Origin of the sequence: Mesorhizobium sp. CC13 (assembly GCF_039907765.1) — a bacterium.
Taxonomy (GTDB): Bacteria; Pseudomonadota; Alphaproteobacteria; order Rhizobiales; family Rhizobiaceae; genus Aminobacter.
Map to the genome: position 1 here is coordinate 57672 of NZ_JARDJI010000003.1, position 53109 is coordinate 110780.

71 protein-coding genes and 3 pseudogenes (2 of these 74 running past the window's edge) are annotated in these 53109 nt (G+C 63.0%); 48 read left to right on the forward strand and 26 right to left on the reverse strand.

The genetic code is table 11. The features are described from left to right. From PV773_RS05995 to PV773_RS06010, 4 genes are all read left to right on the forward strand, one after another. Positions 1-769: the 3' portion of a toprim domain-containing protein gene (locus PV773_RS05995; RefSeq protein WP_347965808.1), read on the forward strand. 266 nt of this gene lie to the left of the window's left edge; 769 of the gene's 1035 nt are visible here — the last part of the coding sequence; its start codon lies beyond the left edge, outside the window; the stop codon is at positions 767-769. 341 nt (positions 770-1110) lie between these two features. Next, a complete protein-coding gene (locus PV773_RS06000) occupies positions 1111-2043 on the forward strand; it encodes a DUF2493 domain-containing protein (protein WP_347965475.1) in 933 nt (310 codons plus the stop codon). Between the two features lie 179 nt (positions 2044-2222). Further along, complete coding sequence (locus PV773_RS06005; RefSeq protein ID WP_347965476.1) at positions 2223-2666, forward strand: hypothetical protein; 444 nt, start codon at positions 2223-2225, stop codon at positions 2664-2666. Between the two features lie 588 nt (positions 2667-3254). Further along, positions 3255-3581, forward strand: coding sequence for a DUF736 domain-containing protein (locus PV773_RS06010; RefSeq protein WP_065011846.1), 327 nt, complete (start codon positions 3255-3257; stop codon positions 3579-3581). 41 nt (positions 3582-3622) lie between these two features. Here the strand turns inward: PV773_RS06010 and PV773_RS06015 are convergent, their stop codons facing one another. Continuing rightward, entirely contained in the window at positions 3623-3880 is a 258-nt protein-coding gene (locus PV773_RS06015; protein ID WP_292080284.1) for a helix-turn-helix transcriptional regulator, read from the reverse strand. Positions 3881-4071: 191 nt separating this feature from the next. Here PV773_RS06015 and PV773_RS06020 point away from each other — a divergent pair, with 191 nt between their 5' ends. The 15 genes and pseudogenes from PV773_RS06020 to PV773_RS06090 all read left to right on the forward strand — a co-directional run bounded on the left by PV773_RS06020 (position 4072) and on the right by PV773_RS06090 (position 15009). Further along, positions 4072-4335, forward strand: coding sequence for a DUF2285 domain-containing protein (locus tag PV773_RS06020; protein ID WP_347965809.1), 264 nt, complete (start codon positions 4072-4074; stop codon positions 4333-4335). A 106-nt stretch (positions 4336-4441) separates the two neighbouring features. Further along, positions 4442-4612: pseudogene (locus PV773_RS06025) on the forward strand (DUF6499 domain-containing protein); the annotation flags it as partial. 46 nt (positions 4613-4658) lie between these two features. Beyond that, positions 4659-5198 carry a DUF2285 domain-containing protein gene (locus PV773_RS06030; RefSeq protein ID WP_347965477.1) on the forward strand — a complete coding sequence of 180 codons (540 nt, stop codon included), beginning with the start codon at positions 4659-4661 and terminating at the stop codon, positions 5196-5198. Between the two features lie 134 nt (positions 5199-5332). After that, positions 5333-5614, forward strand: a complete 282-nt coding sequence (locus PV773_RS06035; protein ID WP_347965478.1) for a helix-turn-helix domain-containing protein — start codon at positions 5333-5335, stop codon at positions 5612-5614. A gap of 7 nt (positions 5615-5621) precedes the next feature. After that, positions 5622-6776, forward strand: a complete 1155-nt coding sequence (locus PV773_RS06040; protein WP_347965479.1) for a replication initiator protein A — start codon at positions 5622-5624, stop codon at positions 6774-6776. Further along, positions 6773-7426 carry a ParA family partition ATPase gene (gene parA / locus PV773_RS06045; RefSeq protein WP_347965480.1) on the forward strand — a complete coding sequence of 218 codons (654 nt, stop codon included), beginning with the start codon at positions 6773-6775 and terminating at the stop codon, positions 7424-7426. The genes PV773_RS06040 and parA overlap by 4 nt, the downstream gene beginning before the upstream one ends. A 163-nt stretch (positions 7427-7589) precedes the next feature. Next, positions 7590-7844, forward strand: a complete 255-nt coding sequence (locus PV773_RS06050) for a hypothetical protein (RefSeq protein WP_347965481.1) — start codon at positions 7590-7592, stop codon at positions 7842-7844. Next, on the forward strand, positions 7841-8347 hold the full coding sequence (locus PV773_RS06055) for a DUF2840 domain-containing protein (RefSeq protein WP_347965482.1): 507 nt from the start codon (positions 7841-7843) through the stop codon (positions 8345-8347). Before PV773_RS06050 ends, PV773_RS06055 begins: the two co-directional genes overlap by 4 nt. After that, complete coding sequence (locus PV773_RS06060) at positions 8344-8889, forward strand: S26 family signal peptidase (RefSeq protein WP_347965483.1); 546 nt, start codon at positions 8344-8346, stop codon at positions 8887-8889. Before PV773_RS06055 ends, PV773_RS06060 begins: the two co-directional genes overlap by 4 nt. A gap of 67 nt (positions 8890-8956) precedes the next feature. Further along, positions 8957-9292, forward strand: coding sequence for a DUF736 domain-containing protein (locus PV773_RS06065; protein WP_347965484.1), 336 nt, complete (start codon positions 8957-8959; stop codon positions 9290-9292). Between the two features lie 2 nt (positions 9293-9294). Further along, the gene (locus PV773_RS06070) at positions 9295-10056 is read left to right on the forward strand and encodes a transglycosylase SLT domain-containing protein (RefSeq protein ID WP_347965485.1); all 762 of its coding nucleotides are present in this window, start codon (positions 9295-9297) and stop codon (positions 10054-10056) included. Between the two features lie 243 nt (positions 10057-10299). Continuing rightward, positions 10300-12039, forward strand: a complete 1740-nt coding sequence (locus PV773_RS06075; RefSeq protein WP_347965486.1) for a DUF3363 domain-containing protein — start codon at positions 10300-10302, stop codon at positions 12037-12039. 24 nt (positions 12040-12063) lie between these two features. Next, positions 12064-14052 (forward strand): conjugal transfer protein TraG, encoded by a 1989-nt coding sequence (locus PV773_RS06080; protein ID WP_347965487.1) that lies wholly within the window; start codon positions 12064-12066, stop codon positions 14050-14052. 5 nt (positions 14053-14057) lie between these two features. Further along, on the forward strand, positions 14058-14492 hold the full coding sequence (locus PV773_RS06085) for a CopG family transcriptional regulator (RefSeq protein WP_347965810.1): 435 nt from the start codon (positions 14058-14060) through the stop codon (positions 14490-14492). A gap of 265 nt (positions 14493-14757) precedes the next feature. After that, positions 14758-15009, forward strand: coding sequence for a DUF982 domain-containing protein (locus PV773_RS06090; protein ID WP_315924193.1), 252 nt, complete (start codon positions 14758-14760; stop codon positions 15007-15009). Positions 15010-15070: 61 nt separating this feature from the next. Here PV773_RS06090 and PV773_RS06095 read toward each other — a convergent pair whose 3' ends face one another. Both PV773_RS06095 and PV773_RS06100 read right to left on the reverse strand, forming a co-directional pair. After that, positions 15071-15436 (reverse strand): hypothetical protein, encoded by a 366-nt coding sequence (locus PV773_RS06095; RefSeq protein WP_347965488.1) that lies wholly within the window; start codon positions 15434-15436, stop codon positions 15071-15073. After that, the gene (locus PV773_RS06100) at positions 15433-15603 is read right to left on the reverse strand and encodes a hypothetical protein (RefSeq protein ID WP_347965489.1); all 171 of its coding nucleotides are present in this window, start codon (positions 15601-15603) and stop codon (positions 15433-15435) included. Before PV773_RS06100 ends, PV773_RS06095 begins: the two co-directional genes overlap by 4 nt. 5 nt (positions 15604-15608) lie before the next feature. On the opposite strand from PV773_RS06100, the gene PV773_RS06105 reads away from it, so the two are divergent. Next, positions 15609-15974 carry a response regulator gene (locus PV773_RS06105; protein WP_347965490.1) on the forward strand — a complete coding sequence of 122 codons (366 nt, stop codon included), beginning with the start codon at positions 15609-15611 and terminating at the stop codon, positions 15972-15974. Positions 15975-15991: 17 nt separating this feature from the next. Here the strand turns inward: PV773_RS06105 and PV773_RS06110 are convergent, their stop codons facing one another. From PV773_RS06110 to PV773_RS06125, 4 genes are all read right to left on the reverse strand, one after another. Further along, positions 15992-16267 carry a DUF1488 domain-containing protein gene (locus tag PV773_RS06110; protein WP_347965491.1) on the reverse strand — a complete coding sequence of 92 codons (276 nt, stop codon included), beginning with the start codon at positions 16265-16267 and terminating at the stop codon, positions 15992-15994. Then, positions 16264-16578 (reverse strand): hypothetical protein, encoded by a 315-nt coding sequence (locus PV773_RS06115; protein ID WP_347965492.1) that lies wholly within the window; start codon positions 16576-16578, stop codon positions 16264-16266. Before PV773_RS06115 ends, PV773_RS06110 begins: the two co-directional genes overlap by 4 nt. A gap of 175 nt (positions 16579-16753) precedes the next feature. Next, positions 16754-17116 carry a hypothetical protein gene (locus PV773_RS06120; protein ID WP_347965493.1) on the reverse strand — a complete coding sequence of 121 codons (363 nt, stop codon included), beginning with the start codon at positions 17114-17116 and terminating at the stop codon, positions 16754-16756. Continuing rightward, the gene (locus PV773_RS06125; RefSeq protein ID WP_347965494.1) at positions 17113-17376 is read right to left on the reverse strand and encodes a hypothetical protein; all 264 of its coding nucleotides are present in this window, start codon (positions 17374-17376) and stop codon (positions 17113-17115) included. The genes PV773_RS06120 and PV773_RS06125 overlap by 4 nt, the downstream gene beginning before the upstream one ends. A 468-nt stretch (positions 17377-17844) precedes the next feature. Between PV773_RS06125 and ftsZ the strand changes: the two genes are divergently transcribed. The 6 genes from ftsZ (at position 17845) to PV773_RS06155 (ending at position 21301) form a co-directional block, all read left to right on the forward strand. Further along, positions 17845-18837, forward strand: coding sequence for a cell division protein FtsZ (ftsZ, locus tag PV773_RS06130; protein ID WP_347965495.1), 993 nt, complete (start codon positions 17845-17847; stop codon positions 18835-18837). A gap of 13 nt (positions 18838-18850) precedes the next feature. Further along, the gene (locus tag PV773_RS06135) at positions 18851-19603 is read left to right on the forward strand and encodes an NYN domain-containing protein (protein WP_347965496.1); all 753 of its coding nucleotides are present in this window, start codon (positions 18851-18853) and stop codon (positions 19601-19603) included. Between the two features lie 253 nt (positions 19604-19856). Further along, a complete protein-coding gene (locus PV773_RS06140; protein ID WP_292841499.1) occupies positions 19857-20066 on the forward strand; it encodes a cold-shock protein in 210 nt (69 codons plus the stop codon). Positions 20067-20176: 110 nt separating this feature from the next. After that, on the forward strand, positions 20177-20401 hold the full coding sequence (locus PV773_RS06145) for a hypothetical protein (protein ID WP_315924175.1): 225 nt from the start codon (positions 20177-20179) through the stop codon (positions 20399-20401). A 340-nt stretch (positions 20402-20741) separates the two neighbouring features. Further along, positions 20742-21002, forward strand: a complete 261-nt coding sequence (locus PV773_RS06150; protein ID WP_315924173.1) for a DUF982 domain-containing protein — start codon at positions 20742-20744, stop codon at positions 21000-21002. Between the two features lie 56 nt (positions 21003-21058). Then, positions 21059-21301: a hypothetical protein gene (locus PV773_RS06155; RefSeq protein WP_347965497.1), complete on the forward strand. Its 243-nt coding sequence runs from the start codon at positions 21059-21061 to the stop codon at positions 21299-21301. 49 nt (positions 21302-21350) lie between these two features. Here PV773_RS06155 and PV773_RS06160 read toward each other — a convergent pair whose 3' ends face one another. The 4 genes from PV773_RS06160 to PV773_RS06175 all read right to left on the reverse strand — a co-directional run bounded on the left by PV773_RS06160 (position 21351) and on the right by PV773_RS06175 (position 23896). Continuing rightward, positions 21351-21569: a hypothetical protein gene (locus PV773_RS06160; protein WP_347965498.1), complete on the reverse strand. Its 219-nt coding sequence runs from the start codon at positions 21567-21569 to the stop codon at positions 21351-21353. A 473-nt stretch (positions 21570-22042) separates the two neighbouring features. Next, positions 22043-22300, reverse strand: coding sequence for a 30S ribosomal protein S21 (gene rpsU, locus PV773_RS06165; RefSeq protein ID WP_315924166.1), 258 nt, complete (start codon positions 22298-22300; stop codon positions 22043-22045). A gap of 240 nt (positions 22301-22540) precedes the next feature. Continuing rightward, positions 22541-22837: a hypothetical protein gene (locus PV773_RS06170; RefSeq protein WP_315924164.1), complete on the reverse strand. Its 297-nt coding sequence runs from the start codon at positions 22835-22837 to the stop codon at positions 22541-22543. A 663-nt stretch (positions 22838-23500) separates the two neighbouring features. Then, positions 23501-23896: a hypothetical protein gene (locus PV773_RS06175; RefSeq protein ID WP_315924160.1), complete on the reverse strand. Its 396-nt coding sequence runs from the start codon at positions 23894-23896 to the stop codon at positions 23501-23503. A gap of 639 nt (positions 23897-24535) precedes the next feature. Between PV773_RS06175 and PV773_RS06180 the strand changes: the two genes are divergently transcribed. Further along, positions 24536-25168, forward strand: a complete 633-nt coding sequence (locus tag PV773_RS06180; RefSeq protein ID WP_347965499.1) for a tyrosine-type recombinase/integrase — start codon at positions 24536-24538, stop codon at positions 25166-25168. Between the two features lie 235 nt (positions 25169-25403). Here PV773_RS06180 and PV773_RS06185 read toward each other — a convergent pair whose 3' ends face one another. The 6 genes from PV773_RS06185 to PV773_RS06210 all read right to left on the reverse strand — a co-directional run bounded on the left by PV773_RS06185 (position 25404) and on the right by PV773_RS06210 (position 27791). Next, a complete protein-coding gene (locus tag PV773_RS06185; protein WP_347965500.1) occupies positions 25404-26219 on the reverse strand; it encodes a transglutaminase family protein in 816 nt (271 codons plus the stop codon). Positions 26220-26229: 10 nt separating this feature from the next. Then, complete coding sequence (locus PV773_RS06190) at positions 26230-26505, reverse strand: DUF1488 domain-containing protein (RefSeq protein ID WP_347965501.1); 276 nt, start codon at positions 26503-26505, stop codon at positions 26230-26232. Beyond that, on the reverse strand, positions 26502-26828 hold the full coding sequence (locus PV773_RS06195; protein WP_315924152.1) for a hypothetical protein: 327 nt from the start codon (positions 26826-26828) through the stop codon (positions 26502-26504). The genes PV773_RS06190 and PV773_RS06195 overlap by 4 nt, the downstream gene beginning before the upstream one ends. Positions 26829-26830: 2 nt before the next feature. Continuing rightward, on the reverse strand, positions 26831-27067 hold the full coding sequence (locus tag PV773_RS06200) for a hypothetical protein (protein ID WP_315924150.1): 237 nt from the start codon (positions 27065-27067) through the stop codon (positions 26831-26833). Between the two features lie 98 nt (positions 27068-27165). After that, positions 27166-27534, reverse strand: coding sequence for a hypothetical protein (locus tag PV773_RS06205; protein ID WP_347965502.1), 369 nt, complete (start codon positions 27532-27534; stop codon positions 27166-27168). Next, the gene (locus PV773_RS06210) at positions 27531-27791 is read right to left on the reverse strand and encodes a hypothetical protein (RefSeq protein WP_347965811.1); all 261 of its coding nucleotides are present in this window, start codon (positions 27789-27791) and stop codon (positions 27531-27533) included. Before PV773_RS06210 ends, PV773_RS06205 begins: the two co-directional genes overlap by 4 nt. Before the next feature lie 502 nt (positions 27792-28293). Between PV773_RS06210 and PV773_RS06215 the strand changes: the two genes are divergently transcribed. From PV773_RS06215 to PV773_RS06240, 6 genes and pseudogenes are all read left to right on the forward strand, one after another. Next, entirely contained in the window at positions 28294-28611 is a 318-nt protein-coding gene (locus tag PV773_RS06215; protein WP_315924146.1) for a co-chaperone GroES, read from the forward strand. A gap of 50 nt (positions 28612-28661) precedes the next feature. After that, positions 28662-30299 (forward strand): chaperonin GroEL, encoded by a 1638-nt coding sequence (gene groL / locus PV773_RS06220; RefSeq protein WP_347965503.1) that lies wholly within the window; start codon positions 28662-28664, stop codon positions 30297-30299. Positions 30300-30452: 153 nt separating this feature from the next. Beyond that, the gene (locus PV773_RS06225; RefSeq protein WP_347965504.1) at positions 30453-30845 is read left to right on the forward strand and encodes a hypothetical protein; all 393 of its coding nucleotides are present in this window, start codon (positions 30453-30455) and stop codon (positions 30843-30845) included. An 83-nt stretch (positions 30846-30928) separates the two neighbouring features. Next, complete coding sequence (locus PV773_RS06230; protein ID WP_347965505.1) at positions 30929-31096, forward strand: hypothetical protein; 168 nt, start codon at positions 30929-30931, stop codon at positions 31094-31096. A gap of 97 nt (positions 31097-31193) precedes the next feature. Next, positions 31194-31813: pseudogene (locus PV773_RS06235) on the forward strand (fatty acid desaturase); the annotation flags it as partial. Further along, positions 31809-32681 (forward strand): annotated as a pseudogene (locus tag PV773_RS06240) (Glu/Leu/Phe/Val dehydrogenase); the annotation flags it as partial. The pseudogenes PV773_RS06235 and PV773_RS06240, both read left to right, overlap by 5 nt. Positions 32682-33050: 369 nt before the next feature. Here the strand turns inward: PV773_RS06240 and PV773_RS06245 are convergent. Next, positions 33051-33257: a hypothetical protein gene (locus PV773_RS06245; RefSeq protein WP_347965506.1), complete on the reverse strand. Its 207-nt coding sequence runs from the start codon at positions 33255-33257 to the stop codon at positions 33051-33053. 181 nt (positions 33258-33438) lie between these two features. Then, positions 33439-33996: a hypothetical protein gene (locus PV773_RS06250; RefSeq protein WP_347965507.1), complete on the reverse strand. Its 558-nt coding sequence runs from the start codon at positions 33994-33996 to the stop codon at positions 33439-33441. 625 nt (positions 33997-34621) lie between these two features. Between PV773_RS06250 and PV773_RS06255 the strand changes: the two genes are divergently transcribed. Next, positions 34622-34744 (forward strand): hypothetical protein, encoded by a 123-nt coding sequence (locus tag PV773_RS06255; protein ID WP_347965508.1) that lies wholly within the window; start codon positions 34622-34624, stop codon positions 34742-34744. 169 nt (positions 34745-34913) lie between these two features. Here PV773_RS06255 and PV773_RS06260 read toward each other — a convergent pair whose 3' ends face one another. The 3 genes from PV773_RS06260 to rnk form a co-directional block, all read right to left on the reverse strand. Further along, entirely contained in the window at positions 34914-35102 is a 189-nt protein-coding gene (locus PV773_RS06260) for a DUF1127 domain-containing protein (RefSeq protein WP_347965509.1), read from the reverse strand. A gap of 205 nt (positions 35103-35307) precedes the next feature. Beyond that, positions 35308-35847, reverse strand: a complete 540-nt coding sequence (locus tag PV773_RS06265; protein WP_347965510.1) for a nucleoside-diphosphate kinase — start codon at positions 35845-35847, stop codon at positions 35308-35310. A 146-nt stretch (positions 35848-35993) separates the two neighbouring features. Beyond that, entirely contained in the window at positions 35994-36446 is a 453-nt protein-coding gene (rnk, locus tag PV773_RS06270) for a nucleoside diphosphate kinase regulator (RefSeq protein WP_347965511.1), read from the reverse strand. Positions 36447-36788: 342 nt separating this feature from the next. On the opposite strand from rnk, the gene PV773_RS06275 reads away from it, so the two are divergent. The 12 genes from PV773_RS06275 to PV773_RS06330 all read left to right on the forward strand — a co-directional run bounded on the left by PV773_RS06275 (position 36789) and on the right by PV773_RS06330 (position 47334). Then, the gene (locus tag PV773_RS06275) at positions 36789-37388 is read left to right on the forward strand and encodes a nitrilase-related carbon-nitrogen hydrolase (protein ID WP_347965512.1); all 600 of its coding nucleotides are present in this window, start codon (positions 36789-36791) and stop codon (positions 37386-37388) included. Between the two features lie 426 nt (positions 37389-37814). Then, a complete protein-coding gene (gene trbB / locus PV773_RS06280; RefSeq protein WP_347965513.1) occupies positions 37815-38792 on the forward strand; it encodes a P-type conjugative transfer ATPase TrbB in 978 nt (325 codons plus the stop codon). Continuing rightward, entirely contained in the window at positions 38789-39121 is a 333-nt protein-coding gene (locus PV773_RS06285; protein ID WP_347965514.1) for a TrbC/VirB2 family protein, read from the forward strand. Before trbB ends, PV773_RS06285 begins: the two co-directional genes overlap by 4 nt. After that, complete coding sequence (locus tag PV773_RS06290; RefSeq protein ID WP_347965515.1) at positions 39121-39402, forward strand: VirB3 family type IV secretion system protein; 282 nt, start codon at positions 39121-39123, stop codon at positions 39400-39402. Before PV773_RS06285 ends, PV773_RS06290 begins: the two co-directional genes overlap by 1 nt. Positions 39403-39412: 10 nt before the next feature. Then, positions 39413-41869 carry a conjugal transfer protein TrbE gene (gene trbE, locus PV773_RS06295; RefSeq protein ID WP_347965516.1) on the forward strand — a complete coding sequence of 819 codons (2457 nt, stop codon included), beginning with the start codon at positions 39413-39415 and terminating at the stop codon, positions 41867-41869. Continuing rightward, the gene (gene trbJ / locus PV773_RS06300) at positions 41866-42630 is read left to right on the forward strand and encodes a P-type conjugative transfer protein TrbJ (RefSeq protein ID WP_347965517.1); all 765 of its coding nucleotides are present in this window, start codon (positions 41866-41868) and stop codon (positions 42628-42630) included. The genes trbE and trbJ overlap by 4 nt, the downstream gene beginning before the upstream one ends. Before the next feature lie 10 nt (positions 42631-42640). After that, entirely contained in the window at positions 42641-42928 is a 288-nt protein-coding gene (gene trbK-alt / locus PV773_RS06305) for a putative entry exclusion protein TrbK-alt (protein ID WP_347965518.1), read from the forward strand. Positions 42929-42931: 3 nt separating this feature from the next. Next, on the forward strand, positions 42932-44260 hold the full coding sequence (trbL, locus tag PV773_RS06310; RefSeq protein ID WP_347965519.1) for a P-type conjugative transfer protein TrbL: 1329 nt from the start codon (positions 42932-42934) through the stop codon (positions 44258-44260). Then, complete coding sequence (trbF, locus tag PV773_RS06315) at positions 44257-44946, forward strand: conjugal transfer protein TrbF (RefSeq protein ID WP_347965520.1); 690 nt, start codon at positions 44257-44259, stop codon at positions 44944-44946. Before trbL ends, trbF begins: the two co-directional genes overlap by 4 nt. Continuing rightward, positions 44943-45950: a P-type conjugative transfer protein TrbG gene (trbG, locus tag PV773_RS06320; RefSeq protein WP_347965521.1), complete on the forward strand. Its 1008-nt coding sequence runs from the start codon at positions 44943-44945 to the stop codon at positions 45948-45950. Before trbF ends, trbG begins: the two co-directional genes overlap by 4 nt. Then, positions 45947-47104, forward strand: coding sequence for a TrbI/VirB10 family protein (locus PV773_RS06325; RefSeq protein ID WP_347965522.1), 1158 nt, complete (start codon positions 45947-45949; stop codon positions 47102-47104). The genes trbG and PV773_RS06325 overlap by 4 nt, the downstream gene beginning before the upstream one ends. Before the next feature lie 2 nt (positions 47105-47106). After that, complete coding sequence (locus PV773_RS06330; RefSeq protein ID WP_127316051.1) at positions 47107-47334, forward strand: DUF2274 domain-containing protein; 228 nt, start codon at positions 47107-47109, stop codon at positions 47332-47334. A 172-nt stretch (positions 47335-47506) separates the two neighbouring features. Here PV773_RS06330 and PV773_RS06335 read toward each other — a convergent pair whose 3' ends face one another. Continuing rightward, the gene (locus PV773_RS06335) at positions 47507-48004 is read right to left on the reverse strand and encodes a hypothetical protein (RefSeq protein ID WP_347965523.1); all 498 of its coding nucleotides are present in this window, start codon (positions 48002-48004) and stop codon (positions 47507-47509) included. A gap of 271 nt (positions 48005-48275) precedes the next feature. Beyond that, positions 48276-49340 carry a LysR family transcriptional regulator gene (locus PV773_RS06340; RefSeq protein WP_347965524.1) on the reverse strand — a complete coding sequence of 355 codons (1065 nt, stop codon included), beginning with the start codon at positions 49338-49340 and terminating at the stop codon, positions 48276-48278. A gap of 277 nt (positions 49341-49617) precedes the next feature. Here PV773_RS06340 and PV773_RS06345 point away from each other — a divergent pair, with 277 nt between their 5' ends. Then, positions 49618-51222, forward strand: a complete 1605-nt coding sequence (locus PV773_RS06345) for a hypothetical protein (protein WP_347965525.1) — start codon at positions 49618-49620, stop codon at positions 51220-51222. Next, entirely contained in the window at positions 51212-52210 is a 999-nt protein-coding gene (locus PV773_RS06350) for a dienelactone hydrolase-related enzyme (protein WP_347965526.1), read from the forward strand. Before PV773_RS06345 ends, PV773_RS06350 begins: the two co-directional genes overlap by 11 nt. A gap of 167 nt (positions 52211-52377) precedes the next feature. Here the strand turns inward: PV773_RS06350 and PV773_RS06355 are convergent, their stop codons facing one another. Then, positions 52378-52581 (reverse strand): hypothetical protein, encoded by a 204-nt coding sequence (locus tag PV773_RS06355; protein ID WP_347965527.1) that lies wholly within the window; start codon positions 52579-52581, stop codon positions 52378-52380. Further along, a protein-coding gene (locus tag PV773_RS06360; RefSeq protein WP_347965528.1) for a hypothetical protein crosses the window boundary here: on the reverse strand, positions 52578-53109 show its end. The gene runs 1928 nt beyond the window's last position; 532 of the gene's 2460 nt are visible here — the last part of the coding sequence; its start codon lies beyond the right edge, outside the window; it ends in the stop codon at positions 52578-52580. Before PV773_RS06360 ends, PV773_RS06355 begins: the two co-directional genes overlap by 4 nt.

Sequence of the window (53109 nt, forward strand, 5' to 3'; positions counted from 1 at the left end):
CGTCGCCGATGAGGCGCGCGCCTTCCTCGCCATGCCGCGACCGGAACCACGCCCCTCCCGCGGCAAGCCGGCGCCGGTTCCAACCGGATCGCCCGAGACCTCGCGGCGGCTCTTCGCCATGTCGCAGCCGATCCCCGGCACGCTCGTCGAATCGTACTTGCGGGGACGCGGCATTGCGACTTTGCACGGAACCGCATCGCTTCGGTTCCATCCGCGCTGCTACTATCGGCCCGAGGATCACGGACCGACCGAGACCTGGCCGGCCATGATCGCCGCGGTCACCGATCTCAGCGGACGCCAGACCGGCGCGCACCGCACGTGGCTCGACCCCAGCGGCGATGCCAAGGCGCCGATCGACACGCCGCGCCGAGCGATGGGTGACCTTCTCGGTCACGCCGTCCGTTTCGGCGTGCCAGCCAGCGTCATGGCAGCCGGCGAGGGCATCGAGACGACGCTGTCGCTCCGATGCGCCTTACCCGACATGGCCATGGCGGCGGCACTCTCGGCCGCACATCTGGGCGCCATCCTATTTCCGTCCACCTTGCGCCGGCTCTATGTCATTCGCGACAACGATCCGGCTGGCGACGGGGCACGCGACACCCTGGCCGAGCGGGCACGGGAGGCCGGGATCGAGGCGATCGTGCTGTCGCCCGAGCTCGAGGACTTCAACGACGATCTCCGCCACTGCGGCCTCGAGGCCCTTCGGGCAGCGATCGCGGAGCAGCTCATGCGCAGGGATCGACTGCGCTATCTGACGCGAGCGGCATGAGCCGATAGGGGACAGGGCGAGGTCCGGTGCCGCCTGCATCGCTGGTGGACCGCCCGCCGGATCAGCGCCGCGACCCGGCCTTCGAGAGGGCGATCGAGCCCACAGCCAAGCCGTCCAGGCAATGGCGGCGGCCGACTATTTTCCGTCGGCGCCCGACTGCTGGCGAATGCCAGCGACGAAATGCGACGCCTTTCCATCGCGAGGCAAAATAGTCGGCCTCTGCCATCCTCCGCTGACGCTCCGGCCCTCCGCTTCGCTCCAGGTGCCCGGCCGTCCCGCCCGTGGGCTTTCGTCGCCATGAAGGCCGCGAGGGTCGCGGTCGAGCCGACGGGAGATCCCCCATGAGCAAGCACGACGACACCGAACCGCACCACGCATCGTCCCCTACCGACCATGTCCTCACCGAACTCCAGCTCTATGGCTGGCGCCCCTACAGCGACGAGCCCGATCCGCGACCTTTGCCCGATGGCGACCATGTGGCCGGAGCGGTGGCCGACATCTTCGACGCCCTCATCGCCACCCTGGCCGATACGCGCCTCGAACCCGATCTCGACGACCTGCTCTGGTCCGTCACCAATGTGTTCCACCGCGCCGTGCTGCGGATCGAGCGGCAACTGGACGACAACGAGCAGGCGCAGCGCCGCCTGCAGCGCGAACAGGACGGCACCGAGATCAAGGCGGTCGAACTCGAAAACCTCACCGCCCAGGGCCAGACCATGCTCGAACGGCGCGACGCCTTCGAGCTCATGCGCGACCAATCCGGCGACCGCTACGAGCAGCACACCGGCTCGGCCTGGCGGCCACGCTCCGGGTCGATGGTCAATCATCGGCACCTGACCTCGGCGATGATCGACAGCCGCGATTTCCTCGCCGCCCGACGCAAGGCCGACAGCGAGGTCATGCTGCCCTCCGGTCCGAAGATCGCCTTGACCGGCGGCCTCGACTTCAACGATCACCATCTCGTCTGGGACGCGCTCGACAAGGTCCACGCCAAGCACCCCGACATGGTGCTGATCCACGGCAAGTCGCCCAGGGGCGCAGAACTGATCGCCGCCAAATGGGCCGACAACCGCAAGGTGCCGCAGGTCGGCTTCGCTCCGGATTGGGAGAAGCACGGCCGGGCCGCGCCATTCAAGCGCAACGACGCCATGCTCGACATACTGCCGATTGGGGTCATCGTCTTCCCGGGCACCGGCATCCAGGACAATTTCGCCGACAAGGCGAGGAAGCTCGGCATCAACGCCTATGACTTCCGCAAGCGGGGCGGCGCGTGAGCGCCGCCTTCCATCTCCGGGCAGAACGCTCGATCGGGCAGTCTCGTCCGGTCGACCATGCCGCCTTGGGCGCCGCACGTTCTGCTGCCATTGTCGTCCGAACACTGCTATAGTTCCTGTCGCGCCGTGGTGGTGGTGGTTGGCGCGACCCGTTCTAGTCATGCACGGAGACCACCACCATGATCATCCTCGCCATTATCGCTACGCTTGCCGGCATCACTGCGCTTTGCTGGCTGCTCTTCAACCTCGCGGTCTTCGCCCTGCCGCTCTTCGTTGGCACTGCCATCGGCACCTGGGCGCACGAGACCGGAGCGGGCATTCCGGGCACCATCATTGTCGGCGTCATCGCGGCCGCACTGACCTTCGGCCTGTTCCAGCTTCTGCTCCTTGTCGCGCGACCCGCCTGGGTCAAGCTGCTCGTGATCCTCGCCTTCGTCGCGCCGGCGGCGATCGCCGGCTATCACGCCACCTTCGGCATCGTGAAGCTCGCCATTCCGTCTGACACTTGGCAGCTCGTCTTCTCCATCGTGGGCGCGGCGGCGGTCGGCATCACGGCGTTCATGCGCCTCACCCTGATGGCCCCGCCCGCGCCAGTCGGACAAGGTGCCGCAAGAGCCTCATGATCGGACGACAGATCGGCGACTAGACCCGGCAGGGCCTCGCCGTTCTCGTCGCGAACTACGTCGGCATGGGGCGCGCTGCCGTCGGAAACGCGATCATGAAATCCAGATAGTGCCCACGCCGGTACCTGCATGGCGGCAGCACGCCCCGATCCGGCCGACAGCAGCGGAAGAACGTGGGGCAAACTCGCCACTGGCGCGGGTGGCGAGGATGGTGGCGGACATCCGGCTGAACCGGGAGCGGCGCAGAGCGCAACGATAAACTCGTTGTTTCCGGATACTCGCAGTTCGCACGCGGCAGCCAAGTTCTCCGGGCCGGCTCTTCCCTATGTCCGCTCCAATACGGTCTCTCTATTGGCTTGATCTGGCCGAAGGCCGGCTTCGCCTCGCCCGGCTATGCTTCAACGGCGCCTCCAGACTTTCTTCCCCTGCCGCCTGACGCCGGCATTCCTCGCGAGGCAAGAAAGTCCTCCGCCGCCATCCGCCGCTTCGCTCTGGCCCTGATGGGTGAAGCGCCGTTCGCCTTCGGCCGGCCGATCGCCATCGAGACCGCAATGGTGCGGCTCGAGCAAGAAACCACGGAGAACTACCATGGCCACCATCGGCACCTTCAAGCAGTCCGGCAACAACGAGTTCACCGGCGAGATCGTCACCCTCTCGCTCCAGGCCAAGAACGTCCGCGTCACCCCCGACACCCGAGCCAGCGGCGAGAACGCCCCCAGCCATCGCGTCTATGTCGGCCGGGTCGAGATCGGGGCAGCCTGGGCCAAGCGCTCCAACGAAGGCCGCGAATACCTCGGCCTTAAGCTCGACGATCCCTCGTTCACGAGCCCCATCTACGCCAACCTGGTCAGCGACGAGAGCGGCGAAGGCTACAGCCTGATCTGGTCCCGCCCGAGCCGTCGCAACGGCGACTGAGGCTCCCCGACACCCCGCCCGGCTGGCCCGGGCGGGGGCCTTCATTTCCTTGTGCCGCGGTCCGACGAACCGCGCTTCTTAGCGCTGATGTCCGGCCGCTTCAGCAGGTCGGACGCTTCGAGACCCAATTCCCTGGCGAGGCGGTCGACGACGTCGATCCCGGCGGCGTAGACGCTGCGCTCGAGCGAGCTGATATACGTGCGGTCGATCCCGGCGCGATGCGCCAGCTCCTCCTGCGACAATCCCTTCGCACGCCGCTGCGTCCTCAGATTGTGCGCCAGTACGTCCCGAATCTCCATCCATGAGAGGACAAGGTGTTGTAGAGAATTCTTCCACGGAGTATTCTCTACACACGCTCGACAAACTTCTTGAGATCGCTGTCGCTCCTAGAGTCCAGCCGGATTAGGCGTCGATCGCTTGCGGCACAGGGTTGGCTGCAACCGTTCACAACCGACCTGGCACCGTATAGAGTTCTCCGCGGGGGACGATGATGAAGCAGCCGAGGTTCCTGGACGCGCCGCCGGACAGTCCTGTGCTGACGGACTATGACCGTGAGCACATGAAGGAATACATGCGTGTGCTCGATGCGGCCGCCGATGGCGCCGATTGGCGCGAAGCCGTCGCTGTGATCTTCGGCGTCGATCCTGCTGCCGAGCCCGAGCGAGCGCGACGTGTCCACGACAACCATCTCGCCCGCGCGAGCTGGATGACGGAACATGGCTACCGTCAACTCCTTCGCAAAGGACGCGAATAGAGAAAGGCGATGCGCTCGGGGCATCAGTTGGCGCTTCTTTAGACTCTTCCCAAACCGTCAGCTTTCGGGAACGCTGCCACTCCACGTTGCGGCACGAGGAACCACGATGACGCCCGACACGTCCCGTTGGCGCTCTTCGGAGACATACAACTATCTGGACGATCTCGATTCTCCCGATCTCGCCTGGGAATGGCTCAGGCGCAATCCCAACTATCAGAAGGACTACGCGGAGGCGGACCGCCCTTCCCTGAAGCGCGAACTCCATCGGAAATGGGGACTGCAATTTTTTCGTCCCGCCGTCGCTGAATGCTGGCGAGCGTCCGGTGCTCTGGTCCGCCGAAGCGGACACGAGCGCCGTGCTGCTCACGCACGCGCCAGCCATCCTGCCGGCGGCCGACAATCTCTTCACCGAGCTGCGCGAGACCTCCGCCCGCTCGGACGAGCAAGGCGTGCATTTCCTGCTCACGGCCGGCGGGCAGACTATTCGGCTGGTCAGGCTCACGGGCATCCCGGCCGATGCGCACGTCGCAGCGCTCGTGCCGCTTGATGCCGACGCCTTCGACAGAATCAAAGCCATCGACCGCCTGCTCCGCGCCTTGAAAGGACGACCGGTCCCTGACGACCGCCGTTTGACGCGCCAACAAAAACGGCGTCACCGCCATATGCTGCAAGCCACCGATGGGCGCGTGAACGGCGCAACCTACCGCGACATCGCCGGCGTCATCTTCGGCGTCGACCGCGCTGCGTCCGAGCCCTGGAAAACCTCGGCGCTACGCGACACCACCTCCGCCCTGGTCAAAGACGGGCTGGCGATGATCGCCGGCGGCTATTGTGCTCTCCTTCGCCATCGCCGCCGGGCCTAATCCCCGCCGCGCGGGGGGTGAGAATTAGCGTCACCCAACTTCCCCCTCCCTCCACGCCAGCAATCTTCGCCACCGTGGTCCCCGTTCGCCGCTGAGAACCAGCGGCCACCCGGAACCCCACGGAGGCCCGATCGATGCGACCCGACCTGTCCGCTGTCCCGCCACGCTTTCTTCGCACCAAGGAAGCCGCTGAATTCTTGAGCCTGTCCGCCCGCACGCTCGAAAAGCATCGCACCTATGGGACCGGGCCCGCCTACCGAAAGCTCGGCGGGCGCGTCGTCTACGCGATCGACGATCTCCAGGCCTGGGCCAACCGCGGCGCCGTCACGTCGACCTCCGACCCACGCGGCGCCGTCCTGCCCGCCAAGCGTCACACGCCCGCGCCGCCCGCTCGCACCAGCCGCTTCGCGCGCTGATCCCTGAATGACGGCGCGGCGGCAGGCCCCTTCGGAGCGCGGACAGCTCGACCTGTTTCGGGCGCTCCCTGGCGACTTCGCGCCGCGTGATACGCAGGATCTCATGGCTTACCCGTTCTTCTCCCTCTCCAAGACCCACCGCGTCGCGCCGATCGATTTTTGCGCCGGCGATATCTCGATCCGCGTCGAAGCCGTTCCCGACCACGGAATGGCGACCATCTGGGACGCCGACATCCTGATCTGGGCGGCGAGCCAGATCATCGAGGCGCGCGACGCACAACTGCGCACCTCGCGGCTGATGGCCGCCACGCCGTATGAAATCCTGACCTTCGTTGGCCGCGGAACGTCCTTGCGCGACTATCAGCGCCTGAAGGCAGCGCTCGATCGCCTTCAGTCGACGACTGTCTGCACCTCGATCCGCCAGCCGGCCGAGGGCCGCCGCCATCGCTTTTCATGGATCAACGAGTGGCAGGAGCGCACGGATCGCCAGGGCAGACCCGCCGGCATCGATCTCATCGTTCCAGACTGGTTTTACCAGGCCGTTCTCGACGACGCGCTGGTTCTCACCATCGACCGCGCCTATTTCAACCTGACGGGCGGGATCGACCGCTGGCTCTATCGGCTCGTGCGCAAGCACGGCGGTCGCCAGCAGGACGGTTGGCGCTTCGACTTTCGCCACCTTCACCAGAAGTCCGGCAGCCTGTCGCCGTTCAAGCGCTTCGCCTTCGAACTGCGCGACATCATTCGCCGCCAGCCACTGCCCGGCTACACGCTGTCGCTGGAGGTCGAGATCGGCGGGCGCGTGCTGCTCGCCTTCGAGCCGACCTGGGGACAGTTTGTGGAAGGCCTCGTGCTATCGGGAACCCGCGCTCACGTGCTATCGGGAACCGGGGGCTCGTGCTATCGGGAACCGAAACGGCCCTCAAGCCCAAGAAAATCAACAGAAAATTGCTCCCTTAACTTAGACTCTAACAGAGAGTCTAACCTTAAGAGGCGCGCGCGCGATGTGAACAACATCGAAAGCGGGCATCGGAACAAAGCCGAAGCGCCTGCCGATCACGCCATCCCTGATACGACTTTCCGTAGTTCCGCTTCTACGACTGACGATACTTCCGACGCGCCGAACCTGCTCCAAAGCCGCAAGCAGGGAGGGGCAGAATGATCGTCGCGCTGCTCAACCAGAAAGGCGGCGTCGGCAAGACGACGCTCGCGCTGCATCTCGCCGGCGAGCTCGCCAAACGCGGCAAGCGCGTGACCCTGATCGACGCCGACCCGCAGGGATCGGCACTCGACTGGTCGCAGCAGCGCGGCCGCGAGAGCCTGCCGCGCGCCTTCGGCGTCGTCGGCCTGGCGCGCGACACGCTGCACCGAGAAGCACCCGAGCTGGCCCGCGATGCGGATCACGTCGTCATCGACGGGCCGCCGCGTGTCGCCGGCCTGATGCGCTCCGCGCTGCTCGCCGCCGACCTGGTGCTGATCCCGGTGCAGCCATCTCCGTTCGACGGCTGGGCGTCGGCCGAGATGCTGGCGCTTCTCGCGGAAGCGCGCGTCTACCGGCCCCGGCTCGTCGCGCGCTTCGTGCTCAATCGCTGCGGCGCACGCACCGTCATTGCCCGCGAGACGGCCGAGACGCTGGCCGACCACGATCCGCCGGTGCTCGCCACCACCGTCGGTCAGCGCGTCGTCTTCGCAGACGCCGCGCAGTCCGGCCGGCTGGCTTCCGAGATCGATGACGACAGCCCGGCCGCGCGCGAGATCTCGGCGCTGGCGGCCGAGGTCGCGCGCCTGGCCATCGGCGGGATCGCGCCATGAGGGCGGGCTCCGAGATCGTGCCGGCCGGCGACGGGTTCGTCGGATCGGGCTCGGCCTGCCGACTCTCCGGCCGTTGTCTCGGCCGCGAGATCGACGCCGGTATGGCGGAGTACGCCCGCGCTCGCATCGCCTCCGTGCCGCCGTTCCACGACGGAGGCGGCGCATGACGGGCCGCACCGACAAGCGCCGCTTCGCATCTCGCCCCGGCGGTCCCGAAGGCTGGATCAAGGCGGCCGAGACGCAGGTGAACGGCAAGGCCGGCAACAACAGGTTCACCGCCCGCCTGACCATCGACATCACGCCGGAGCTGCGCGGGCGCATCAAGGTCGCGGCGTTCCGGCGCGGCGTGACAGTCGCCGACATGCTGCGCGACCTGCTCGCCCGCGAATTCCCGCTCATCGATGGAGACGCCACATGACCGGCCATGCGGCACGCCTTCCGCTGCCGGGCGGACCGGCGCCATTCGCGACGCTTGTCGAGCTGACCTGGCGCCAACGCCAGATCGAGCATTGGATCAGGTTCGGCCGAAAGAGCTACGGACAGGTCCTCGACCGCCACCGCACTATCGCCGGCTTCGCGCCGAACAGCATCTTCGCCTTCGTCCGCTGGGCCGCCAACGAGTACGGCACGATCGTCTCGCGCATCGACATCGTGCGCGCCATCGGACGGGGCGAGCCGTTCCAGACCCTGCCGTTCGTGCGCCCCGGCGGCGAGATTCTGCTGAAGGCCGAGAACTGGCCGACCGTCGAGCGCGTGCTTCAGCATATCGATGCGATCGAGGCTCATGGCGTCGATCCCACCGACGTCGACCCGGCCCACTGGCGGCATGTCCACAATCGACTTCGCGCCGGCGAGACGCCGTCAGCGTATACGCCGTCGCGGCACGAGGCCTGGCTGAAGCGCCGGAGGACCGGCCCATGACGCGCCTCGGCCTCGTCATCGCAACCGTGCTCGCAGCGATCGGCGTCGGTTATCCCGGCCTCGCGCCGATGCCGACCAAGCTGATCTGGAACGCATCGGCCAGCGCGCCGATCGGCCTCTACACGGTTGCGCCGGCAGACCGTCTCGACGTGCCCGAGTTGGTCGCCGTCGACCCGCCGGGCGTGCTTGCGGCTTTCCTCGACGCGCGCGGCTATGTCCCCGAAGGCGTGCCGTTGATGAAGCGCGTTCTTGCGGTCGCCGGACAGACGGTCTGCCGCACCGGCCTCGTCGTCACCATCGACGGCATCGAGGTGGGCGTGGCGCTCGAACGCGATCGCTCTGGCCGTGACCTGCCGGTCTGGCAGGGCTGCGAACGCGTTCCTGCCGGTGCGGTGTTCCTGATGAACTGGCAGGTCCGCGACAGTCTCGACGGCCGCTACTTCGGCCTGACTCCCACCAGCCAGATCATCGGCCGCGCGGTCCCCCTTTGGACCGACGAGGACGGCGACGGGCGGTTCCAATGGCGCGCGACAACGCGGTGAACGCGCCCCGATCGCGTGCCGTGGCCCGGCGCGCGTCATCTCCACCGCACAGACAAGGAGCCCTTCGATGCCGCAGATCGGTCATTTCACCCGCACTCCATCCGGATATTCCGGACGCGTCCGCACCCTCTCGCTCGATCTCGAACTGACCTTTGTCCCGGCCGAGAATGCCGACGTCGAGAATGCGCCGGCTTACCGCATCCATCTTGGCAACGAGGACGGTCCGGAAGTCGGCGCAGGCTGGAAACATACCGGCGATCGCGCCGGCGCGTTCATTTCCGTCGTGCTCGACGACCCTGTCTTTGCGCATCCCGTTCGCGCGCGATTGTTCCAGTCGGATGAAGACGGCCGCGACTGGGGCCTGCACTGGACACGCCAGAAGAAGCGCGAGGAGCAGGAATAGCCATGCCCCATTCCTGCGTCGATCCTGTCTTTCGGAAGTGCGGCGACCGACGCCGCACCGTCCTCCTTCTCCTTTCCGGCCTCGCCTTCGCGACGACCGCATCGTTTCCGACCTTGGCGCAGGTAGCAGCTCCGGTCCGCGTGACCGACGCGAATCCGCATGCAGCCCACATTGCTACGGCATCGCGCCGGTTCGGCATTCCGGCGGCATGGATCGTCGCCGTGATGCGTGCCGAAAGCGCCGGCGATGTGCGCGCGGTGTCGTCGGCCGGCGCGATGGGGTTGATGCAGGTCATGCCCGAAACCTGGGCCGAGTTGCGCGCTCGCTATCGGCTCGGCCGCGATCCCTATGATCCCCATGACAACATCTTCGCCGGCACGGCCTACCTGCGCGAGATGTGGGATCGCTACGGCAATGTCGCCGCGATGCTCGCGGCATACAATGCCGGCCCCTCACGCTATGACGAGCACCGCGCGACGGGCCGCCCGCTGCCGGCCGAGACACGCGCCTATGTCGCTTCGCTCGCACCCGTGCTGCGGGGCGAGGGTCCGTCGAAGATCGCATCGGCGGTCGAGAAGCCGCTCGACTGGCGCGAGTCAGCGGTCTTCGTGCGCGACAGCGACGCACCCAGCGTCGATCTCCTGCAGGGCGGCCGCCGATCGCGCGCGCCCCATTTATTTCTTCCGGCGACACCGGAGGCACTTCCCACGCCGGCGTCGCAGGGACTCTTCGTCGCCCGCGGCGACAAGGGAGCCGTCCCATGACCGGCTCCGCGGCAATTCGCGTCCTGTCGTGTTCCAGCGCATCACCGAGGCCGCTGAGGATGGCGCCAGGCACCACAACCGTCCGATGGCGAGATAAAAAGGCGCAACGTGCGCCTCGGTCGGGTGGTTGTTTTTGCTGGGTTTTCTGGGGCGCTTCGCACCGTGTAGCGATTTTGCGCAACGTGCGCGCTGAGCATAAGCACCTGTTTCCTCGACATGTTTTGAACGTCGCGGGGCCGGGCCATGGCCGATGAGCGCGAGTTCCGTATCCGTCCTGGGCGAATCCGTTCGACCCGAGCGCAGCAGGCGCGGCCCTTCATCGCGCAGGCGCTGGCGGCCGCGCAGAAGGCCGGAGGCCGCGTGTCGCGGTCCGGCAGGATCACGCCCGGCAACCGCTCGCGCTTCGGCCGCGGCCAACGTGCCAGCATCCAGGCCAACCGCCTCCTCACCGGACGCACGCGCATCGTCGTCATCAAGACCCGCGTCGTTCGCCACACCCCGCGTTCGGCCCCGCTCGGCGCGCACCTCAATTACCTGCGCCGCGACGGCGTGACGCGCGACGGGGAGAAGGCCCGGATGTTCGGGCCGGAGAGCGACGACTTGGACGCGCGGGAATTCGCGGAGCGCTGCGAGGGCGATCGACATCATTTCCGCTTCATCGTCTCGCCCGAGGACGCAGCCGACATGGCCGACCTCAAGGCGCATGCTCGTGAGCTGATGAGCCAGATGGAAAAGGACCTCAGCACCAAGCTCGATTGGGTCGCCGTCGATCACTGGAACACCGACAATCCCCACATCCATATTATCCTGCGCGGCCGGACCGAGGACGGCCAGGACCTCGTCATCTCCCGCGATTACATCAAGGAGGGCATGCGCGCCCGCGCGCAGGATCTGGTCACGCAGGAACTCGGCCAGCGCACCGATCACGAACTCCACCGCAATCTGGAACGTCAGGTCGAGGCCGAGCGCTGGACTCAGCTCGATCGCCAGCTTGTCCGCGACGGCGGCAAGACCGGCATCATCGATCTCGCACCGCTCCCTGATCGCCTGCCGGACGCGTTCCACGCGCTGAAGGTCGGCCGGCTGCGCACCCTCGAAATCCTCGGGGTCGCCGGACAGGTCGGCTCGGCTCAGTGGTTCATCAAGGAAGAGGCGGAGAAAGTCCTGCGTGAGCTGGGCGAGCGCGGCGACATCATCAAGCGCATGCATCGCGCGTTGACTGAGCGTGGCATCGATCGCGGCTCTGCCAGCTACGTCCTCGCAGCCGGGAGCCTCGACGTGCCCGTCATCGGCCGGCTGGTCGAGCGCGGACTCGATGACGAACTGCGAGGCACGACCTATGCCGTGGTCGACGGCGTCGACGGCCGCACCCATCATATCAAGCTGCCGCATCTGGACGCCGCCGGCGACAGCCCGCCGGGCTCGATCGTCGAGCTCCGCTCCTATGAGGATGCGCGTGGCGAGCGTCGCGTTGCGATCGCCGTCCGCTCCGACCTCGACATTCAGGCTCAGGTCAACGCGACCGGAGCGACATGGCTCGACCGCCAGGCGGTGGCGCGTGACCCGATCGCGCTCTCGGAGGGCGGCTTCGGTGCCGAGGTGCGCCAGGCCATGGATCAGCGCGCCGAGCACCTGATTGGTGAGGGCCTCGCAGATCGGCAGGGTGGGCGCGTCGTCTTCGCGCGCCGGCTGCTCAACACGCTGCGCGACCGGGAAATCAATGCGCTCGGCGAGAAGCTCGCTGGCGAAACGGGCCTGCCGTTCAATCGCGCTGGCAGTGGGGAGTTTGTCGCCGGCACCTATCGCCAGCGCCTCGCGCTCGCCACCGGCCGCTTCGCCATGATCGACGACGGACTCGGCTTCCAGCTCGTGCCCTGGGCGCCCTCACTCGAAAAGCAGCTCGGCCGCCATGTCTCCGGCGTCGCCCGTGGCGACGGCGGTGTCGATTGGGATTTCGGCCGCACGCGAGGCCTCGGCCTCTAGCTTCAATCAGAAAGGATCACTGGGATGTCCGCGACAAAAATCCTCTGGGGGCAGATCCTCACCGTCTTCTTGATCGTGCTGATGACGACCTGGGGCGCGACACAATGGACGGCATGGCGACTGGGGTTTCAGGCGCAGCTCGGCCCGCACTGGTTCGAGTTCGTGGGCTGGCCCGTCTACTATCCGCCGGCCATCTTCTGGTGGTGGTATTTCTACGAGGCCTATGCGCCCAACGTCTTCGTCGAAGGCGGGCTGATCGCAGCGTCCGGCGGCTTCATCGCCATCGCCGTCGCCATCGGCATGTCGGTCTGGCGGGCGCGGGAAGCCAAACATGCCGCCACCTATGGCTCGGCGCGCTGGGCGGACAAGGTCGAGATCAAGGCAGCCGGATTGGTCGATCCCGATGGTGTCGTGCTCGGACGCTTCGAGCGGGACTATCTCCGACATGACGGGCCGGAACACGTGCTGTGCTTCGCACCGACACGATCCGGCAAGGGCGTCGGGCTAGTCATCCCCTCTCTGCTCACCTGGCCGGGCTCGGCGATCGTTCACGATATCAAGGGCGAGAACTGGCAGCTCACGTCGGGCTTCCGCGCGCAGCATGGCCGCGTGCTGCTGTTCGATCCGACCAATCCGAAGTCATCCGCCTACAATCCGCTGCTCGAGGTCCGCCGTGGTGAATGGGAGGTCCGCGACGTCCAGAACATCGCGGACATACTGGTCGATCCGGAAGGCTCGCTCGACAAGCGGAACCACTGGGAAAAGACCAGCCATAGCCTTTTGGTCGGCGCGATCCTGCACGTCCTCTATGCCGAACCCAACAAGACGCTGGCGGGAGTCGCCAACTTTCTGTCCGATCCGAAGCGGCCGGTTGAATCGACCCTGCGTGCCATGATGAAGACCGCGCATCTTGGAGAGGCGGGGCCGCATCCCGTTGTCGCCAGCGCGGCGCGCGAGCTGTTGAACAAATCCGACAACGAGCGCTCGGGCGTCTTGAGTACGGCCATGTCTTTCCTCGGCCTCTATCGCGATCCCATCGTCGCCGAGGTCACCCGGCGCTGTGATTGGCGGATCAGCGACATTGTCGGTGGTGATAGGCCAGCCACGCTCTACCTCGTCGTGCCGCCATCCGACATCAACCGGACCAAGCCACTGATCCGCTTGCTGCTGAACCAGATCGGCCGTCGCCTGACGGAGGATCTTCAGGCCAACCGCGGCAGGCACCGCCTGTTGCTCATGCTCGACGAGTTTCCGGCGCTTGGCCGGCTCGACTTCTTCGAGACTGCCTTGGCATTCATGGCCGGCTACGGCCTGAAGTCGTTCCTGATCGCGCAGTCGCTGAATCAGATCGAGAAGGCGTACGGCCCAAACAATTCGATCCTCGACAATTGCCATGTCCGCGTCAGCTTCGCCACCAACGACGAGCGGACGGCGAAACGCGTCTCCGACGCGCTCGGCACCGCCACCGAGATGCGGGCGATGAAGAATTATGCCGGCCACCGGCTGTCGCCGTGGCTGGGGCATCTGATGGTATCGCGACAGGAGACCGCCCGCGCGCTGCTGACGCCGGGCGAAGTGATGCAGCTTCCGCCGACCGAGGAGATCGTCATGGTAGCGGGTATTCCGCCGATCCGGGCAAAGAAGGCGCGCTACTATGAGGATACCCGGTTCAAGGAACGCATCCTGCCGCCGCCGGAACTGCGGAGCCCCGCTGAGGTCCGCGCCGACGACTGGAGCAAGTTGCCGATTCCGGTCCAGTCCACTTCCGCCGCAACGTCAGGCGTGCAGCAGCAGGACGACGAAGACCCGACCGAGTCCGAACGCCGGCTGCAGCCAGAGCTCAATCGCGTTAAACCGGTCGAGAAGAAGGAGCCGATCGAGAATGAATTCGAGATCGACCCCAGCGACGATGGAGACGACGACGATGCCGTGCGCAACCGTCGGATGACCCGCCTCATGCAAGGTGTCGCGCGCCAGGTCTCGCTCGATCCGAACGACGGCATGGAGCTGTGAGCGCCATGGCCGGTCGCAGAAAGAAGATCAAAATCTCCGCCTATCTCGACCCGGATGTCATGACCATGCTGGCCAAATACGCGGCTCACCGAAACCAGCCACAGTCGATGATCGCCGAGGCTGCCATTGCGTCGTTCCTGTCCCCGGATGCGGCCGAGCGGCGAGAGGCGGCGATCGGCAAACGTCTCGACCAGCTCGACCGGCGCATGACGCGGCTTGAACGGGATCTCGGCATCGCGGTCGAGACGCTGGCGGTGTTCGTCCGGTTCTGGCTGACCACGACACCGGCGCTGCCGGAGCCGGCCGCCCAGGCCGCGCGCGCCAAGGCGAGCGAGCGATATGAGGCCTTCATCACCGCACTTGGCCGACGCTTGGTCAAAGGGCCGAAGCTCCGGCAGGAGATTCCCGAAGATGTTCCGGGTGAGAAGGGCGATCAATAGCGTTCGGCCGGCGACATTGCCTCTCGTGGTGATCGTGGGCAACACTCGTTATATCCTGCGCGGCGGCAACTGGGTGGGTTCTTGCCTGTCCGCCTTTAGGCGACTGAGCGAGGAAGCCGACGCTCAATCAGCTTGGGCCGGCTGACAGGTTCGCGCCCTCAACCTGGTCGTTCAGCTTGCCGCTATGCAATCCTGAAAGCTGCCGTCCGACGAATAATGCGTCTACCATGCTCGCCTTTCCATGCAATCGGGCGTAGGTTGCGCGATGGACGTCAAAAAATTTCGAGTTCCCGTGGTCGTCTATATCGCCGGTCCACTGGGGTTCGTGCTCATTGAATCCATGCAACAGGCCTCGGATTTTCTGTTTGACCATTGGCCTGGAAACGACAGCCTGGCCTGGACCGACGCGATGAGGTGCTGCGCCGAAGAGGGTGCTGCCGATGATGCGAGTGCCGCATTCCTCTCCGCACTAAAGGGTGCTGGGATCAGTTACGATCGCACGGTCGAAATTTACTGACGACAGCCGCTCAAAACCGCAGGCTGAGTTGCATGCGCTGGCGGGATCGGAGCCCGCCGTTTCAATTTCTGCGGACATTCGCCTGATGCCGCGAAAGGGGCAAAGGAGAAACCTTCATCCACGGAGCAGGAAGAAGCGCAGGAGCCCGCTGCTGGCGAAAGCTGAGGCGGCCTGGAATGGTCTCGGAGTTGCCATGACAAAGCGCGAGACTGACGACTTCGAAATCGATGTGGAGTGCCCCCGTTGCCATCATCAGGCCAAGACACGCATCGGCTGGATTCGTACGCACACCCAGATGGAATGCCTGAACTGTGGCGATATCATCAACATCGAGAGCAAGAACTTCAGGTCGCACGAGCAGCGCTAGACTATCGCAAGGACGCCCGCCTTTTTCGAGCCTCTGATAGAAAGCCTTGCACAGGATCAAGGACCAGCCCATCCCGTGCCGTGACGTGTCCGCTCCCGAAGCCGGATCGCCGCTCTTTTTCCTCGATCGTCGATTAAGCCGGCCTGTCTTTTGAAAAAAGATGGATCGATACCTGCCTTGAGGCGTTCCGCACTATCTTCCTCAAGCGGCCAGACCAGATCGGTCATTTGCAATGGATGTCCGGACCGCCGTTCTGGTCGTCGAGGACGAGACACTCGTTCGTTTCGATATTGTCGATCATCTGGCCAATGAAGGCTTTGTTGTTCGCGAGGCCGCCAACGCTGACGAAGCGATCGCCATCCTGGAGACCGACCCGGATATCCGGTTGCTGTTCACCGATATCGACATGCCAGGCAGTATGGACGGACTGAAACTATCGGTCGCGGTGCGCGATCGATGGCCGCCGGTCAAGGTTATCATTACATCCGGACACCGATCCGTCCGGTCGTCAGCCCTTCCGGACGGAGCGCGTTTCTTTTCCAAACCTTACAAGCACGCAGACATCGTGGACTCCATGCGCAAACTTCTGGCAGGGTAGATGATGAGGCTGAGACATCAGCGCAAGTCGCGGATCGTTATGACGTAGTTCGTTTGGCGGCCGCGCGAATAGAGCTTGCGGGCAACCTCGTAAATCGAGGAGCGCGCCCGATCGAACGCGGCAAGACAGGCCGCCTCCGTTACCTCTGTCCTGCCTGTCCTGGCGCGGGTTCCTGCCAGCGCATCGGCTTCGACAAAGAAGCGGACCTCGAACATGCCGTCGTGGCCGATAAAGCGGACCGCATTGCGTACTTCGTCGAAACTGCGGCTCGGATTGGGGAAGTCGAGCGTCACGGCTGACAAGCCGAGCCCTCCTGGCCGGGCAACCGGCGGGCCAGCGACCTACCGTGCTCACGCCGACGGGCCTCGTTGCGACGATTGAGGTAAAGCATGCCTTCGGTGGCCCGACCAAGGCTCATGCCGGTCATGACAAGGCCCTGGATTTTCGCCGGGATCCCCGTGAAGACGTGATAGATGCTCCAGGAACCGTCCCGTTCGACCCGACGGCCATACTGGTAGTCGATGGTGTCATGGCAGGCCGCTTCGCTCCTGTTTTCCTGCCGGGAATCTGCCGGGGCGTACCGTCCGATTTCGTGAGCATTCATGATAACGTCCTTTCTTCGTGTCTGCGGCGCTGCACCGTCAGAAAGCCATCGGGCATCGGAGGTCGATTGGAACCCGAAGGCCGGGACCCGATCCCCACGGCTCATCAGTTCCTGGCTTTGCCGCTAGACGTGTTGGCGGCGGGCCTGAGCTGGCTGCCCAAAGGGTTGTTAGCGTTTATCGGCGCTTTTTGCCTGTTTCGGTTTCCGAATCTCGCGATTGCGGCGTTTTTGTCCCTTGGCCATGGCCGAACGTCCTTTCGAGCAGGGTTGCGTTTTCGCTTTCCGACGATTGCCGTACCAGGTCGAGGCTGTCCTGTGTGGTCACCCTCTCGTGGCGCTCCTGGTCGTTGCGGATTCGGTTTTGCGGGGGATCTCCCTTCGGAGGAAGCATGCCGGTGATGTGGTAGATTTCCGCGGTCTTCGGGAATGTGCCGAAGTTGCCCTTCAACCTGACGGCCTGGCCTACGGCATAAAGGTGGGTTGCAGGCTCGCGGCGGAGCGGGCGGGAATTACGATGTATGAACCTTGTCGTGGTCATGATTGTTTTCGGTCCTGTTCCAGTGCGGCTTCGAGGAAAGCCGGATCGATCGGCACCATCTGCTGGGTGGTTGCTCTTATCGAGATGGCCGGCAGATGGATGAAGGCAGCGACACGCCGCCAGGCAAGGCTTGGACCGCTCTCGATAGGCTCTTCGTCTTGGTCGACGAGATAGTCGCCCGGCGGCTGCGGCGCATCAAACCCCGGCAGCGAAAACGCCGACAGGAAGCGAACGACCTTCTGCGTGGTGCGGTTGTCCATGACTGCCACCCTTTCGGAGATGCCGCTGCCCGAACCGCAGACGAAGTTCCGCCTGTCAGGTCCATACGCTGTCGGCGCGGCGTTCATTTCCAGGTTTCGAACAAATGCGGCCGGTTGCGCCCGGTCGGCACAACCATATCGCTATCGAAAATTCAGAATAAACTGGCGGGTCTCTGACACCGCGCGAGCCAAATCGGCCAAATCAACGAGGTCTATCTATGCGCCTTGATTGAGTTGCAAACAAGGCGCTTCCTTTTTTTGTTTTTCCATTGAAAAGAATTCGTAGCTCGGCAGCCAAGGAAGACTTCAAGTATAGACACTTCGACATCGAGACCACTCGGGTGGCAGAGCCGCCGCTTGCGGGCGAGGCCTCGGTCTGGTTCCCTGCTTGCGGCGGGTGTTGTCCTGATTCGCAGCGCGTGGCGCCGGTCCCGGACCGGCAAGTGAGCCTCTGGGAGGAAGACGGCAATGAGCGCCAGACCGGCAATCACCGAGATGAAGCCGAAGATCACCGTGATCGGAGTTGGCGGCGGCGGCGGCAATGCCGTCAACAACATGATCGCCGCCGGATTGCAGGGCGCGGAATTCATCGTCGCCAACACGGATGCGCAAGCCCTTGCCATGTCGAAGGCATCGAAGCTGATCCAGCTTGGTGCCGGCGTCACCGAAGGACTTGGGGCCGGCTCGATACCGGATGTCGGTCACGCGGCCGCGCAGGAGTCGATCGATGAGATCATGGACCACCTTGCGGGAACGCATATGTGTTTCGTAACGGCCGGCATGGGCGGCGGAACCGGCACGGGCGCCGCTCCCGTCATCGCGCATGCAGCGCGGCAGGCCGGCATTCTCACGGTCGCCGTCGTCACCAAGCCGTTCGTCTTCGAGGGCAAGCGGCGCATGCAGTCGGCCGAAGAAGGCATCGCGCGGCTGCGCGAATGCGCGGACACGGTGATCGTCATCCCGAACCAGAACCTCTTCAGGGTCGCCGACACGAGGACGACCTTCGCGGACGCCTTCGCCATGGCAGATCGTGTCCTCTACGCGGGTGTCGGCTGCATCACCGACCTCATCGTGAAGGAGGGACTGATCAATCTCGACTTCGCCGACGTGCGCGCGGTGATGCGCGACATGGGCCGGGCGATGATGGGAACGGGTGAGGCCGCAGGCGAGGGCCGGGGAAAGGCCGCGGCCGAAGCGGCGATCGCAAACCCGCTCCTGGACGAGGCGTCGATGGGCGGCGCCAGAGGCGTACTCGTCTCGATCTCCGGTGGACCGGACATGACGCTGTTCGAGGTCGACGAGGCCGCGACACGCATCCGCGAGGAAGTCGATGCCGACGCCGACATCATCGTCGGCGCCATATTCGATGCGGCGTTGGAAGGAAGGTTCAGGGTATCCGTCGTTGCCACGGGTCTGCGCCAGAAGGCGCAGGTGATCGAATTCGAGCAGCGAATGGCCTGAAGGAAAGCTTGCGATGCCGTCCGAACCCCGCTCGCCGCGTCTCGCGGTTCTCATCGATGCCGACAATGCCTCGGCAAAGATCGCCGATGGCCTGTTCGAGGAGATCGCCAAGATCGGCGAAGCCAGCGTCCGTCGCATCTACGGCGACTTTTCCAGCCCACGCTCGAAGGCCTGGGCCGACGTGTTGTCGAGGCACGCGATCATTCCGCAGCAGCAGTTCGCCTACACGACAGGCAAGAACGCCTCCGACATCACCCTGGTCATCGACGCCATGGACCTTCTGCACAGCGGGCGCTTCGACGGCTTCTGCCTGGTTTCCTCCGACAGCGATTTTACCCGTCTTGCCGCCCGCATCCGCGAGCAGGGCATCGACGTGTTCGGCTTCGGCGAGCAGAAGACGCCCGAGAGTTTTCGGCAGGCTTGCCGCCGGTTCGTCTATACGGAGAACCTGCTTGCGTCCGCTCCGGCGAACGAACCGGAGGCTGCACCGAGCGCAAAGCCGTTGCAGTCGCCCTCCGCCGCCGTGCCGATCATCCGCAAGGTGATCGCCCAGATGGAAAGCGAGGACGGCTGGGTTCCGCTCGGCGCGGTCGGCACGCAGCTTGCCAATCTGGCTTCCGATTTCGATCCCCGCACCTTCGGCTTTCGCAAGCTGAGCGATCTCGTACGCAAGACCAACGCCTTCGAGATCGACCATCCTGAAGGAGGGATGCTGCGGATAAGGATCAAACCGGAGGCCGCGAGAAAGGGACGGCGGAGGGCGTGAGGGCCTGCAAAGACGTAGCAGTCCTCCCTCCGGCCGAGAGATCCGTTCTGAGCCGGAAAGATTTATTCCCGACCTTGCCTTGTTTCGAACACCGAATAGGCCTACGTTCTAAATATCGATCTTGGCTGTCGAACTTTGTTTCTGACGCGAACTGCGTCTTCGGCGATCTTCTCCTCTCAAAATCGATCTGAACCGTTTGTCATGCATCTTGCACGGCAAGCAATTTTCTATGGATGATTGAAAGGAAATCGTCATGAATACTGGAACAGTCAAGTTCTTCAATTCGACCAAAGGTTTTGGCTTCATCGAACTCGGCAATGGCCAGCCCGACGTGTTCGTCCACATCTCCGCTGTCGAGCGGGCCGGCATGCGCTCCCTCGTCGAGGGCCAGAAGCTCAGCTTCGACGTCGTGAAGGACGATCGCAACGGCAAGAGCGCGGCCGAGAACCTGCAGGCCGCATAACGATTGCGCTGGCCTTTGACCACGGATGTACTGGCGCTGGCCACAGAGCGCAGACGAGAGAGGTCGGGCAAGTCCCGGCCTTTTTTCTTTTCATGACCGGAGACCCGCACATGCGACACCCTGAAATGCCGCAAGGGATATTCAAGCCCAAGCCGACCGCCATCGAAACGAAGCAGGACGCCACCACCAGGGCTGCCCGCCAGATCATCGACGGCGAAGCGGCCGTGCGGGAACAGAAGACCGAACGGCTGAGGCTGGCAAGGCTTGCTATGGAAGCAATGAACACGAACACGCCGCCCTTGCAGAAGCGGCCGGTCAGGCGCAAGCGCGCATAGCCGGATCGACCAGGTACAAACGCGAAAACAGAGGCAAGACGAACGCCGAATTCCAACGGGAAGGATGATGAAAATGCCCTCCACCTATCTCGCTTGTCGGCACGCCATGGCAAGGTTCTACGACAGGTATTTCGGACGACCGCCTGTTGTGACGACACGCTTGAAGCCTGCCGGGTTGGAGACGCGACCCGACGAGGCGCGACGTTGCAGGCAGGGCGATACCGACGGCTCGCGTCGCAGGGCGGCTCAAACGAAGCTCAGGCACCAGATGCACTGAACCGCCTGCTGGACGTCCTGCGACTGCAAAGCACGCATATCGGAAATTTTCGATAGGTCCGCGATGAACAACCAGAACTTCAGGATGCCTTTGGTGATCTACGATGACCGGACGGGCTTCAGCCTGATCTCCTCGGTGTCGCAGGCGGCTGATTTCCTGTTTGCCTATCACAAGGAATACGGCAGCCCGGCATGGTCGGATGCAATGAACTGCTGCTCTGAAGTCAAGCTGGGAACTTCCACCCCTGAGCAGGTCAGTGCAGCCTTTATCGCCGCCGTGACAGGCGCCGGGATCAGGATCGATCCCACGCTGCGCCTGTATTGATTTCGGCAACGGACTTCTCATCCCCGATCGAAAATCGTGGCTGCTACGGAGCGCAGATGAACAACGTGATCAATCTCCACGGCGAAAAGCGCTGGAAGGCAGTCATCGAATACCGCACCGAGGATGGGCCGAAGAGCGTCGAGCACTACTTCGAGGAGATTTCAGATCTCCATCTCATCATCGAGCACGGACCCGACTGGAATTTCCTCATCCGCTGCACGGTGACGCTCAATCGATCCGATGACGGTGCGGAACAGAACAGTTCCGAAAAGGCGCTGCGAGAGGAGCGACCGTATTGACGGCTTGACCGAACGGTCGGACGAGTCGCTTGTTGGACCCGCGACGCGCTTACGCGTTTTTGGTCATCGTTCCATGATTGAGATCGATGCTTTCGGCGTTCGCTATCTGCCTTGCGAAGTCTCGCTGCAGTTCTCCCCAAAGGCCAAGATAGCCGCCGCAATTGCTGCAATGGATAGGCGTTTCTTCATCTGCATTGTCGGGGATCGTCATCTGGATCCTGCCACATCGCTTGCAGTCCAGCATGTTGTCCAGCCGCGCCTTTGTCATCGAAAACGCCTCCCACATGGACAATTGAACCCGTGCTCGGAACAAATGCCGACCCGGCGGTTTTTATTCTAGCACCGCCCCAAGCTCCTTACGACGGTCTCGAAGCGGCAAGGTGAAATACGTTGGCGAGACCATCGAAAAATTGCGGCGCTACATTGCTGAGAAAGACAGCCGCCACGTCCTCGAAGAGGCGACACACTGTTGTTTGTCGCGTCCGGGAGGCGTACGATGGAAATTGGCGAAAGAAGTGGCTCGGAGGGCCAGGAACGCAAGGTCTGCCGTTTCCATCGCAACAGCCCCTGCGACCACATAACCCTTTAGCCCCGTTGTGGTGCGCCACCATAGGATATCGGCCACACCTTGTCGCATCACGTTATAAATCGCCCGCTCGGTTCACGGCTGGCGGGAGATTTATTTCTTCTGGGGACGTAACGAACTCCCCCGAAGCGGTGCGGGTGGTCCGTTCTGGCAAACTATGCAGCTCGTGACGCTGGGCGGGGAAGAATAGGCTTCTTCTTGGGCGCGGGCAGGAGACCTTCGCGCTGCGCTTGTTTTCTCGCTAGTTTTTTCGCACGCCTGATCGCTTCGCCTTTTTCCCGGACGCGGCGTTCCGAAGGTTTTTCATATGCCTTCCGTGCTTTCATTTCTCGAAAGAGCCCTTCGCGTTGCATTTTCTTTTTGAGCACCCTTAGTGCCTGATCAACATTGTTATCTCTCACCAGAACTTGCAACGTATCTCCTGACGCCTTTATGGCTTTCCGGTCAACCGAGGCGGTAGACCAAGCTGCGCACCATACAGGCTTCTTACCCCAGCGCATCCCCTTGGTCGCAAAAAGTCCGAGCTATGAAAGGCCTGGAAGGAAACTTTGGCGAGGCGGTCTAAACCAGCATGGGAGCTTCTGACGGCTCGTTCGATCGAGCCACCTGCTTTTTGCTCAGCAGCCGGATGTGCATCTCCTCAACTGCGTCCTTTAGCCCCGCGATGTCTTCATGAGCAGGGCCGCATGGCGTAGCTCGCTCGATATTTCCTCATCCGACAAGGTGTCGATCCGCAAGGGCATTTCCGGCCATCGGTAAACCGCCGGCCCTTGCCAGCGGCTGTTTGCCGGGGTCCCGGAGTAATCGATCTTGCAATGGTAAACCCGATGAAGCGTGGCGGCAGCACGCTGCAATAGCCTGGCGCACTGCAACTTTGTCAGATTGCCCGTCTCGCCCGCTGCATGAGTGAGTTCAGAAATGAAGGCGTCCGTATCATGCTCTTGAGGCATGGAAAGACCCTCCCACCTTTCCCGTTCTCTCACAACCGTCCGTCGTCGGCTCCATCCGCGTGCCTCCATGAACGTTCACATCAGCACCAAGTTGCTAGATGCAGTGGTAAGTAGTGCTGCCGAAGCGGCCTTGAATGCCCGACACGAGGTTGAGGTGCCCGTCCGGCTACTCCCGGGCGGGCTTTCCTGGTTTCGAGGGGGCTAGATGAAGAAACGTAGAGGATGTGGCTGCTACCTGAGCAGAACCTGCCGGCGGCCGTCGTATACATTGTCCCTGCAGCGATTTATGCCGGTCGGCACAGGCTGGTCATTGATACGTGTGGCTACGTGATTGTCGTGTCTTCAGTAGCCGTGACGCCCAGTCGATAGGCTTGCCCCTCAGCGTATGCCTTGGCAAAACTGTTTGGTTGGATATCGAAGCTCGAGGGTTCGCCCGTTTTCCGTGATGCGCACACACCAGCCGCCGGGTGCCTTCGAGAGAACCACGGTTTTGATATCGTCCATGCTCAGAAGGTAATGCTGGTCAGAACGACGTACACGATACTGCCCAAAATGCCGACCACGAGCGCCAACAGCCAGCCAGCGGGATCAGCGGCCAAGCGGGCAAGATTTTTCATGCTATCCATTTGAAGTCCTTTGCCGGTCGTCCCCACAGAAGCTTCGTCAATGCATCTGATGGCGGCTTTTGACCTCGTTCTCGCGGCGATGCCGGCCGTCTGTATCATTGTCAATTCGACACTGAACTTCGTCTCGGGCGACCCGGAACGCGAGTTTTTGGGCAACAATCTGCGGCGCCTCGCGATCCGAGAACCTGGATCCGAACAAAGCGCCGACGGCTCGGCTAACCACACTTCGTTGCGAGGAGTCGCTCCCCTTGACCTCGCGCACATTGAGCACCGAGCGCAGGTCAGCCTCCGCTGTGACGCCGCCTTGAAATTGATCAATCAGGAACCTTGCCCTCATCGTTTCCTGACTTCTGTTGCGTGGAACGGCTCGAACTTCGAGCAGTAACCGTTCGATCATCGTCATGTTCTTGGAAGTCAGATAGGCGGAAGACATGGAGTCCTCCTTTCGTTGGGGCTAGGGCACGATGGCCGCCCTCAACCGACGGTGCCCTAAAAATGGCCGTCGACAATTGACCCTACTCTCTTCGTACTACGTTAGCGAGAAGATTCCGGTGGGGTTCGCCGAGGGCTTCCAATACCTCATCGGTCGCCTCTTCCTCGTCCTTGGGAATTCGAGTGGAAGAGGAAGCAGCTAGGGGGCAAGCCGGAAGGGCAACTCGTCTTTAACGACCTGATCGTGGCGGCAGCCGTCTCGGGGCAGGGAATCGCTTTCACGCTCGAAGACCATGTGAGGCGATACTTGGCCGACGGAACGCTGATTCGAGTGCTGAAGGACGGTGCGAGCGATTCGACAGCTATTATTTGTATTATCCCAGCAGGAGATCACTTTGCCTTCAGCCTAGTTCTAGATGCGCTGCGTCATCGTAGTTGAGGGCTTGCAGCCAGCGTATGACGAGCGGAGCGTGCTGAACGTACGGCAGCTAACGGGACCGCAGGAACGGGTTTGGAATGGCAATGAAAGATCGGTTGCTTAACGACAGCTATCCGCTGGACGCAACCCGGAAATGGCCAGCCCGCAAGCGGCCCCCTCCCTATTTCTTCATTGGCCATCTTGGCCAAAAGGAGAAATGTCATGGGTATCTCAAAATACGATCCGGCCGCCAAAGGTCGGCCAGCCTGGAATGCGGGCAAGCAGGTCGGCGCCAAGCGAGCGCTCAAAGTAAAACAAATTTGGCTGATCCGCTTCTTCTTGGATCGTGAAGGGCGGATGCGCGACCGGGCATTGTTTGACCTCGCGATCGACAGCAAGCTTCGCGGTTGTGACCTCGTCAAAATGAAGATCGGATCGCTTGTCGCCGGCCCGGCGATACGCGCCCGATCAATGGTGATCCAGCAGAAGACTGGCCGGCCCGTCCAGTTCGAGATTACCGCAGACACGAGGGCAAGCCTGCTTGCGTGGCTCGAACGCCGCGGTGGCAGTATCGATGACTACGCGTTCCCGAGTCGGGTCGACCACGAAGGGCACCTGAGCACTCGACAGTACGCGCGATTGGTTGATGAATGGGTTACTGCGATTGGACTGCGTCCCGAGGAATACGGAACACATTCACTCCGTCGTACCAAGGCCGCGTTGATCTACAAGGCTACCGGCAATCTTCGAGCTATTCAGATATTGCTTGGACACACCAAGATCGAAAACACCGTTCGATACCTTGGCGTGGATATCGATGATGCGCTTACGCTCGCCGAGACAACGGAAATCTGATCTGCGCGGCCTCGCTTAACATTGCGGGGCCGCGTTCAGCAACGCGCCCTTAGTGGCGACATTGATAACGCCTTCGCTGGTGCACAAAAGCAGACATTGCCGAAGGCCAAGCTATAGGTCGAGGTTGCACCTTCCCCGGACTCTCTAGCAGAGCGAATCAACATCGGCATTTCGTGCCGGGATGCGCTCCTCCACGTATATCTATCTCCAGAAGGAGGAGGCGACGACATGCGGGCTACGCAGTCAGAGCTGATACCTCATAGGTCCAGACCCGGAACGCCTTCAAGAAATGCGGGCCGAATGAATTGATCAATGGGATGTCGGCGGCATCACGGCCGCGTGCCACCACGATCCTGCCGATCCGCGGTGTGTTGTTGCGCGGATCGAATGTGTACCATTCGCCGTCGAGGAAGACTTCGATCCAGGCACTGAAATCCATCGGGTCGACGGCCGGCACGCCGATGTCGCCGAGATAGCCGTTGACATAGCGGGCGGGAATGTTGAGGCAGCGGCAGAACGCGACGGCAAGGTGGGCGAAGTCGCGACAGACGCCGACGCGCTCGTGATAGGTCTCGAAGGCCGTTCGCGTCGAGCGGGCCTGCATGTAATCGAAGCGGATGTGATTGTGGACGAAGTCGCAGATCGCCTGCACGCGGCCCCATCCCGGAGCAACGGCGCCGAAAATATCCCAGGCGATCTGGCTGAGTCGGTCGGTTTCGCAATAGCGACTGCCCATGAGGTAGACGAGGCTGTCGTCCGGAAGGTCAGGCACCGCTAGTTCACGAGCATTTAGTACCACCTTGTCCAGCCTGCCGTCGTCCTCGATCGTGGCGTCGCCCCATATCGTCAGGTCTCCGGCCGGCGCGACGAGGCGGCGACAACGGTTGCCGAACAGATCGCGATAGGTCGATACCGGTATGTCGGGATTAGTGAATGTCATTTCCGGGGCCCTGATGTCGGCGGCGCGGTCCTCATGGACCGATAGCAGGCAGACCAGGGCCGTGGGCTGCTGGCATGTCAACGTGATCTCATAGCCATAGCGGATCAGCATGGAAAACCGCCTAGCGGAAATCCGCGGCGGTCAGCGTGTAGGAATCGCGGCGGCCGTGCGAATAGGCCTTGCACGCGACATCGTAGATGGTTGTGCGCAAGGCGTCGAAAGCCGACAGGCACCTGGCTTCCAGCGTCCCCGCCTCGCGTCTAGCGGCATCCGACTTCGTCAGCGCACCCGCCTCGATAAAGAAGCGGATCTGGAACATGCCGTCGTGGCCCATGAAGCGCACGGCGTTGCGCGCTTCGTCGAAGCTGCGGCTTGGGTTGGGAAAGGCCAGCGTCATGACCTGCGCTCCGCCGGTTTCGGGATTGTTCTGAAGGGCGAGAGTTCAATGCGTTCCCTGCGGCGCTCGGCGTTGCGAAGGTTGAGACACAACATGCCGCTGGTTGCATCCAGACGGCTCAGGCCGGTCATGGCATCGCCGCCGAAGCGCGCCGGAATGCCGGTAAAGACATGATAGATCGTCCAGGAACGGTCGGCTTCGATACGGCGGCCATATTGATGGTGCATGGAATCCTGACCGGGCGCGCCGCCTTCGTTTTCCCAGACGCTGATCGCGGCTGCAATTCGCTTCCGTTCAGTCTCCTTGAGGTGCTGCATATTCATGATCATTGCCTTCCTTCGTCCACCGCTTCCGAGCCGATGATGCCGCAGTAGTGCATTCTGCCGTTCGGGTCGGTGATCGTCATGGAGTCGGGACGCTGTGGCATGTCGAGGGTCCGCGCCAACAGCCGCGCGGCTGCGATGGCGCCGTCGAGATCGTCGAGTTCCACGGTTTCACGACCGATGACGGCATGTGCATCGTCCGCGTCGCGGGTCCTGTAAAACTCGATCATGATCTTCATCGTTCCTGCCCACTGGTCTCGCCGATCGCGGTTATCAGCCCTTGCCGCGCGAAGCGTTGCTGTTCGCGGCGAGCTTTATTTGTTTACCGAACGTGCTTTCAGGCTTGGGCGGCGCCTTTTCCTGCTTCGGCTTCCTGATTTCGCGATTGCTGCGTTTCTGTCCCTTGGCCATGGCCGAACGTCCTTTCGATGAGGGTTGCGCCTTCGCTGAATTGCGAGGCGCGGGCCGGTTCGAGGCTATCCTGTGTCGTCACCCGCTCATGCCGCTCGCCATCGCTGCGGATGCGGTATTGCGGTGAATCTCCCCTCGGCGGGAGTGTGCCGGTGATGTAGTAGACCTCCGAGGTTTTCGGGAATGTGCCGAAATTGCCGCGCAGGTGAACGGCCTGGCCTACTGCAAAAAGATGGGTTGCAGCGACAGGTCGGATCGGATGGACGCCGGATTGCCGGGCGCTTGCATAAGTCATGGTTGTCTGTCCTTTTCGAGTGCGGCGTCGAGATCCGCCGGATTGATCGGCACCATCTGCTGCGTTAATCCGTGCATTCCGATGCCAGGCAAGTGAATGAAAGCGCCGACACGTCGCCAGCCAAGCAAAGAGGCGCCCTCGATCGCTTCCTCGTCATGGTCGACGTGATAGTCGCCGGCTGGTTGCAGCGTATCGAACTCAGGCAGCCTGAACGGCGCGGAAAAATGGACGACGGTCTGTGTGGTACGGCTGGCCATGGTTGCGATTTCCGCAGGAGCACGCAAAGGCGCCTCCTGCATTGTTCCCATCCGAACCGGAACGATGCCGACGCTGCCAGTACATCCGTGGTCAGCGCCGGCGTTCATTCCGAGGTTCGAACGGAACGACACATGCGCCGGATTGGCGCAATAAAGCCGCTATCGAGAATTCGGTAGTGAATGGCGGGTCTCTGACACCGCTAAAGCCAAATCGGCCAAATCAACGAGCCACGTATATGCGCTTCAATTGAGCTGCGAACAAGGCGCGGAATAATTTTTATTTATGGACACGAATTAAAAATCTCAATTTACGTAAAATAAACAATCGCTTGAAACCAAAATACGGCCCTTGAAAAGTGATAATTTCTGAAAATTATTTCAGATAGTCAGAGAGAATATTTTGAAATACGCAAGAATTAATTTTGGCAATCCTATCAATCGAGTGCCAAACGCCCTATGTTGGTGACGTGGCAGCCCTACGCGCGGCCGCAGAAAGACCCCAATGAAATTCCGGCCACTCCACGACCGCGTCGTCATCCGGCGTGCGGAAGGTGATTTGAAATCCAGAGGCGGGATCATCATTCCCGACACGGCAAAGGAAAAGCCGCAGGAAGGCGAGGTGGTCGCCGCCGGACCTGGTTCTCGGGACGAAAACGGCACCCTGATCCCGCTCGACGTCAAGGCGGGCGACTTCATCCTGTTCGGCAAATGGTCCGGCACCGAGGTCAGGATCGACGGCGAGGACCTCCTGATCATGAAGGAGGCTGACATCATGGGCATCGTCGAAAAGGCCGGAGCCGCCGCCGACAAGGCCGCCTGACCGCGCTCATTCAAGATTGGCCTCATTCAAGAATCGATTGGACAAACATCATGTCTGCCAAGGAAATCAAATTCTCCACCGATGCCCGCGACCGAATGCTGCGCGGTGTCGAACTGCTCAACAATGCCGTCAAGGTGACGCTTGGACCCAAGGGGCGCAACGTCGTCATCGACAAGGCCTATGGCGCTCCGCGCATCACCAAGGATGGCGTCACGGTCGCCAAGGAGATCGAGCTCGCCGACAAGTTCGAGAATATGGGCGCGCAGATGGTGCGCGAGGTGGCCTCCAAGACCAACGATCTTGCCGGCGACGGCACCACGACCGCGACAGTGCTTGCCGCCTCGATCCTGCGCGAAGGCGCCAAGCTTGTCGCCGCCGGCATGAATCCGATGGATTTGAAGCGCGGCATCGACCTCGGCGTCGCCGCCGTCGTCAAGGAAATCCAGGCGCAATCGAAGAAGGTCAAATCGTCCAGTGAGATCGCCCAGGTCGGAACCATCGCAGCCAATGGCGACGCATCGGTCGGTGAAATGATCGCCAAGGCCATGGACAAGGTCGGCAACGAGGGCGTCATCACGGTCGAGGAAGCCAGGACGGCCGAGACCGAACTCGACGTCGTCGAGGGCATGCAGTTCGACCGCGGCTACCTGTCTCCGTATTTCGTGACCAACGCAGAGAAGATGCGCGTCGAGATGGAGGATCCTTACATCCTCATCCACGAGAAGAAGCTCGGCAATCTTCAGGCCCTGCTGCCGATCCTCGAGGCGGTGGTGCAGAGCGGTAAGCCGCTGCTGATCATTTCGGAGGACGTCGAGGGCGAGGCGCTCGCAACGCTGGTCGTCAACAAGCTGCGCGGCGGCCTGAAGGTCGCCGCCGTCAAGGCGCCAGGCTTCGGCGACCGGCGCAAGGCCATGCTGGAAGACATCGCGGTGCTTACCGCCGGCCAGATGATCTCAGAGGACCTCGGTATCAAGTTGGAAAACGTCACATTGGACATGCTTGGGCGGGCCAAGCGCGTCGTGATCGAGAAAGACACGACGACGGTGATCGACGGTGCCGGCGACAAGGCAGGCATTGCCTCGCGCATCACCCAGATCAAGGCGCAGATCGAGGAAACAACCTCGGACTACGACAAGGAGAAGCTGCAGGAGCGGCTGGCCAAGCTAGCCGGCGGCGTCGCGGTGATCCGCGTCGGCGGCGCGACCGAGACCGAAGTCAAGGAGAAGAAGGACCGCATCGACGATGCGCTGAACGCCACGCGCGCGGCGGTCGAGGAAGGCATCGTCCCGGGTGGCGGCGTCGCGCTGTTGCGTGCAAGGACCGCGCTGGCCTCGGTGACAGGCGCCAATGCGGACATCAGCGCCGGTGTCTCGATCGTGCTCAGGGCGCTGGAGGCCCCGATCCGGCAGATCGCCGAGAACGCCGGCGTCGAGGGTTCCATCGTCATCGGCAAGCTCACCGACAGCAAGGATCGCAACCAGGGCTTCGACGCGCAGACGGAAACCTATGTCGACATGATCAGGGCCGGCATCGTCGATCCCGCCAAGGTGGTGCGCACCGCCTTGCAGGATGCCGGCTCGATCGCCGCCCTGCTGATCACGGCGGAAGCGATGATCGCCGATATCCCGGCGAAGGATTCCGCCGCCTCGGCAGCCGGAAACGGCGGCATGGGCGGAATGGGCTACTAGGCGCATCGACAGTCGCGGATGCCAGGGATGGCATCTCCCGATTTCGCATTTCGTTTCAGGCCGTCGCGCCCAAACCGACATGCGAAGGCAGTGCCTCAACCTTCCGCCGGCGGCGGAGGGTAATCGGAACTTCAATCGGAAAGGATTGACACCATGGCCATGCAAAGCACGACAAAACGATCTCTCTTGCGGCGATGGGAAGACTATCAGCCATCGAAGACCATGCTGGTCTGGGCGTGCATCGCGGCGATCGTCGCCACGATGGTCGTCGGCTTCAGTTGGGGTGGCTGGGTGACCGGCGGCACCTCGCAGGCGATGGCCGCGACAGCAGGTGACAACGCGCGGGGAGAACTGGCCTCCGCAATATGCGTCGAACGATTCAACGCGGCACCGGACAAGGCGGCGAAACTCACCGAGTTGAAGGCCCTGACCGACAGCTACACGAAACGCCAGTTCATCGAGGCCGGCGGCTGGGCGACCATGCCCGGACAGACCAGCCCAGACAGGCTGGGCGTCCAGGGCTGCGCCACAGCTCTCGCCGCATAAGCCTTCGAGGCGAGATACCCCTGATCGCCGGGCAGGTTTCCGGCGATCTCTTTCGTCATCCACCAGCAACAGGGGCCCATTCGATGACCGACTCTGTCAAGAAAACCGATCCAAAGCCCGCAACAAAAGAGAACGAACAAAACCGCTTCGAAAACATCCGCAAGGCGGCTGCCGAACGGCGCCGGAAAGCCGACACCGACGGCACACGTCGCCGTGCTCGTCAGACGGCCGAGGATAACCGCCTCCTATGAAAACGGGAATTCGACTGCTCCTACGCACGCCCCCATGGCTTCTGCTTGCCATGCCGTTCCGTACGGCCGTTTCCAAATCGACCGAGGCCTGCCCATTGTGGTTGACCGATGCACCCACCTCCATCTCCCCGCTCCGGGCAGCGAACGGGCCTGGCCCCAGGTTCTCGCCAGCTATCGGGAGCCGCACAGGGGACGCAGCCTGCTTGAACTGACAGTCACCCTTATCCCGTTCGTCGCCCTTTGGACGCTTGCCGCGATAGCGGTGCATGATGGCTTCTGGTGGGGAGTGGCGCTGACTATTCCGGCGGCAGGCTTCCTGCTTCGCCTGTTCATGATCCAGCACGATTGCGGCCATGGTTCCTTCTTCGCCCACCGCAAGGCAGATGACTGGACCGGCCGCGCGATCGGTGTCCTGCCTCGACCATGACGACCAATCTGGCAATCCTGATTCTGGCCCTCGGCCTTATCTGGCTGGTCGGCATCGCGTCGTTCCTGCTTGTGCAGCTGCCTGTCGTGGTGCTGGCCGGGTCAGCGGGCATCTGGCTGTTCTATGTCCAGCATCAGTTCGAGGAAACGCACTGGTCGCAAAAGCCGCAATGGCAGTTCCAGGACGCTGCCCTGCACGGCTCCTCATATTATGAACTGCCCTTTGTCTTGCGATGGCTGACGGCCAACATCGGCATTCATCACGTCCACCATCTTTCGAGCAGGGTCCCGCGCCTACATCCAGGCCTTCGCGCGCATCATCGGTCCCGACCGGGACATCCCCGCGCCGGACGTCTACACGAACTCGATGATCATGGGCTGGATGGCTGACGAGTACGCGCAGATCGTCGGCCAGCACGAACCGGCCGTGATAACGGGCAAGCCGATTTCGCTTGGTGGGTCTCTCGGCCGGGGCGATGCGACCGCGCGCGGCGGTTACTATCTCGTGCGGCATCTGGCATCGGACCTTCAACTCGGGCAGACGATGCGGGTGGCGATCCAGGGCTTCGGGAATGCCGGGCAGCACATCGCGCGCCTGCTTGCCGCGGACGGCCACAAGATCGTCGCCGTGTCGGACTCGGAAGGAGCCGTCCTTTCGTCGGCCGGACTGCATGTCGACCTTCTGCTCGATGTCAAGGCGAACGGAAAGCCTGTCAGCAGCACTGTCGGTACGGGCGGCCACGAGAGGATCGGCCCCGATGAACTCATTGCCGTGGGCTGCGACCTGCTCGTTCCGGCGGCGCTGGAGAACATGATCCATGAAGGCAATGCCGCATCGATCAAAGCCAAGCTCGTGCTCGAGCTTGCCAACGGCCCGGTCACGCCGGAAGCGGACGAAATCCTCGAGAAGCAAGGAACTGTCGTCCTTCCCGACATCCTCGCGAACGCCGGAGGCGTGACCGTTTCCTACTTCGAGTGGGTGCAGAACCGGCAGGGCTTCTACTGGCCCGTCGAGGACATACACGAGCGGCTGCAGACCATCATGGAACGAGAAGGGCGTGAAGTCTGGAACGTCAGCAGGGCCAAGCAGGTGACGATGCGCACCGCCGCCTACGTCCACGCGCTCGGCCGTCTCGCGGAGGCGATCGAGGCGCACGGCATCCGCCCATCCAGCCACCGTGAAGGACGGTCCATCGCGATCGCGCTCATCGCCAGCTCTCCCTCGCTGCCGTGCGGCTCCGGGGCGCAGCGAGAGCCGACAGCCCGGCGATGGAAGGACAAGCCGCGTCTGCCGGGTCACGGAGATGCCGAAGGGCTTCCTCGGCCGATGCCGAACCCCTGAGCTGCCTCAGGACCTGCGGATCGGAGAGCCGCCGGCAGAACCGCGCAAGCGCTGTGAGGAAGTCCGAGGAGCCGTTCCGGGGCCAGATGACGACCAGAACTACATCGACCGACTGGTCGTCCGGCGCGTGGTAAGGGATCGGAGCCTCAAGGACAGCAAGGACCGCGGCGGGTTCCTGCAGTCCGTTCAGCATCGCGTGGGCATGCCGATGCCTTGTCCGATGGAGGTTGCGCCCAGCTTCTCCCGGCCAAGCAAAGCCGCCAGCACGGAAACGACGGACATTCCGCACCTTGAAGCAAGATGTCGGGCCAGAACTTCCAGTAGCAGACGTTTGGCCTGTTCCGAAACGCGCACCAGGACGTCCTGCGGATACAGGAGATCGAGAATTTCCATGAAGGACTCCCCGCCACGGCCGAACGCCGCAGGCGACCGCCCGCGATCGCGGGCGCGAAGATCGAATGAGGTTGCTGAAGCCTGGCGGACCCGGACGCTGAGCCAGGGGTCAGATCGCGTCCGGGTTAGATGCCCGCTTTAAGCAGGCGCGCGCCGTCGAGGCGCACGAAGGCTGGCAGTTTCAGCAGGGGGCGAACCTACCTGTTGCTGCCGACGAAGCAAGCCCTGAAACACGCTCGGTTGGGACTGCAACCAGTGGACGGCCTGTCGGCAGGTCCGGTCTGACGGGCGCCGCGCCGGAGACGAGAGATCGGAACAGGTCGCGAAGTCCGGTGTCCTCGACCGCGAAGGCCGCTTCGGCCGGAGGCATCCAGCGCCGCGTCACTTTCACGTCGTTCGGCCAGCTGACCAGACTGCCCCAGACATGGAGTCCATGGACGGTGACTTCCACTGCCTTGCGGCTGCCGTCTGGCGCAAGCCTCAGGGTGATGTAGCGACCGAGCGGGTCGGAACCGACCCTTCCAGTGACGCCCGCGTCCTGGAAAGCCGCCCGGTCGGCAGATTGAATCCCGGTTCTCGTACCCGAACAGCGGGCTGCCGGGATCCGCCAGCTGCCGTCCCGCCGCGGGCTAAGCAGCAGCACTTCCAGCGTTCCGTCGCCGCTCATGCGCCACGGGAGCGCGGCATGTTCCTTCAGGAGGTTGTCAGAGGCGACGGTGCTGCCGATCAACTGCATCATGGCCGCGCTCCCGTATCCAACGGGACGACGTGCGAAAGGGCAGGCATCCGGAACGGGCCCGGGGAGTGAGGCACAGGCGTGAGGCACCAGGGACACCGGCTTGCGGACAGAGGGAGATTTCGGTTGCAGGGACGGCAGACCAGCCGTGAACGGGGAGTTCTCATCGTACGCTCCATCGATGCGGCGATTGGCGCCGCAGGGGTAGACCGCAGGTTTCGTAGAGATTTCCCGGAGCAGGATCAGGTGCGGAAATCAGGGTGAAGGAGCCTGCTCCGGGGGCGGATGCGTCCGTTCCCGGCAAGCCTCGAAACCTTGATGAAAGTCTCCATGCACATGCGGTCGATATAGCCGTTCGCCAAGCTGTTTACGAGGCGACCTTATGTCGCCCGGCAGGCGGCGTTCCGCGGCAAAGACGGTTTGACTTAGCCTGCTGCCTGGCCAAGATGCGTTCGTGACCATGCCTCTTCAAGCAAGGCTTCCTTTCCGGAAGCGCCCGAAAAACGGCATCTAGCCCTGGCTCGTGCAGCCTCGGGCGACGGGCCAGGGACATTCCTTTCACACCATTGATCAACCGCGCCGCGTGCTGCTAGGCGGCCGTGCGCGCGCCGTCAGGAAGGAAGCCGTCATGGCGAAAAGGAAGGGCAACAAGGAAGCCCGCAAGCCCAAGCAGCAGAAGGAACAAAAGACCGAAGTCGGTTCCGTCTCGGAGCTGATGGCCCGAGCGGCGATGCCGGGCAAGCGGCGATAAGACAGGGCCTGCACGCGGACATTGTGCCGCGTGCAGGCCTTCATCACTGGTGTCAGAGCATCGCGAACGCGATGAGCATCAGGCCCAGCATGCCGGACGCGATGATGACCTTGGTCGTCAAGTCCAATTGGCGATCTCCATTCAATCGAATGACCTGGGCCGGAACCCGCTACTTGTCCCGGAAGAGGCCTTCGACCGCGCGCGGGATGTCGTTGCGCGAAAGGCCGATGTCCCAGAGTTCCCTGTCGTCCAGGGCCTGAAGCTGGTCCATCGCCCTCTGGCGCTGCCATCGCCCGAATCCACGGACGATCATCCGCGCAAAGGCGGATCGGGGGCGAGGATTGTTGTGATCAGACATGTCAGTCTCCGAATATGGCCGGGCCTTGCGCCGCGGTCGGCGGCTGCCCGAAAGCTGGATTTCAGGCGCGCGGAAGCTCCGCCAACGAGCGGACGCGACGCACGCGGCCTACGTTGAAGCCGGCTACCCCGGAGACCGCCGGACAGCTGGTCCCCGGGGTCAATGCCGGATCAGCAACGCTCCTGACCGGGAGAAGCGCGGGCGTTCAGGCGGCCGACGGGCCGGGATCGTCGAAGCCGTCATGGGCGACCGGCACGAGGCGGGGCTGGTCGTAGAACGCTCCCCGGATCACGCGAAGGCTCTGCTTGCCGAAGGCCGGCGTGCTGGGCCGTTCCAGCGCCTCCTTCTCGCGCCTCGCGGCTTCGGGCTGGTAGTGCACCTCATGGAGCACGATCCGCTCCTCCTCGCCGTCGCCGTTGCGGAGAGCGAATTCCTGGCCCTCGGAAAGGCCGAGCAGCGCCAGTCCGCGCGCCGTCGTGATCGGCAGGTACATGCCGATCGGCGAGGTCATCCGGTCATGCGAGATGATGCGCGTGTCGGGATCGCGGCCATCGACGCTGAAGGTCACCCGGCTGCTGAGGGTGGCGACGTTGACGGGGATGTCGTCGCGGAACATCACCGTCGCCGCCTCGATCTTCCGCTTGAGGATCGGCGCGAGCGGATCGTCCTGGCCGAAGCAGCGGTCACGCATCACCTCCAGGATCGTGAAGTCCTTCGTGGTCAGGAAGCAGGTCTCTCTCGTCATAGCTGTTCTCCATCGCTCGGCTTGGAGCGGTTACGTTGCGGCGCACTGGAGAATCCCCTGGGCCGCACGGACGCGGCGCAGGGGCAGCTATCCTGCGATGAGGCGGCCCCCGAAAAGCGAGAGGCGGCAGGGCGGGCGGATTTCGGTCATGACGCGGCGCGCAGTTCGGCAGACGGCGTGGCTGACGCTGCCTGTGAGCCGGGGGCGTCGACGGATTCCACCGTCAGTCGATGGGTGCGTCCGTCGCGCGCGGTCCAGTCGATGGACTGCCCGGCGGCGAGTCCGATCAGCGCGACGCCGATCGGCGTGAGGATCGACACCTTGCCTTCGGCAATGTCCGCCTCACCCGGGAATACGAGCGTCACGCGCCTGTCCTCGCCGAGATCGCTGGTGAAGCGCAGCGAAGAGCCCATGCGGACGACCTCCGCGGCGAGCCGTCCGTCGTCGACGACTTTCGCGCGATCGAGCTCGGCCAGGAGTTCTTCAGCGACGACAGGGTTACGATCGGCGTAGGATTCGGCCAGCCGCCAGAGCCGCTCGCTATCGGTGCGGGTGACGGTGATCGCAGGCTTGCGGTGCTTCTTGTTTGCCTGAGCCATGGTTTTCGGCCCTCTTATGACTGTGGTCCGCGCGCACGTACTCGACGTGGCGCTGGCGCTTGCTGAGATTGAGATGTTTGCCGCTGTTTGAGACTGGCTTCCGCAGCAGCGGGAAATCAGCCTATGCCCCGCGGCCGGGGCGCGACGCGACCTGGCCGGGGGTCAGATGCCCGCGATGGGGCACACCCTGAAGAACGTAAGGAGGTGGCGGTCGGTGCTGCACGTGCCCCAGACGTGGGCCTTCGCGAACGGAAAGTCAAGCCAAGAGAACCGCGCTGACCCGCCGACCGGACGAGCCGGTCAGGCAGCTTTCCAGATCACCCTCACGACAGACCATCTGTCGTGACGATCGGCGCAGACGGCACGATCCTCAACCGCCATCGCAAACTGATGCCAACAAATCCGGAGCGGATGGTGTGGGGATTCGGTGATGCCATGGGGTTGCGGCTCGTGGAGACACCCCTCGGTCGCATCGGCACGCTGATTTGCTGGGAGAGTTACATGCCGCTCGCCCGCTTTGCGCTCTATGCCCAGAACATCGACATCTACGTCGCACCAACATGGGACAGCGGCGAAACCTGGCTTGCGACCTTGAACCACATCGCCCGCGAAGGTGGCTGCTGGGTGCTCAGCACCGCGACAGCCCTGGAAACCGACGACATCCCAGATGAATTTCTCGACCGGGAAAGACTTTTTGCAGAAGGCGTATGGATCAACCCGGGTGACGCGGTGGTCGTGAAGCCCTTCGGCGGCGTCGTTGCCGGCCCGCTGCACAAGGTGAAGAAAATTCTCTACGCCAACATAGATGTTGAGGCGGCCCGCGCCGCACGCAGGTCCCTCGACGTGGCCGGCCACTACGGGCGGCCGGACATCTTTAGACTAGAAATCGACCGGAAACCGAAGCCGGCTGCATATTTTGATGATTGCGCACCGCCATTGTGAGCGTGACAACGAAACGGCCGCTTCTCCTCAGGAAATTCCGCAAGCGGACCGGCCGATCACGGCCCCGCTCAAGCCGGCAATCGGGACCCGAACGAACGGCAAGTTCTGGGTAACGACAGCAGCGAGCCAAATGGCGAGGAATGAGGTCGAAACCGGACGCTGGAAGTCACTGGTGATCGATCCGTGATCCCGGTGGCCAAATTGCAGGCGCTTTGCATCCCGCAGGCATCGAATCAAGAGGCGTCGCAAGACGCTTTCAGCGATGACCCTCCACGGTTCAAGACAGGGCATTACCGCCGTTCTCCTGTATTTGCGCGCCACGTCCCTACTACGATCGAAACTTGTTGAATCGGCCTGATCTGAGGCTCTTTTAGTCATCCCCATTCGGGGAACTGATCGTCGCGTCCCCGCCGAAACGGGGACGATATGTCGGTCACTCATCACAGGCAGGAAGCGATCCAGCGCGGCGCGCGCATGCTGCGCACGGCGCTTGGCTCTGCCATTGCCCGGCTGCTGGAAGAGCCGGCCGTGGTAGAGGTGATGCTGAACCCGGACGGCCGCATCTGGGTGGACCGACTGTCCGAGGGCCTAGCCGACACGGGCGAAACGATGTCGGCCGCCGACGGCGAGCGCATTGTGCGCCTGGTCGCCCATCATGTCGGCGCCGAGGTTCATGCGCGCCGCCCACGTGTCTCGGCCGAGCTGCCCGAAACCGGCGAGCGCTTCGAAGGTCTATTACCGCCTGTCGTCGCCGCACCGGCCTTCGCCATCCGCAAGCCCGCCGTCGCGGTGTTCACGCTCGACGACTATGTGACCGCCTCCATCATGACCGCCGACCAGGCGGCCACGCTTCGCGCGGCGGTCCAGTCGCGTGCCAACATCCTTGTGGCCGGCGGCACCTCGACCGGCAAGACCACGCTCACCAACGCACTGCTCGCCGAAGTAGCAAAAAGCGCGGATCGCGTCGTCATCATCGAGGACACGCGCGAGCTGCAATGCGCCGCCCCCAACCTCGTGGCGATGCGTACCAAGGATGGCGTCGCGTCACTCTCCGATCTGGTCCGGTCTTCGCTGCGCCTGCGCCCGGACCGTATACCCATCGGCGAGGTTCGCGGCGCAGAAGCCCTCGACCTGCTCAAGGCCTGGGGCACGGGGCATCCGGGCGGGATCGGCACCATCCATGCCGGCAGCGCGATTGGCGCGCTTCGTCGGCTCGAGCAGCTCATTCAGGAAGCCGTCGTCACCGTCCCGCGCGCGCTGATCGCCGAGACCATCGATCTCGTCGCCGTGCTGTCCGGCCGCGGCTCAGCACGGCGGCTTGCCGAACTCGCCCGCGTCGATGGCCTCGGCCCAGACGGCGACTACCGCATCGCCACAACCAATCCCGAAGGAGAACCCAAATGATCCAACGCGCCTTGCGCATCCGTCGCCATCTCGCAACGGCCGCCGCGTTCCTGACCGTCAGCGTGATGACGGCGCCGGGCGCCTATGCCTCCGGCTCCTCCATGCCGTGGGAACAGCCCCTCGAAAAAATCCTCCAGTCGGTCGAGGGGCCGGTCGCCAAGATCATTGCGGTCATCATCATCATCGTGACCGGCCTGACGCTGGCCTTTGGCGACACGTCCGGTGGCTTCCGCCGTCTGATCCAGATCGTCTTCGGCCTGTCGATCGCCTTCGCGGCGTCGAGCTTCTTCCTGTCGTTCTTCTCCTTCGGCGGCGGGGCGTTGATCTAATGGCGACGGCCTTCGAACAGCTCGACACCGTGCCGGGATTCTCTGTCCCCGTCCATCGCGCGCTGACCGAGCACATCCTGCTCGGCGGCGCACCGCGTTCCATCGCCATCATGAACGGCACGCTTGCCGGCGCGGTCGGCCTCGGCCTTCGGCTCTGGCTGCTCGGCCTCGTGATCTGGGCGATCGGACACTTCGCGGCGGCGTGGGCAGCGCGGCGCGATCCGCTCTTCGTGGAAGTCGGGCGCAGGCACCTGCGCATCCCCGGCCATCTGGCGGTGTGAGGGCGCGGCCATGATGAACCTTGCCGAATATCGCCGCACGGCTTCGCGCCTCGCCGACTACCTGCCCTGGGTGGCACTCGTCGGCGAAGGCGTCGTCCTCAACAAGGACGGCAGCTTCCAGCGCAGCGCGCGCTTTCGCGGTCCCGACCTTGATTCCGCCGTCGCGGCGGAGCTGGTCGCCGTTGCCGGCCGCATCAACAATGCCTTCCGCCGCCTCGGCTCTGGCTGGGGTATTTTCGTGGAGGCTCAGCGCCACGAGGCCGCAACGTATCCGCAGAGCACGTTCCCCGATCCCGCCTCGGCCATGGTGGATACCGAGCGCAAGGCCGACTTCGAGGAAGCCGGCGCGCATTTCGAATCGAGCTATTTCCTGACCTTCCTGTATCTGCCGCCCGCGGAAGAAGCCGCGCGCACTGAGGCCTGGCTCTATGAGGGGCGTGAACGGTCTGGCGTCGATCCGCATGAGATCCTGCGCGCCTTCACCGACCGCACCGAGCGCGTCCTGGCGCTGCTCGACGGCTTCATGCCGGAATGCGCCTGGCTCGATGACACCGAGACCCTGACCTATCTCCACTCGACTATCTCGACCAACCGGCATCGCGTCCGCGTCCCCGAGACGCCGATCTATCTGGACGCGCTGCTGGTCGACCAGCCGCTGACCGGCGGGCTGGAGCCGCGCCTTGGCGATCAGCATCTGCGCATCCTCACCATTGTCGGCTTCCCGACCGCGACGACGCCCGGCCTGCTCGACGATCTCAACCGCCTGGCGTTTCCGTACCGCTGGTCGACGCGCGCGATGCTCCTCGACAAAACCGACGCCACGCGGCTGCTGACCAAGATCAGGCGGCAGTGGTTCGCCAAGCGCAAGTCGATCGCAGCGATCCTCAAGGAGGTGATGACCAACGAGCAATCCGTGCTCGTGGACACGGATGCCGCCAACAAGGCGGCCGATGCCGACATCGCCTTGCAGGAACTCGGCGCGGATGTCGCCGGCATGGCCTACGTCACCGCCACCATCACTGTCTGGGACGCTGATCCGCGTCTCGCCGATGAGAAGCTGCGGCTGGTCGAGAAGGTCATCCAGGGCCGCGACTTCACCGCCATGATGGAGACGGTGAATGCCGTTGATGCCTGGCTCGGTTCGCTGCCGGGACATGCCTACGCCAACGTCAGGCAGCCACCGATTTCGACCCTCAATCTCGCCCACATGATCCCCCTGAGTGCCGTGTGGGCGGGGCCGGAACGGGACGAGTACTTCGACGCCTCCCCGCTGCTTTACGGCAGAACCGAAGGCTCGACCCCGTTCCGGTTTTCCCTGCATGTCGGCGATGTTGGCCACACCCTCGTCGTCGGCCCGACCGGCAGCGGCAAGAGCGTACTGCTCGCGCTCATGGCCTTACAGTTCCGGCGCTACAGCCAAGCCCAAGTCTTCGCCTTCGACTTCGGCGGCTCGATCCGCGCCGCCGCGCTCGCCATGCAGGGCGATTGGCACGACCTTGGCGGCGGGCTGACCGACGGCTCCGACGCCTCCGTCTCGCTCCAGCCGTTCGCCCGCATCCACGACACCTACGAGCGCGCCTGGGCGGCCGACTGGATCGTCGCGATCCTTCAGCGCGAGCGCGTGCCCGTAACCCCAGAAGCCAAGGAGCACATCTGGACAGCACTTACCTCGCTCGCCTCCGCGCCAGTCGAGGAACGCACCATCACCGGCCTCAGCGTGCTGCTCCAGTCGAATGACCTCAAGCAGGCGTTGCGCCCGTTCTGTGTCGGAGGTGCCTACGGTCGCCTGCTCGACGCCGAGACCGAACAACTTGGCAGTTCGGACGTGCAGGCCTTCGAGATCGAGGGGCTTGTGGGGACGGGCGCTGCGCCCGCCGTGCTCGCCTATCTCTTCCATCGCATCGGCGACCGGCTCGACGGCCGCCCGACGCTGCTCATCATCGACGAAGGCTGGCTTGCGCTGGACGACGAAGGGTTCGCCGGCCAGCTCCGCGAATGGCTGAAGACGCTGCGCAAGAAGAACGCCAGCGTCGTCTTCGCCACGCAGTCGCTCAGCGACATCGACAATTCGGCGATCGCGCCCGCCATCATCGAGAGCTGCCCGACGCGGCTGCTCTTGCCGAATGAGCGGGCGATCGAACCCCAGATCACGGCAATCTACCGCCGCTTCGGCCTCAACGACCGTCAGATCGACATCCTCGCGCGGGCGACGCCCAAACGGGATTATTACTGCCAGTCACGCCGTGGCAATCGCCTGTTCGAGCTCGGCCTTTCCGAAGTCGGCCTGGCGCTCTGCGCAGCATCCGCCAAATCCGACCAGACGCTCATTGCGCAGATCGTCGCCGACCACGGCCGCGAAGGATTCCTCGCCGCCTGGTTCAACGCCCGCGGCGTGAACTGGGCCGTCGATCTCCTCCCCGCTTTCCCAACCCTCATCACCCAACCCGAACAGGAGGTCCAATCATGACCCGTCGTTTCGCCTGCTCGCGCGCCGTTTTCCTGGCCGCAACCATGCTCGCCGCACCGATTGCTCTCGCGCCTGTCCTGACCACGCCGGCACATGCCTGGAGGATCGTCTTCGATCCGTCGAACTACGCGCAGAACGTACTCACGGCCGCGCGCACGCTGGAGCAGATCACGCATCAGATCACATCGCTTCAGAACGAAGCGCAGATGCTCATCAACCAGGCGCGCAATCTTGCAAGCCTGCCGTTCTCGGCTCTCCAGGAAATCCAGCAATCGGTGCTGCGGACGCAGCAGCTTTTGCAGCAGGCCCAAAACATCGCCTTCGACGTGCAGCAGATCGACCAGGCCTTCCAGCAGCAATACGGCAATGTGTCCATGTCGGCGACGGATCAGCAGCTTGTCGCCGACGCTCGCACGCGCTGGCAGAATACCGTCGGCGGATTGCAGGACGCGATGCGCGTGCAGGCTGGCGTCGTCGGCAACATCGACAGCAACCGCGTACAGATGTCCGAACTGGTCGGTCAGAGCCAAGGCGCGGCCGGCGCGCTTCAGGCGACGCAGGCCGGCAACCAGATCCTCGCGCTCCAGTCGCAGCAACTCTCCGATCTTGTCGCGCTGATCTCGGCCAACGGCCGTGCGGACGCACTGACCGAGGCGGAACGCACCGCGGCGGTCGAACAGGGCCGCGAACAGCGGCGTCGGTTCCTCACGCCCGGCAGCGGCTACCAGCCGGGCAATGCTCAAATGTTCAACGGCAACTGAGGACCGTAGGATGGACGGCAAGATGCTGGCCCGGCTGGCCGCTGTCATCTTCGTCGCCGTCGCCATCACGGCGACGCTGATCGAACTGACCCGCAAGGACGAGGACCCGGCATCGGCACCCGGACATCCCGTCCAGCCGAAGCGGGACGCCCTGCGCGAGGGTCAGCGCCGCTGTCAGCAGCTTGGGCAGAAGGCCGCCGAGGATGCCGAATGCCTGCGCATCTGGGCCGAGACCCGCGATCGCTTTCTCGGCCGCAAACCCGCGCCGGCATCACCGTCTGCCAACAAAGGACGGTGACACGTGGGCGGTTCGGGCGTCATCGACAATTTCCTCGGGGTCTTCACCCGCTACATCGATTCGGGCTTCGGCCTGCTCGGCGGCGAGGTCGGCTTCGTCGCCTCGACGCTGATCGTCATCGACGTGACGCTGGTCGCTCTGTTCTGGAGCTGGGGCGCCGACGAGGACATCATCGCGCGGCTAGTCAAGAAGACGCTGTTCGTCGGCGTCTTCGCCTACCTCATCTCAAACTGGAACAACCTCGCGAAGATCGTCTTCGACAGCTTCGCCGGCCTCGGCCTGAAGGCATCTGGCACGGGCTTCACCGCGCAGGACCTCATGCGACCCGGCAAGGTGGCACAGACCGGGCTCGACGCCGCGCGACCGCTGCTGGAATCCATCTCCGACCTGATGGGCTGGGTCGCCTTCTTCGAGAACTTCATCCAGATCGCCTGCCTGCTCTTCGCCTGGGCGCTGGTCATTCTCGCGTTCTTCATCCTGGCGATCCAGCTCTTCGTCACGCTCATCGAGTTCAAGCTGACCACGCTGGCGGGCTTCGTGCTGATTCCGTTCGGCCTGTTCGGCAAGACCGCCTTCATGGCCGAGCGCGTCCTTGGCAACGTCATTTCGTCCGGTATCAAGGTGCTGGTGCTCGCCGTCATCATCGGCATCGGCTCGACGCTTTTCAGCCAGTTCACGCAAGGTTTCGGAGGCGTCACGCCAACAATCGATGACGCCATGGCCGTCGTGCTCGCGGCGCTGTCACTGCTCGGCCTCGGTATCTTCGGTCCCGGCGTCGCATCCGGCCTGGTCAGCGGCGGCCCGCAGCTTGGAGCCGGCGCGGCCGCGGGCACCGGCCTTGCTGTCGGCGGAACCGCGCTTGCCGCCGGCGGTGGTGCGGTTCTGGCCGCGAGGGGCGGCGCCGCTGCCATGCGTGGCGGTGCGACCATCGCCGGCGCGACATCGTCAGCCTACACCCTGGGTTCGATGGGGCAGACGGGTGCTACCGGTGTCGCCTCCGGTCTTAGCGGTGTAGCGCGTGCTGCCGGATCAGCCGCCGTGTCGCCTTTGCGGCGGGCGGCCGCCAGCGTCCAATCGGGCTACGCTCAAGGCGTCCAAGGCGGGTTCAGCGCCACTGGCGGCACGTCCACCCAGGGAACCGTTGGATCTGGGAGCGTTGCCGCGGCGGCCTCCTCTTCGCCCACGGCCGGCTCACCGCCCGCCTGGGCAGAACGCATGCGAGGCAGGGGACATGCCCGCCATGCGGTTCAGGCAACCGCGCATGCCGTCCGCTCCGGTGACAGCCACGGCTCCGGTGCCTCCGTCAATCTCTCCGAAAGTGACAAGCCATGAACCTCTTCAAGCGACCCGCCGCCCATTACGGCAAGACCCCGCAACCCGAAACACCGTATCAGAGGGCCGAACAGGTCTGGGACGAGCGCATCGGCTCCGCCCGCGTGCAGGCGAAGAACTGGCGATACATGGCCTTCGGATCGCTGGCCCTGTCAGCCGGGTTCGCAGCGGCCCTTGTCTGGCAATCGGTACAAGGAACCGTCGTTCCGTGGATTGTCCAGGTGGACAAGCTTGGTCAGGCGCAGGCATTCGAACCGGCGACGGCCGACTATCGGCCGACCGATCCCCAAGTCGCGTGGCATCTGGCACGCTTCATCGAGCAGGTCAGGAGTATTCCGGCCGATCCCGTCATCGTCCGCCAGAACTGGTTGCGCGCCTACGAGTGGGCCACGGATCGAGGTGCTGCGGCGCTCAACGATTACGCCCGCTCGAACGACCCCTTCGTCAAGGTCGGCAAGCAACAGGTCGCCGTTGAGGTCTCCAGCGTCATCCGCGCGTCGGCCGACAGCTTCCGCGTTGCCTGGACGGAACGCCACTACGAGAACGGACAGCTTTCCACGACCGAGCGCTGGACCGCGATCCTGACCATCGTCATCCAGCCGCCGCGCGACGCCGACCGGCTCAAGGCGAATCCGCTCGGCATTTACGTCAACGCCATCAACTGGTCGCGGGAGGTGAGCCAATGAACCGGTCGATCATCCGTACTTCCGGAAAGCCTCTTTTCCGTATCGCCGTCATTCCGGGTTTCCGTAAATCCGCCATTCCGGTTCTGCTGCTTTCCGGGATTGCGCTCGCCGGCTGCGCCACGCCGCAGAAGCCGCCCCAGATCAGCTACGACGCCGACGTCCCGCCACTGCCGGCCGTGCCCGCGGTCGTCACCGACGACCGGCCCAAGGCGCTGCACATCCCGCCGGCCTGGGTGCCCGCCAAGGGCGGCACGCCAGCCAGCACGCCGGTCGGCCGTGTCGAGAGCGCCAACGCCGCGGCACGCGTCCAGCCACGCCGCGATGGCTACTACAACGCTATCCAGATCTATCCCTGGTCGGAAGGTGCGCTCTATCAGGTCTATGCCGCGCCAGGGCAGATCACCGACATCGCGCTGGAGCCGGGCGAAAGCCTGACCGGCGCCGGTCCGATCGCCGCCGGCGACACGGCACGCTGGATCATCGGCGATACCGAATCCGGTTCCGGTGTGATGCGTCGCGTCCATGTCCTGGTAAAACCCTCGCGCCCGGACATCACCACCAACCTGGTCATCACCACGAACCGCCGAACGTACATGCTCGAGCTACGCTCCGGGCCGAAACCCTATATGCCCGCCGTCGCATGGGCCTATCCGCGCTCGGCGACCGCGAACGGGCAAAGCATCCCGGCCACGCCGGTCATCCCGATCGTCGCCGCGCGCAACTATCGCTATGGCCTGACTGGCGACAATCCGCCCTGGAAGCCAGTTTCCGTCTACGACGACGGCAGGCGCGTCTATGTCGAGTTCCCGCGCGGAATCGTCCAGGGCGAGATGCCGCCGATCTTCGTGATCGGACCGGAGGGTGAGGCGCAGATCGCCAACACCCGCATCTACCGCAACATTCTGATTGTCGACCGCCTCTTTGGAGCGGCCGAGTTGCGCCTTGGCAGCGGCAAGCAGCAGCAAACCGTCAGAATCGTGCGTACGGATGGGAGGCCTTCATGAGCGACAACACCGATACGAACGCTGCCGCTCCTATGCGTCTTCGCGCCGAGCCGCCGCGTGTCACGCGTCTGTCCCGCAAGGTGCTGGCGGGCATCGCTGTGGTTGGAGGCCTCGGTATCGGCGGCGCATTGATTTATGCGCTCCAGACGCGGACATCCGGCGATGACAGCAAGGAGCTCTATTCCACCAGCAACCGTCAGCCGGCCGACGGTCTTGCCGGCCTGCCGCGTGACTATACCGGCCCGGTACTCGGCCCACCGCTGCCCGGCGATCTCGGCCGGCCAATCCTCGATGCGCAGAACAAGGGGCAGCCTGTCGTTCCCCCGACCATCACGACGCCCACGGTCGATGAGGCCGAGCAACGGCGGCGAGCCGAGGAAGAGGCCGCCCGAACAAGCAAGGTGTTCTTCCAGACCGCGCCGGGCGCATCGACAGTTGGCGCACTGTCGGGAGGTTCAACCCTGCCGAATCTCGCCGGTCTCGACCTGACGGGTCAGCCCGGCCAGCAGACCGCACAGGACAAGCAACTCGCCTTCCTCAACGCGGCCGTCGATCGCCGCACCACGTCGTCGGATCGCGTCGTGGCGCCCGCCTCGCCCTTTATCCTTCAGGCAGGCGCTGTCATTCCGGCCGCGCTCATCACCGGCATCCGCTCCGATCTACCGGGCCAGATCACCGCCCAGGTCACCGAGAACATCTACGACAGCCCGACAGGCCGCATCCTGCTCGTGCCGCAAGGCACGCGCGTCATCGGGCAGTATGACAACAATGTGCAGTTCGGTCAGCGCCGCGTGCTGCTCGTCTGGAACCGGCTCATCCTGCCCAACGGTCGCTCGATCGTGCTGGAACGCCAGCCCGGGGCGGATACGCAAGGCTATGCCGGGCTCGAGGATGGCGTCGACTACCATTGGTGGGATCTGGCAAAGGCGGCCGGTCTCTCCACTCTTCTGGCCATAGGGTCCGAGCTGGCCGTAAGCGACGAGGAGCGTCTGGTTCGCGCTATCCGTGATGGGGCGCAGGACACCATCAATGACGCCGGCCAGCAGATCATCCAACGCCAGTTGCTGGTCACGCCGACCCTGACCATCCGGCCGGGATTCCCGGTCAGGATCATCGTCACGCGAGACTTGATATTCGAGCCGTACAGGGGATGACCATGGCCAAGCTGAAACTCGGCGCGATCGCCGACGAGAAGCCGGTGAAAGTTTCGCTGGAATTGCCCGCGTCACTCCATCGCGATCTTGTCGCCTACGCCGAAGTGCTTTCGCGAGAGTCCGGGCAGCAGGTTAGCGACCCGGTGCGCTTGATCGTTCCGATGCTGCAACGATTCATAGCGACCGATAGAGGTTTCGCACGTTCGCGCAAGGCATCTCCTGGAGCCTAATCATCCGACTTGCAGCTAGTGACCCGACGCGAAATACCGCTCGCGATCCCCTGCGGACCTTCCTTTCAAGAGATCGAAGGGGAAGCCATGACCCTGGGCTGCCCTTCATCAACCCATTTCGCTGCCCTGATAGCCGACATTCGCGGCAACCGGCACTGATGGGACGAAGCCGTCATTCGGCCACGAGCAGATCCCCCCACCTTATCCTGAGGAAAGGCTTCGCCGTTTTGGGAAGCTTCGAGCGAACGACCATCCGGGATGAGACTTCAAAGTCCGCGTTGATCTTCACGACGAGCAGTTTGCTGAAGTTACCTGCTAACTTCACGAAAACCTCGTCCTTGGATTTGAACGGGGTGATGGTTTTGATCTCAACGTGATCGTTGCCAAGCCTACCATCAGAACCCTGCGCATAGTTCTTGTTCAGCTTTATTCCATAGGTGATGGCGCCGAAGAGTTCCCCAATATCTCCGTACACATTGAGATGATGGCCTGTCTCAAGGTGGTAGCTTTCCGCCATCGACAAGAGATCCTGAAAATAAGGAATCAAAGATCTTATCGCATTAGGATATTTTGCTCGCCACTCCTGGTATCGGAGCTGTTCTTCTACGTCGGACCAGGAAACCCACTCGCCATCGTCATAGAAGGCCCGATTCCAGATATCATCATCCATTTCACACCTCTTGGAAGTCCGAACTGTATCGGAAGCCGTCAGCAAGATGCGGTCAAGTTTGAACGGTTTGGACCCGAAGCAGTCTTTGCCCCATTGCATATCAGACAGCTGCATAGGGTCGACCCAAGCTGTAGCTCGAAAGTCAGGTTTGGAGAAGCGCCGGGAATGGCAGCTCCTGGCGCTCGTTGCTCGTTCCGGTCGACGAGATTTACGGCAGGAGACCATCCCGAACGGTCCTCCGAGACGGGTACCATCTGTCAGGTTTCGACCACTAGGTGGCCATGCGAGCACAGCCAGAGTCCCGCACGATGTCGAGCAGTCGCTTGAGCGCGGGATTGGGGTTGGTGTCCATCCAAACCGCATGTAGCGACAGGGCATTTCGGGCCACCAGCGGAACGAGGACGACCCCATCGGTGGCAGCGCGTAGGGAGGAGCCGACGACGATAGCCACACCAAACCCCATAGCCACCATGTTGATGAGATTGCATTGATCCACGCGATGCAGCTGTATGTTCGGGCTAACAGCCCACTTCGCCGCCCGGCGCATGAGGTGATCTTCAATTTCGGGTCCCGAGCCGCCGTCGCTAAGGATAAAGCGCTCTCGGCGAAGTTCTTCCAGGTTCAATCTGCGCGCACCGGCAAGAGAATGAGATTTCGGCAAGACCGCGAGCATGCGTTCATTCCCCATATGCCGCGAGCGGAGCTCACCGTGTCCCGCGACCTTCGTCACAAATGCCACATCCACAGTGCGCTGCTGAACTGACGCACAGCTCGCGCTCGATGTGGCCTCGACAATCTCGACCGAGATACCTCCGTACCTTTCTCGAAACCTCTTAAATGCGTGACCCAAAAGGATGAATGGCACGCTGACGGCGATCGCAAGTTCGCCATGCTCGCCCCGCTGCAAAGCTCCAACACGCCGGGTGGCACGTCTGAAGTGATCGAAGCCCAGTGTGACTTCTTCCAAGAATCGATTGCCGGCCGGCGTTGGTCGTATTCCCGCATGCCCCCGCTCAAAGAGCTTTGCGCCGACACGATCCTCCAGGCTGCGGACGCTCCTACTCACTGTCGACTGCTGAACATTCAGCGCGGCCGCTGCACGGCGAAAGCTGCCATGCTCCGCCGACGCGAAGGCATATTGGAACAACCGGAAATCCGGGACAATGGCAGGCATGCCCGACCTCCGAGCTAGATGGGCGACGCCAGCAAAGTCAGTCTCCAAGCGACGGGCTTCCCGTTCCTTCACCACCGAATTGGCCGCCCTTTGAGCGGTCAGGTGCTCATCGATCAGCTCCGCGAGGGTCTGTCGCCCGCTCTCTGTCCTCGTTTCAACCATTGCCGCCTCAGCTCCTTCCAAGCTGCCTTTTCCCTTTTTCCCGGAGCGGTTCTTCTGCCCCCGAAAGGAGCAGGAGCCCTCGCTCCTGCTCCTCGAGTTCGCGCGGAGCAGCGGGAGAGAGGGGACAAGCAGAAAACCGGAAGGGGAATCGCCCGCCCGTGGGGCAGCCGGAGATCTGCGATGCGCTGCACCGGGTCGATAAAACGTTGATTAAGGACGAGAGCACGATAGGATACGAAGATGAGCGAAACGAATCGAAATCAGCGCCCGTAAGCTATTGTTTAAGAACGGAAAGTTATTTCTCCCTCCGCCGCGAGACGGGAGTGATTTCAAAGAACTGTTCAAACGATTAGCCGCGGCGGGTGCGGGTCGGCCATTGGGCAAAGATGGATTTCCTGCAGGCCCATGGACACCCGAGCTTCTTGCCGAGGCGATTTCAAAGATTGATTCCAACCGGATTGGGGTCGATCTGCGAACGGTGCAGCTTTGGTTTCAAGAGAACGAGAAGGGAATCAGCACTGCCAATATTCGCTGGCTGGCAAGGGTTTTTGGCTGCGATGATCCGGTGGCGACCAGCGAATGGCAGATGGAGCTCAGTGCGGCGCAGTCGCGGTTAACGGCCAGGAGACGAGAATCTAAAAAAGAGGCAGGCACCATTGCGCCGACGTCTCCGGATGCGGCGCTGACTCCGGCCTTCGATGACGGGACAGGGTCTCCGGCTGAACTGGCCCGGGATACTGACGCCAGGGGGCCGGGTCGGCGTTTCAGCCTGGCGAGGCGATCGGAGGCGCTTTTCAGTCGCGGATCTCCCTTGAATCTACCGGCATCGGTGTTTGCGGGCATCACCGCCCTCGGGTTTTTGTCGTATATTACGGGCATACACAACGTGACATATACCCGGGCGGATGGCGTCGTTAAGCAGGTCGGGTTTCTTTGGGCGGCGAACTGGATGTTCGTGTTCATGGTGTTCCTGCCGCTGTTTTTTGCCTTCGTGTCTGAGCTGGCGATCTTTTGGAAAGATGAAGGGCGCTCGAAGCTGGTAGGACACGGCGACCGGAAGGATAGCGACGATGCTTGGGCGCGCAACGTCGAAGCATCTTCCTATTCATATTGGGCGGTCTTTATGATTTGCGTGATGTTCGCCGGTCTTTTCCAGTGGATCGGCGTGTGCCTGATCCCGCTGCTGAATGGCGGTGGTGAGTATGCGACGGATTGGGGCAAGATTGCGATTGTGCGGCCTGAGATCATATCGGCGCCCGTAGCGATCGTATTCACAGGGTTTGCGTATCTTTATATGTGCCTGTGCTTTTATCTTTTCTTCGCAGGCCTCATTTTGCTCTATACGGTCGTCGATGATCTTTGGAGAATTGGAGAGGCATCGAAAGACCAGCCGGAGGTGGATTACAAAAGCGAGCTGAATGAAGCTGGCTTCAGGGTGATGCGATGGATTTTCCGGTGTACTGTTCTGGGCATTCTGATCGCCACTGTTATGAAACTTCAAAGCTCCTACCTGGCATCGAATGGAACGAATATTGTGGCCTGGCTGGTCGGCGATCTGTCTTCCGCCTGGTATGAGCACGACGACGCGAGCAATGGATTCAGCTACAGACTGCCGACGCAATACAGCAGCCTTCTTATCGTCATGTCGACCTGTTTTGTTTTTCTGTATGGCGCAATCCGTTTAGGCGTCGGGAGCCGGCTTCATGTACCTTTGTGGAAGATGTCGGCCGTCGTAGCGTTGCTCGTTGCCGGCTATTTGCTGATCGGTGCATTTGCCGGGTTCTCGATCCTTCTGGGCGCCGGAGTGCTGTTCGCGATATACGGCCTGTTTGATCCATGGTTTGGGCGATGGCAAACGAGTGAGTCGCAGAGTGTTGCATAGCTGGCTTGATCACTGGGATGAGCAGCGGGCGCGGCGCGGCGAGGAAGGGAAGAAAGCATCGGATTTCGTCCTTGATCCGGAGCGCGCCTTTCCGGGCGCGAAGAAGGCAGCAAGCATCGAGGAGTTTTGCATTCTTGCGGATAGTGCGCTGGCTGATCCAGCCTTCTTCGATGTGCCGACCGGGAGCGGCCAGGGATTTGAAAGGGAAGAGGGGTGGCTCAGATTTCCGTCGGGCATTTCAACTGACATCGAAGCGAACAATGTAGTCTGGGCGAAAATCACAGAGAGCGGGTCGCTCGATCGGGCGATGGTGGTTTTTCACCACTGGAATGCAAGCGCGCGGAATCGCAAGATTGCCAATTTCTTCTCATTGCTTGGCGTCACGGTTGTCGAGATCGCCATGCCTTATCATTTCGAGCGCAGCCGTCCTGGCTCCGCCCATGCCGATTACATGCTCAGCCCGAATCTCGGCCGGACGATCCAGTCTGTAAGGCAGGCCGTATGGGACGGACGAAAACTCATAGCTTGGCTGAAGAGCCAGGGCTACCGGGAGCTTTCGGTTCTGGGTATGAGCTTAGGTTCCTGGGTCGCAGGGTTGATCGCTGCGCACGATCCGGCTGTGACGAAAGCCTCGCTGTTTCTGGCCGGGGGAAGTCTTGCGGATATGGTTTGGACGGGTCGCGCGACACGATCGATACGTGCCAGCCTTGGGACCGAGATTGAGCTTGCCGATCTCAGAAGGGCCTGGGGGCCACTTGACCTGGAGAACCACGCGCATGGTCTGGCGCGGCCTGGTCTCGATCTTCAGCTTGTGCTGGCCTGGAGGGACAAGGTGGTGTTGCCAGAGCTGTCGCAGAGATTCATCCGGAGGCTGAAGGACGCCGGGGCTAGGCCAGATATTCTGGAATTGAACTGCGGCCACTATTCCCTCGCCATGCCGCCTTATGTTTTGTTCGCCGGTTTGAGCTTGAAGCGGTTTCTGTCGTGAGCTGAGAAGTTGGTCCGGCGAGCATGAGCTTGTGCACGCCAGCAACGTCGGAATTCCATGACTGCCGGCAGCAACACGGCGTGCTAAGGTGCGAAGCGTCAGAGTCATCATTTTCCCACAAGTGAACGGAACGACCGAGCGACGAACGACCACTGGGCACCGCTATGTCATTGCGGGACCTTTGTAATTTCAAGTGGCCGGGCAAAGGAACGTCTTGCCCGATACCAGATCGACAATCTCGACGCGGGCGCGCGGTCGGCAAGGGCGGGTCTGCAAAGGGCAGAGAAAGCGTCGGCGTCTACCACAAACATGAAGCGCAATTCGGCGGCGGTTAAGATCAGGCCGGCTGTATCGTCCATTTCTTGGGTCATGATTGTCCTGCGGCAGACCGGAGGGAAACGGCGGCGGCCCTGTGGCCGGCCTTCATCCGGTCGGGGTTCACTTTGAGGAGCTGGGAAAATCTCTGGCTCAAGGCATCGAAGGTTTTCATGACGCGCGCATCGAAAAACTCATCCTGCCTCAACCCGGTCTGCACATAGATGGCGGTTCCGAGCTTCTGGAACGCGGCCATCAGGGCCTTGTATTCCCCGATCTGCCCACCGGCCTCCAAAATGGCCTGAATCGACCAGAGGCATCCGGCCCAGCATTCCAGAATGTCGTCGGGAATCTGATCGTAGTAGTCTTCGATGACCAGCCGCCGGACGGGCGGTGCGGCTCCGCCGAAGTAAGCAAACAGGCACTTTCCCAGAAGGCGCGGCCAGGCACCGTTAGTGTCGCCGGATGCGGGAAGCACATGAAGCGGGCTCGCCGGCCTCGTCTGCCCATCCCATCCTGCCGCCAGGATCACCATCAGCATGGCGCGCAAGCGGAGCAGGTCTATGGCCGTAAGTTGGGCCTTG

Bases quoted from the DNA above. Each gene is read 5' to 3' on its own strand.
- PV773_RS06000 (WP_347965475.1), top strand. From the start codon at position 1,111: ATGAGCAAGCACGACGACACCGAACCGCACCACGCATCGTCCCCTACC.
- PV773_RS06005 (WP_347965476.1), top strand. From the start codon at position 2,223: ATGATCATCCTCGCCATTATCGCTACGCTTGCCGGCATCACTGCGCTT.
- PV773_RS06010 (WP_065011846.1), top strand. From the start codon at position 3,255: ATGGCCACCATCGGCACCTTCAAGCAGTCCGGCAACAACGAGTTCACC.
- PV773_RS06015 (WP_292080284.1), bottom strand. From the start codon at position 3,880: ATGGAGATTCGGGACGTACTGGCGCACAATCTGAGGACGCAGCGGCGT.
- PV773_RS06020 (WP_347965809.1), top strand. From the start codon at position 4,072: ATGAAGCAGCCGAGGTTCCTGGACGCGCCGCCGGACAGTCCTGTGCTG.
- PV773_RS06035 (WP_347965478.1), top strand. From the start codon at position 5,333: ATGCGACCCGACCTGTCCGCTGTCCCGCCACGCTTTCTTCGCACCAAG.
- PV773_RS06040 (WP_347965479.1), top strand. From the start codon at position 5,622: ATGACGGCGCGGCGGCAGGCCCCTTCGGAGCGCGGACAGCTCGACCTG.
- parA (WP_347965480.1), top strand. From the start codon at position 6,773: ATGATCGTCGCGCTGCTCAACCAGAAAGGCGGCGTCGGCAAGACGACG.
- PV773_RS06050 (WP_347965481.1), top strand. From the start codon at position 7,590: ATGACGGGCCGCACCGACAAGCGCCGCTTCGCATCTCGCCCCGGCGGT.
- PV773_RS06055 (WP_347965482.1), top strand. From the start codon at position 7,841: ATGACCGGCCATGCGGCACGCCTTCCGCTGCCGGGCGGACCGGCGCCA.
- PV773_RS06060 (WP_347965483.1), top strand. From the start codon at position 8,344: ATGACGCGCCTCGGCCTCGTCATCGCAACCGTGCTCGCAGCGATCGGC.
- PV773_RS06065 (WP_347965484.1), top strand. From the start codon at position 8,957: ATGCCGCAGATCGGTCATTTCACCCGCACTCCATCCGGATATTCCGGA.
- PV773_RS06070 (WP_347965485.1), top strand. From the start codon at position 9,295: ATGCCCCATTCCTGCGTCGATCCTGTCTTTCGGAAGTGCGGCGACCGA.
- PV773_RS06075 (WP_347965486.1), top strand. From the start codon at position 10,300: ATGGCCGATGAGCGCGAGTTCCGTATCCGTCCTGGGCGAATCCGTTCG.
- PV773_RS06080 (WP_347965487.1), top strand. From the start codon at position 12,064: ATGTCCGCGACAAAAATCCTCTGGGGGCAGATCCTCACCGTCTTCTTG.
- PV773_RS06085 (WP_347965810.1), top strand. From the start codon at position 14,058: ATGGCCGGTCGCAGAAAGAAGATCAAAATCTCCGCCTATCTCGACCCG.
- PV773_RS06090 (WP_315924193.1), top strand. From the start codon at position 14,758: ATGGACGTCAAAAAATTTCGAGTTCCCGTGGTCGTCTATATCGCCGGT.
- PV773_RS06100 (WP_347965489.1), bottom strand. From the start codon at position 15,603: ATGACCGATCTGGTCTGGCCGCTTGAGGAAGATAGTGCGGAACGCCTC.
- PV773_RS06105 (WP_347965490.1), top strand. From the start codon at position 15,609: ATGGATGTCCGGACCGCCGTTCTGGTCGTCGAGGACGAGACACTCGTT.
- PV773_RS06115 (WP_347965492.1), bottom strand. From the start codon at position 16,578: ATGAATGCTCACGAAATCGGACGGTACGCCCCGGCAGATTCCCGGCAG.
- PV773_RS06120 (WP_347965493.1), bottom strand. From the start codon at position 17,116: ATGACCACGACAAGGTTCATACATCGTAATTCCCGCCCGCTCCGCCGC.
- PV773_RS06125 (WP_347965494.1), bottom strand. From the start codon at position 17,376: ATGGACAACCGCACCACGCAGAAGGTCGTTCGCTTCCTGTCGGCGTTT.
- ftsZ (WP_347965495.1), top strand. From the start codon at position 17,845: ATGAGCGCCAGACCGGCAATCACCGAGATGAAGCCGAAGATCACCGTG.
- PV773_RS06135 (WP_347965496.1), top strand. From the start codon at position 18,851: ATGCCGTCCGAACCCCGCTCGCCGCGTCTCGCGGTTCTCATCGATGCC.
- PV773_RS06140 (WP_292841499.1), top strand. From the start codon at position 19,857: ATGAATACTGGAACAGTCAAGTTCTTCAATTCGACCAAAGGTTTTGGC.
- PV773_RS06145 (WP_315924175.1), top strand. From the start codon at position 20,177: ATGCGACACCCTGAAATGCCGCAAGGGATATTCAAGCCCAAGCCGACC.
- PV773_RS06150 (WP_315924173.1), top strand. From the start codon at position 20,742: ATGAACAACCAGAACTTCAGGATGCCTTTGGTGATCTACGATGACCGG.
- PV773_RS06155 (WP_347965497.1), top strand. From the start codon at position 21,059: ATGAACAACGTGATCAATCTCCACGGCGAAAAGCGCTGGAAGGCAGTC.
- PV773_RS06160 (WP_347965498.1), bottom strand. From the start codon at position 21,569: ATGACAAAGGCGCGGCTGGACAACATGCTGGACTGCAAGCGATGTGGC.
- PV773_RS06170 (WP_315924164.1), bottom strand. From the start codon at position 22,837: ATGCCTCAAGAGCATGATACGGACGCCTTCATTTCTGAACTCACTCAT.
- PV773_RS06175 (WP_315924160.1), bottom strand. From the start codon at position 23,896: ATGTCTTCCGCCTATCTGACTTCCAAGAACATGACGATGATCGAACGG.
- PV773_RS06180 (WP_347965499.1), top strand. From the start codon at position 24,536: ATGGGTATCTCAAAATACGATCCGGCCGCCAAAGGTCGGCCAGCCTGG.
- PV773_RS06185 (WP_347965500.1), bottom strand. From the start codon at position 26,219: ATGCTGATCCGCTATGGCTATGAGATCACGTTGACATGCCAGCAGCCC.
- PV773_RS06190 (WP_347965501.1), bottom strand. From the start codon at position 26,505: ATGACGCTGGCCTTTCCCAACCCAAGCCGCAGCTTCGACGAAGCGCGC.
- PV773_RS06195 (WP_315924152.1), bottom strand. From the start codon at position 26,828: ATGAATATGCAGCACCTCAAGGAGACTGAACGGAAGCGAATTGCAGCC.
- PV773_RS06200 (WP_315924150.1), bottom strand. From the start codon at position 27,067: ATGAAGATCATGATCGAGTTTTACAGGACCCGCGACGCGGACGATGCA.
- PV773_RS06205 (WP_347965502.1), bottom strand. From the start codon at position 27,534: ATGACTTATGCAAGCGCCCGGCAATCCGGCGTCCATCCGATCCGACCT.
- PV773_RS06210 (WP_347965811.1), bottom strand. From the start codon at position 27,791: ATGGCCAGCCGTACCACACAGACCGTCGTCCATTTTTCCGCGCCGTTC.
- PV773_RS06215 (WP_315924146.1), top strand. From the start codon at position 28,294: ATGAAATTCCGGCCACTCCACGACCGCGTCGTCATCCGGCGTGCGGAA.
- groL (WP_347965503.1), top strand. From the start codon at position 28,662: ATGTCTGCCAAGGAAATCAAATTCTCCACCGATGCCCGCGACCGAATG.
- PV773_RS06225 (WP_347965504.1), top strand. From the start codon at position 30,453: ATGGCCATGCAAAGCACGACAAAACGATCTCTCTTGCGGCGATGGGAA.
- PV773_RS06230 (WP_347965505.1), top strand. From the start codon at position 30,929: ATGACCGACTCTGTCAAGAAAACCGATCCAAAGCCCGCAACAAAAGAG.
- PV773_RS06245 (WP_347965506.1), bottom strand. From the start codon at position 33,257: ATGGAAATTCTCGATCTCCTGTATCCGCAGGACGTCCTGGTGCGCGTT.
- PV773_RS06250 (WP_347965507.1), bottom strand. From the start codon at position 33,996: ATGATGCAGTTGATCGGCAGCACCGTCGCCTCTGACAACCTCCTGAAG.
- PV773_RS06255 (WP_347965508.1), top strand. From the start codon at position 34,622: ATGGCGAAAAGGAAGGGCAACAAGGAAGCCCGCAAGCCCAAGCAGCAG.
- PV773_RS06260 (WP_347965509.1), bottom strand. From the start codon at position 35,102: ATGTCTGATCACAACAATCCTCGCCCCCGATCCGCCTTTGCGCGGATG.
- PV773_RS06265 (WP_347965510.1), bottom strand. From the start codon at position 35,847: ATGACGAGAGAGACCTGCTTCCTGACCACGAAGGACTTCACGATCCTG.
- rnk (WP_347965511.1), bottom strand. From the start codon at position 36,446: ATGGCTCAGGCAAACAAGAAGCACCGCAAGCCTGCGATCACCGTCACC.
- trbB (WP_347965513.1), top strand. From the start codon at position 37,815: ATGTCGGTCACTCATCACAGGCAGGAAGCGATCCAGCGCGGCGCGCGC.
- PV773_RS06285 (WP_347965514.1), top strand. From the start codon at position 38,789: ATGATCCAACGCGCCTTGCGCATCCGTCGCCATCTCGCAACGGCCGCC.
- PV773_RS06290 (WP_347965515.1), top strand. From the start codon at position 39,121: ATGGCGACGGCCTTCGAACAGCTCGACACCGTGCCGGGATTCTCTGTC.
- trbE (WP_347965516.1), top strand. From the start codon at position 39,413: ATGATGAACCTTGCCGAATATCGCCGCACGGCTTCGCGCCTCGCCGAC.
- trbJ (WP_347965517.1), top strand. From the start codon at position 41,866: ATGACCCGTCGTTTCGCCTGCTCGCGCGCCGTTTTCCTGGCCGCAACC.
- trbK-alt (WP_347965518.1), top strand. From the start codon at position 42,641: ATGGACGGCAAGATGCTGGCCCGGCTGGCCGCTGTCATCTTCGTCGCC.
- trbF (WP_347965520.1), top strand. From the start codon at position 44,257: ATGAACCTCTTCAAGCGACCCGCCGCCCATTACGGCAAGACCCCGCAA.
- trbG (WP_347965521.1), top strand. From the start codon at position 44,943: ATGAACCGGTCGATCATCCGTACTTCCGGAAAGCCTCTTTTCCGTATC.
- PV773_RS06325 (WP_347965522.1), top strand. From the start codon at position 45,947: ATGAGCGACAACACCGATACGAACGCTGCCGCTCCTATGCGTCTTCGC.
- PV773_RS06330 (WP_127316051.1), top strand. From the start codon at position 47,107: ATGGCCAAGCTGAAACTCGGCGCGATCGCCGACGAGAAGCCGGTGAAA.
- PV773_RS06335 (WP_347965523.1), bottom strand. From the start codon at position 48,004: ATGGATGATGATATCTGGAATCGGGCCTTCTATGACGATGGCGAGTGG.
- PV773_RS06340 (WP_347965524.1), bottom strand. From the start codon at position 49,340: ATGGTTGAAACGAGGACAGAGAGCGGGCGACAGACCCTCGCGGAGCTG.
- PV773_RS06355 (WP_347965527.1), bottom strand. From the start codon at position 52,581: ATGACCCAAGAAATGGACGATACAGCCGGCCTGATCTTAACCGCCGCC.